This window comes from Lachnoclostridium sp. An14 (assembly GCF_002160755.1).
GTDB lineage: Bacteria > Bacillota > Clostridia > Lachnospirales > Lachnospiraceae > Lachnoclostridium_A.
The window spans coordinates 57672-115342 of sequence record NZ_NFLE01000008.1; the positions used below are offsets into that span (position 1 = coordinate 57672).

The 57671-nt window shown below is 55.6% G+C and carries 47 protein-coding genes and 2 riboswitches (2 of these 49 cut by a window edge); of the genes, 30 read left to right on the forward strand and 17 right to left on the reverse strand.

The window, feature by feature from the left end:
• The 8 genes from B5E84_RS06375 to ppdK form a co-directional block, all read left to right on the forward strand.
• Positions 1–504, forward strand: partial view of a YdcF family protein gene (locus B5E84_RS06375; RefSeq protein ID WP_087220895.1) — the 3' portion only. The gene continues 384 nt to the left of window position 1, outside the view; only the last 504 of its 888 coding nucleotides appear in the window; the start codon falls outside the window, past its left edge; its stop codon occupies positions 502–504.
• A gap of 41 nt (positions 505–545) precedes the next feature.
• Entirely contained in the window at positions 546–3476 is a 2931-nt protein-coding gene (locus tag B5E84_RS06380; RefSeq protein WP_087220898.1) for an insulinase family protein, read from the forward strand.
• Positions 3477–3494: 18 nt separating this feature from the next.
• Positions 3495–4400, forward strand: a complete 906-nt coding sequence (gene era / locus B5E84_RS06385) for a GTPase Era (protein WP_087220901.1) — start codon at positions 3495–3497, stop codon at positions 4398–4400.
• 19 nt (positions 4401–4419) lie between these two features.
• The gene (gene recO / locus B5E84_RS06390; RefSeq protein WP_087220904.1) at positions 4420–5076 is read left to right on the forward strand and encodes a DNA repair protein RecO; all 657 of its coding nucleotides are present in this window, start codon (positions 4420–4422) and stop codon (positions 5074–5076) included.
• Between the two features lie 127 nt (positions 5077–5203).
• Positions 5204–5809 (forward strand): hypothetical protein, encoded by a 606-nt coding sequence (locus tag B5E84_RS06395; protein ID WP_087220907.1) that lies wholly within the window; start codon positions 5204–5206, stop codon positions 5807–5809.
• Between the two features lie 21 nt (positions 5810–5830).
• Positions 5831–7219, forward strand: coding sequence for a glycine--tRNA ligase (locus tag B5E84_RS06400; protein ID WP_087220909.1), 1389 nt, complete (start codon positions 5831–5833; stop codon positions 7217–7219).
• Positions 7220–7377: 158 nt separating this feature from the next.
• The gene (locus B5E84_RS06405; protein ID WP_087220911.1) at positions 7378–8718 is read left to right on the forward strand and encodes an MATE family efflux transporter; all 1341 of its coding nucleotides are present in this window, start codon (positions 7378–7380) and stop codon (positions 8716–8718) included.
• A gap of 167 nt (positions 8719–8885) precedes the next feature.
• Positions 8886–11513, forward strand: coding sequence for a pyruvate, phosphate dikinase (ppdK, locus tag B5E84_RS06410; protein WP_087220914.1), 2628 nt, complete (start codon positions 8886–8888; stop codon positions 11511–11513).
• Between the two features lie 86 nt (positions 11514–11599).
• On the opposite strand, the gene B5E84_RS06415 is transcribed toward ppdK, so the two are convergent.
• From B5E84_RS06415 to B5E84_RS20585, 3 genes are read right to left on the reverse strand one after another with little or no spacing between them, the layout of a single operon-like run.
• Entirely contained in the window at positions 11600–11848 is a 249-nt protein-coding gene (locus tag B5E84_RS06415; protein ID WP_087220917.1) for a hypothetical protein, read from the reverse strand.
• Between the two features lie 56 nt (positions 11849–11904).
• A complete protein-coding gene (locus B5E84_RS06420) occupies positions 11905–12813 on the reverse strand; it encodes a sel1 repeat family protein (protein WP_087220920.1) in 909 nt (302 codons plus the stop codon).
• Positions 12767–12949: a hypothetical protein gene (locus tag B5E84_RS20585; RefSeq protein WP_162612817.1), complete on the reverse strand. Its 183-nt coding sequence runs from the start codon at positions 12947–12949 to the stop codon at positions 12767–12769. Before B5E84_RS20585 ends, B5E84_RS06420 begins: the two co-directional genes overlap by 47 nt.
• A gap of 242 nt (positions 12950–13191) precedes the next feature.
• Here B5E84_RS20585 and B5E84_RS06425 point away from each other — a divergent pair, with 242 nt between their 5' ends.
• Positions 13192–14217, forward strand: a complete 1026-nt coding sequence (locus B5E84_RS06425) for a transglutaminase domain-containing protein (RefSeq protein WP_087220923.1) — start codon at positions 13192–13194, stop codon at positions 14215–14217.
• Between the two features lie 12 nt (positions 14218–14229).
• Here the strand turns inward: B5E84_RS06425 and B5E84_RS06430 are convergent, their stop codons facing one another.
• Together B5E84_RS06430 and B5E84_RS06435 are read right to left on the reverse strand one after the other, a co-directional pair.
• Positions 14230–14472, reverse strand: coding sequence for a nucleotidyl cyclase domain-containing protein (locus B5E84_RS06430; RefSeq protein ID WP_087220927.1), 243 nt, complete (start codon positions 14470–14472; stop codon positions 14230–14232).
• Between the two features lie 158 nt (positions 14473–14630).
• On the reverse strand, positions 14631–15479 hold the full coding sequence (locus tag B5E84_RS06435) for an AfsR/SARP family transcriptional regulator (RefSeq protein ID WP_087220930.1): 849 nt from the start codon (positions 15477–15479) through the stop codon (positions 14631–14633).
• A 216-nt stretch (positions 15480–15695) separates the two neighbouring features.
• Between B5E84_RS06435 and B5E84_RS06440 the strand changes: the two genes are divergently transcribed.
• The 6 genes from B5E84_RS06440 (at position 15696) to B5E84_RS06465 (ending at position 23543) form a co-directional block, all read left to right on the forward strand.
• On the forward strand, positions 15696–19325 hold the full coding sequence (locus B5E84_RS06440) for a DUF7601 domain-containing protein (protein ID WP_143469189.1): 3630 nt from the start codon (positions 15696–15698) through the stop codon (positions 19323–19325).
• Between the two features lie 27 nt (positions 19326–19352).
• On the forward strand, positions 19353–19874 hold the full coding sequence (locus B5E84_RS06445; RefSeq protein WP_204248553.1) for a signal peptidase I: 522 nt from the start codon (positions 19353–19355) through the stop codon (positions 19872–19874).
• Positions 19867–20514, forward strand: coding sequence for a SipW-dependent-type signal peptide-containing protein (locus B5E84_RS06450; RefSeq protein ID WP_087220935.1), 648 nt, complete (start codon positions 19867–19869; stop codon positions 20512–20514). Before B5E84_RS06445 ends, B5E84_RS06450 begins: the two co-directional genes overlap by 8 nt.
• Positions 20515–20652: 138 nt before the next feature.
• Positions 20653–21351: a TasA family protein gene (locus tag B5E84_RS06455; RefSeq protein WP_162612818.1), complete on the forward strand. Its 699-nt coding sequence runs from the start codon at positions 20653–20655 to the stop codon at positions 21349–21351.
• Positions 21352–21613: 262 nt separating this feature from the next.
• The gene (locus B5E84_RS06460) at positions 21614–22516 is read left to right on the forward strand and encodes a hypothetical protein (RefSeq protein ID WP_087220940.1); all 903 of its coding nucleotides are present in this window, start codon (positions 21614–21616) and stop codon (positions 22514–22516) included.
• 280 nt (positions 22517–22796) lie between these two features.
• Positions 22797–23543, forward strand: coding sequence for a class E sortase (locus B5E84_RS06465; RefSeq protein WP_087220943.1), 747 nt, complete (start codon positions 22797–22799; stop codon positions 23541–23543).
• 60 nt (positions 23544–23603) lie between these two features.
• Here B5E84_RS06465 and B5E84_RS06470 read toward each other — a convergent pair whose 3' ends face one another.
• The 6 genes from B5E84_RS06470 to B5E84_RS06495 form a co-directional block, all read right to left on the reverse strand.
• Complete coding sequence (locus tag B5E84_RS06470) at positions 23604–24026, reverse strand: DUF2000 domain-containing protein (RefSeq protein ID WP_087220946.1); 423 nt, start codon at positions 24024–24026, stop codon at positions 23604–23606.
• The gene (locus B5E84_RS06475; protein ID WP_087220949.1) at positions 24026–24934 is read right to left on the reverse strand and encodes a helix-turn-helix domain-containing protein; all 909 of its coding nucleotides are present in this window, start codon (positions 24932–24934) and stop codon (positions 24026–24028) included. The genes B5E84_RS06470 and B5E84_RS06475 overlap by 1 nt, the downstream gene beginning before the upstream one ends.
• Positions 24935–25112: 178 nt before the next feature.
• Positions 25113–26480, reverse strand: a complete 1368-nt coding sequence (locus B5E84_RS06480; protein ID WP_087220952.1) for a homoserine dehydrogenase — start codon at positions 26478–26480, stop codon at positions 25113–25115.
• Between the two features lie 116 nt (positions 26481–26596).
• The gene (locus B5E84_RS06485; RefSeq protein WP_087220955.1) at positions 26597–27586 is read right to left on the reverse strand and encodes a zinc-dependent alcohol dehydrogenase; all 990 of its coding nucleotides are present in this window, start codon (positions 27584–27586) and stop codon (positions 26597–26599) included.
• 139 nt (positions 27587–27725) lie between these two features.
• The gene (locus tag B5E84_RS06490; protein WP_087220958.1) at positions 27726–29051 is read right to left on the reverse strand and encodes a GntP family permease; all 1326 of its coding nucleotides are present in this window, start codon (positions 29049–29051) and stop codon (positions 27726–27728) included.
• 322 nt (positions 29052–29373) lie between these two features.
• Entirely contained in the window at positions 29374–31518 is a 2145-nt protein-coding gene (locus tag B5E84_RS06495) for a sigma 54-interacting transcriptional regulator (protein ID WP_087220961.1), read from the reverse strand.
• A 236-nt stretch (positions 31519–31754) separates the two neighbouring features.
• Between B5E84_RS06495 and otnK the strand changes: the two genes are divergently transcribed.
• The 4 genes from otnK to B5E84_RS06515 all read left to right on the forward strand — a co-directional run bounded on the left by otnK (position 31755) and on the right by B5E84_RS06515 (position 36681).
• On the forward strand, positions 31755–33011 hold the full coding sequence (gene otnK, locus B5E84_RS06500; protein WP_087220964.1) for a 3-oxo-tetronate kinase: 1257 nt from the start codon (positions 31755–31757) through the stop codon (positions 33009–33011).
• 1 nt (position 33012) lies between these two features.
• A complete protein-coding gene (locus B5E84_RS06505; RefSeq protein WP_087220967.1) occupies positions 33013–33603 on the forward strand; it encodes a class II aldolase/adducin family protein in 591 nt (196 codons plus the stop codon).
• Between the two features lie 131 nt (positions 33604–33734).
• The gene (locus B5E84_RS06510) at positions 33735–34619 is read left to right on the forward strand and encodes a LysR family transcriptional regulator (RefSeq protein WP_087220970.1); all 885 of its coding nucleotides are present in this window, start codon (positions 33735–33737) and stop codon (positions 34617–34619) included.
• A 70-nt stretch (positions 34620–34689) separates the two neighbouring features.
• On the forward strand, positions 34690–36681 hold the full coding sequence (locus B5E84_RS06515) for an oxidoreductase (RefSeq protein ID WP_087220973.1): 1992 nt from the start codon (positions 34690–34692) through the stop codon (positions 36679–36681).
• A gap of 294 nt (positions 36682–36975) precedes the next feature.
• Here B5E84_RS06515 and B5E84_RS06520 read toward each other — a convergent pair whose 3' ends face one another.
• Together B5E84_RS06520 and B5E84_RS06525 are read right to left on the reverse strand one after the other, a co-directional pair.
• Complete coding sequence (locus tag B5E84_RS06520; protein WP_087220976.1) at positions 36976–37989, reverse strand: hypothetical protein; 1014 nt, start codon at positions 37987–37989, stop codon at positions 36976–36978.
• 135 nt (positions 37990–38124) lie between these two features.
• Positions 38125–39405, reverse strand: coding sequence for an amidohydrolase family protein (locus B5E84_RS06525; protein WP_087220979.1), 1281 nt, complete (start codon positions 39403–39405; stop codon positions 38125–38127).
• A gap of 266 nt (positions 39406–39671) precedes the next feature.
• Positions 39672–39768: riboswitch (purine riboswitch) on the reverse strand.
• Positions 39769–40126: 358 nt separating this feature from the next.
• Here B5E84_RS06525 and B5E84_RS06530 point away from each other — a divergent pair.
• Positions 40127–41413, forward strand: a complete 1287-nt coding sequence (locus B5E84_RS06530) for a homoserine dehydrogenase (protein WP_087220982.1) — start codon at positions 40127–40129, stop codon at positions 41411–41413.
• A 175-nt stretch (positions 41414–41588) separates the two neighbouring features.
• Entirely contained in the window at positions 41589–42965 is a 1377-nt protein-coding gene (locus tag B5E84_RS06535; RefSeq protein WP_087220985.1) for a GntP family permease, read from the forward strand.
• 195 nt (positions 42966–43160) lie between these two features.
• On the opposite strand, the gene B5E84_RS21035 is transcribed toward B5E84_RS06535, so the two are convergent.
• Entirely contained in the window at positions 43161–43577 is a 417-nt protein-coding gene (locus B5E84_RS21035; RefSeq protein WP_442911394.1) for a Na+/H+ antiporter NhaC family protein, read from the reverse strand.
• Positions 43471–44661 carry a Na+/H+ antiporter NhaC family protein gene (locus tag B5E84_RS06540; RefSeq protein ID WP_242963318.1) on the reverse strand — a complete coding sequence of 397 codons (1191 nt, stop codon included), beginning with the start codon at positions 44659–44661 and terminating at the stop codon, positions 43471–43473. Before B5E84_RS06540 ends, B5E84_RS21035 begins: the two co-directional genes overlap by 107 nt.
• Positions 44662–44966: 305 nt before the next feature.
• A riboswitch (cyclic di-AMP (ydaO/yuaA leader) is annotated at positions 44967–45128 on the reverse strand.
• Positions 45129–45267: 139 nt separating this feature from the next.
• Here B5E84_RS06540 and B5E84_RS06550 point away from each other — a divergent pair.
• The 4 genes from B5E84_RS06550 to B5E84_RS06560 all read left to right on the forward strand — a co-directional run bounded on the left by B5E84_RS06550 (position 45268) and on the right by B5E84_RS06560 (position 46861).
• On the forward strand, positions 45268–45471 hold the full coding sequence (locus B5E84_RS06550; protein WP_087220991.1) for a hypothetical protein: 204 nt from the start codon (positions 45268–45270) through the stop codon (positions 45469–45471).
• Between the two features lie 216 nt (positions 45472–45687).
• Positions 45688–45873, forward strand: coding sequence for a hypothetical protein (locus B5E84_RS20355; protein ID WP_143469190.1), 186 nt, complete (start codon positions 45688–45690; stop codon positions 45871–45873).
• 103 nt (positions 45874–45976) lie between these two features.
• On the forward strand, positions 45977–46375 hold the full coding sequence (locus B5E84_RS06555) for a hypothetical protein (RefSeq protein WP_087220994.1): 399 nt from the start codon (positions 45977–45979) through the stop codon (positions 46373–46375).
• A 195-nt stretch (positions 46376–46570) separates the two neighbouring features.
• Positions 46571–46861 (forward strand): hypothetical protein, encoded by a 291-nt coding sequence (locus B5E84_RS06560; RefSeq protein ID WP_087220997.1) that lies wholly within the window; start codon positions 46571–46573, stop codon positions 46859–46861.
• A gap of 1115 nt (positions 46862–47976) precedes the next feature.
• Here B5E84_RS06560 and B5E84_RS06575 read toward each other — a convergent pair.
• Positions 47977–48906: a LysR family transcriptional regulator gene (locus tag B5E84_RS06575; RefSeq protein ID WP_087221000.1), complete on the reverse strand. Its 930-nt coding sequence runs from the start codon at positions 48904–48906 to the stop codon at positions 47977–47979.
• A gap of 363 nt (positions 48907–49269) precedes the next feature.
• On the opposite strand from B5E84_RS06575, the gene B5E84_RS06580 reads away from it, so the two are divergent.
• Positions 49270–51450 carry a ribonucleoside-diphosphate reductase subunit alpha gene (locus tag B5E84_RS06580; RefSeq protein WP_242963319.1) on the forward strand — a complete coding sequence of 727 codons (2181 nt, stop codon included), beginning with the start codon at positions 49270–49272 and terminating at the stop codon, positions 51448–51450.
• A 10-nt stretch (positions 51451–51460) separates the two neighbouring features.
• Positions 51461–52504: a ribonucleotide-diphosphate reductase subunit beta gene (locus B5E84_RS06585; protein WP_087221003.1), complete on the forward strand. Its 1044-nt coding sequence runs from the start codon at positions 51461–51463 to the stop codon at positions 52502–52504.
• 54 nt (positions 52505–52558) lie between these two features.
• On the opposite strand, the gene B5E84_RS06590 is transcribed toward B5E84_RS06585, so the two are convergent.
• Positions 52559–53617 (reverse strand): acyltransferase family protein, encoded by a 1059-nt coding sequence (locus B5E84_RS06590; protein WP_087221006.1) that lies wholly within the window; start codon positions 53615–53617, stop codon positions 52559–52561.
• A 159-nt stretch (positions 53618–53776) separates the two neighbouring features.
• Between B5E84_RS06590 and B5E84_RS06595 the strand changes: the two genes are divergently transcribed.
• The 3 genes from B5E84_RS06595 to pdxR form a co-directional block, all read left to right on the forward strand.
• Entirely contained in the window at positions 53777–54292 is a 516-nt protein-coding gene (locus B5E84_RS06595; RefSeq protein WP_087221009.1) for a nitroreductase family protein, read from the forward strand.
• A gap of 280 nt (positions 54293–54572) precedes the next feature.
• Positions 54573–56267 (forward strand): glutamine--tRNA ligase/YqeY domain fusion protein, encoded by a 1695-nt coding sequence (locus B5E84_RS06600; RefSeq protein WP_087221012.1) that lies wholly within the window; start codon positions 54573–54575, stop codon positions 56265–56267.
• 15 nt (positions 56268–56282) lie between these two features.
• Positions 56283–57671, forward strand: the 5' portion of a protein-coding gene (gene pdxR / locus B5E84_RS06605) for a MocR-like pyridoxine biosynthesis transcription factor PdxR (RefSeq protein ID WP_087221015.1). The gene runs 87 nt beyond the window's last position; only the first 1389 of its 1476 coding nucleotides appear in the window; the start codon lies at positions 56283–56285; its stop codon lies beyond the right edge, outside the window.

The window sequence follows — 57671 nt, forward strand, 5'->3', positions numbered from 1 at the left end:
CCGGACACCGTGTTTGTCCTCTCCGGCGGAAAGGGGGCGGACGAACCGGTGGCGGAGGCTCAGGCCATGTACGAATACATGGCCTACAACGGGGTTCCGGAGGAAAACCTGCTCATGGAGCTGCAGTCCACCAGTACGGTGGAAAACATCGCCTACAGCCGTCTGGTGATTGAGCAGGACGTGGAAAAGAGACGGGAGATGGAGGCGGAAAAGCGCCGCCAGGACCGGATCCTTCGGATGATGCCTGTGGGGCCGGAGGGGACCCTTCATCCCTACCGTGGAAGCAGCCCGGAGGATTTTGCCATCGACGCCCCGGCCAAGCCGGTGCACATCGGCGTCCTCACCAGCAATTTCCACCTGTTCCGGGCCATGCAGATCGGGAAAAAATGGGGCATCCCCGACATCCAGGGAATCGCGGCTCCCAGTGAGCCGTGGATGTTGCCTCATTTCTGCGTGAGAGAGTGCGCGGCAATATTAAAAGACAAATTAATGGGCAATATGTGAGTATACCAGGTTATAGACAGAGATAGAAAGGACGAGATGCCATGAGAGATTTAGAAAATCTGAGGGGGCTGGAGGCCTATGAGGTGGAGACCCTTAAGGGAATTGAGGAGTTAAATTCCGCCGGCGCCGTGCTCCGCCACAGAAAGACGGGAGCGAAGATCTTCCTCCTCTCCAACGACGACAACAACAAGGTGTTCTGCATCGGTTTCCGCACGCCGCCGAAGGATTCCACGGGCCTGCCCCACATCCTGGAGCACAGCGTACTCTGCGGATCGGACAAATTTCCGGTGAAGGACCCCTTTGTGGAGCTGGTAAAAGGCTCCTTAAACACCTTCTTAAACGCCATGACCTACCCGGACAAAACGGTGTACCCGGTGGCCAGCTGCAATGAGAAGGATTTTCAGAACCTGATGGACGTGTACATGGACGCCGTGCTCCATCCCAATATCTATAAGGAGGAGAAGATCTTCCGCCAGGAGGGCTGGCACTACGAGCTGGAGAATGAGGATGCCCCCCTGACCATCAACGGGGTGGTCTACAATGAGATGAAGGGCGTCTATTCTTCCCCGGAGAGCGTGCTGGACCGCTACATCCAGAAACTGCTCTATCCGGACAACTGCTACACCCAGGAGTCGGGAGGCGACCCGGAGGTGATCCCGGAGCTGACCTATGAGCAGTTTTTGGACTTCCACCGCACCTACTACCATCCGTCCAACAGCTACATCTATCTGTACGGCGACATGGATATGGCGGAAAAGCTGACCTGGCTGGATGAGGCCTATCTGTGTCACTACGAGGCCCGTCCCGTGGACTCCGCCATCCCCATGCAGTCCCCCTTTGAGGAGCCGGTGGAGGAGGAGATTTTCTACTCCATCACCGAGGAGGAGCCAGAGGACCACGCCACCTACCTGTCAGTGAACACCGTGGTGGGCACAGATTTGGATCCCAGGCTGTACCTGGGCTTTCAGATCTTGGAGTACGCCCTGGTAAATGTCCCCGGAGCCCCCTTAAAGAAGGCCCTTATGGACGCCGGCATCGGAGAGGACATTCTGGGAGGCTATGAAAACAGCATCCTTCAGCCCTATTTCTCCGTGGTGGCCAAGGGAGCGGAGAAGGAGCAGAAGGGAGAATTCCTTACGGTGGTGAAGGGAACCCTGCGGAAACTGGCGGACCAGGGCTTAGACAAAAAGAGCCTGCGTTCCGGCATCAATTACTTTGAGTTCCGCAGCCGGGAGGCGGATTACGGGACGGCCCCCAAGGGCCTGATGTACGGCCTGCAGTCCTTAGACAGCTGGCTCTACGACGGGGATCCCATGATGCACTTAGCCTACGGGGAGACCTTTGAATTTTTAAAGAAAGCCGTGGACGAGGGCTATTTTGAGAGCTTGATTCGGGATTATCTCTTAGACAATCCGTCGGAGGCGGTGATCACCGTCAGCCCGAAGAAGGGCCTGACGGCGGAAAAAGAGGCGGCTCTGGCGAAAAAATTGGCGGACTACAAGGAGTCCCTCTCCGACGGGGAGATCCGCCGCCTGGTGGAGGAGACGAAGGCCTTAAAGGCCTACCAGGATGAGCCGTCCCCCAGGGAGGAGCTGGAGAAGATCCCCCTCTTAAAGCGTTCCGACATCGCGCCGGAGGCGGAAAAACTGATCTGGGAGGAGACGGAGACGGACGGGATCAAGGTGATCCGCCACGAGATGTTTACCTCCGGCATCGGCTATCTGCGGCTGCTGTTCGGCACCGACCGGATCCCCACAGAGGATCTGCCCTATGTGGGCCTGTTAAAATCGGTGTTGGGCTACGTGGATACGGAGCACTATACCTACTCTGATCTGGCCAGCGAGATCTATTTAAACAGCGGCGGCATCAACTTCTCCGTCACCTCCTACCCGAACCTGGAGCAGCCGGAGAATTTCACCGGCGTGTTCGCGGCGGACGTGAAGGTGCTTTATGAGAAATTGGACTTCGGATTCGGCATTTTAAAGGAAATCCTCACCGGATCCCTGCTGGACGATGAAAAACGGCTGGGAGAGATCCTGGGAGAGACCCGTTCCCGCGCCAGGATGAAACTGGAGAATGCGGGCCACTCGGCGGCAGTTTCCAGGGCCACCTCTTACTTCTCCCCCACAGCGGCCTTCAATGAGCTCACCGGCGGCATCGGCTACTACCATTTCTTAGAGCGGACGGCGAAGGAATTTCCGGAGAAGAAGGGGGAGATCATCGCCAAATTAAAGGAGGTCTGCGGCAAACTGTTCACCAGGGACAACCTGCTGGTGAGCTACACCGCGGGAGCCGACGGCTTTGCCGCCCTGGAAGGGGAAGTGAAGGCCCTGGCGGCCAGCCTGCCCGCGGGAGGGGACCGCTACCCCTTCACCTGGACAAAGGGCTGCCGCAACGAGGGCTTTAAGAGCGCCTCCCAGGTGAACTACGTGGCCCGCTGTGGCAATTTCCGGGATCAGGGCTATGAGTACACAGGAGCCCTGCGGATCCTGAAGGTGATGCTCAGCTACGACTACCTGTGGCTGAACATCCGGGTAAAGGGCGGCGCCTACGGCTGCATGAGCGGCTTTGGACGCTCCGGCGAGGGCTATCTGGTGTCCTACCGGGATCCCAACCTGCGGGAGACCAACCAGGTTTACGAGGGCGTGGTGGACTATCTGCGCCAGTTTGAGGCGGACGAGAGGGATATGACAAAGTTTGTGATCGGCACCATCAGCGATCTGGACACCCCCCTGACCCCGTCCATCCGGGGCAGCCGCGGCCTCTCCGCCTACCTTTCCGGCGTGACCCAGGAAATGCTCCAAAAGGAGCGTGACCAGGTGCTCTCCGCCACAGTGGAGGACATCCGGGCCTTAGCGGACATCGTGAAGGCAGTGCTTGACACCGGTGCCTTCTGCGTGGTGGGAAATGAGGACAAGATCGAGGGCGCCAAGGACCTGTTTGGAGAGACAAAGAATCTTTACCAGGCATAGAGATACGAAGGAGACGATATGGAATATACGAAAAAATCCGGCTTTGCCACGCTGATCGGCAGGCCGAACGTGGGAAAATCCACCCTGATGAACCATTTGATCGGGCAGAAGATCGCCATCACCTCCGACAAGCCCCAGACCACCAGGAACCGGATCCAGACGGTCTACACCGATGAACGCGGCCAGATCATTTTCCTGGATACCCCCGGCATCCACAAGGCGAAGAACAAGCTGGGAGAGTACATGGTGAGCGTGGCGGAGCACACCTTAAAAGAGGTGGACGTGATCCTCTGGCTGGTGGAGCCCACCACCTTTATCGGGGCGGGAGAGCGCCACATCGCGGAGCAGCTAAACCGGGTAAAAACCCCGGTGATCCTGGTGATCAATAAGATCGACACCGTAAAGACCCAGGAGGAGATCCTCACCTTCATCGCCGCCTACAAGGACATCTGTCCCTTCGCGGAGATTGTCCCGGTATCGGCTTTAAAGAAGAAAAACACGGATGTGCTTTTAGAGCAGATCTTCAAATACCTGCCCTACGGCCCTCAGTATTACGATGAGGACACGGTGACAGACCAGCCCATGCGCCAGATCGCGGCGGAGCTGATCCGGGAGAAGGCCCTGCGCCTCCTCTCCGACGAGATCCCCCACGGCATCGCGGTGACCATCGAGAAGATGACGGAGCGGCCAAACGGCATGATGGACATCGAGGCCAGCATCGTCTGCGAGCGGGATTCCCACAAGGGCATCATCATCGGCAAGGGCGGGGCCATGCTAAAGAAAATCGGCTCCGCGGCCAGACGGGAGATCGAGGATCTGGTGGATACGAAGGTCAACCTGCAGCTCTGGGTGAAGGTGCGCAAGGAGTGGCGGGACAGTGAGATTTACATGAAGAATTACGGCTACGACGTAAAAGATACGTGACGGGATCAGGTGAGAGAGATTGCGGGAAACGGTGGTTGTGACCGGGATGGTGCTGCGGGCGGCCCCTTCCGGAGAAGGAGACAGACGGCTGGTGATGCTCACCAGGGAGAGAGGGCGGATCACCGTGTTCGCCCGCGGGGCACGGCGGCCGGGAAGCCCGTTTTTGGCGGCCTGCCGCCCCTTTTTCTTCGGAAAATTTACCCTTTACGAGGGGCGGGACGCCTACAACCTCCACGGGGCGGAGATCACAGCCTACTTTGAGGAACTCTCCGCCGACATGGAGGGGGCCTGCTACGGCTCCTACTTTCTGGAGGTGGCGGAGTATTTCGCCAGGGAGAATCTGGAGGGCACGGAGCTTTTGATGCTGGTGTACCAGTCCCTGCGGGCCCTCTCCAAGGAGGCCATCCCCAACGAGCTGGTGAGGAGGGTCTTTGAGCTGAAGGCCATGGTGTTAAACGGGGAGTACACCGAGCTCCCCCCGTTTTCCGTCAGCGATTCCGCCTGCTACGCCTGGGAGTACGTGGTGGCCGCTCCGCTGCAGAAACTTTACACCTTCACCGTCACGGAGGAGGTGCTGGGGGAGTTTGGGCGCTGCGTGGACGAGGCCAAACGGCGGTTTCTGCCCCGGCCCTTCCACTCTCTGGAGATCCTAAAGACCATCGCGGGGATCGGGTGAGAGGGCCCTTGACGGGGAAAAATTTCCATCCCCTATTGAAAATCGGGGAAAAAGCCGATATAATGGGAACACTTGAAGGGGCAAAAAACCCTGGAAGGAGTCTATGTGCAGGTTTAGGAGGAGAATCATGAGGAGAGCGGCAGCGGCATTCCTGGCAGCCGCGGTCCTGGCCGGAGCCACCGGCTGTGGAACGTCTGCCGGGGAGAAGGAATTTGCGCCGTCGGAAAACAGCGTATACATTTCAAAAGAGGGGACCGTGTCCAGCGCCTTTGTGGAGTCCTATGACAAGGACTACTACACCGCGGATTCCCTGAAGGCCTATCTGGAGGAGACCATCGCGGGCCAGTATCCGGATGTGGCGGTGACGGTGAAGGAGTGCAGCGTGGAAAATGGCGTCATGAAGGCGGTGTTTGACTACGGCACGCCGGAGGATCTGATGACCTTCCTGGCGGACCAGAAAAGCGAGGGCCTGGAGCTGGAGTCGTTTCAGGTGGAGACCGTGGCCGACGGACTGGCGGCGGGAACGGTGGCGGACGGCGTGTTTGTGAACGCCTCCGACGGAAAACCGGCGGATTTTAAGGAATTGGCCAGGACGGAGGGCCAGCTGGTGGAAGTAAAGGGCCAGGCGGCCGTCCAGACAGAGGGAAAGATCTTATATGTCTCTGACGGAGTGGAGGTCACGGACAGTGGCGCCGTGGTATCCGGCGGACCGGCATATATTATTTTTAAATAAGAGGAAATGAGGTAAGGACACATGGAAAAGACGATGGAAAAGATTGTGGCTCTGGCAAAGGGCAGAGGATTTGTATATCCCGGCTCTGAGATCTACGGGGGCCTTGCCAATACATGGGATTACGGCAACCTGGGTGTGGAGCTGAAAAACAACGTCAAGAAGGCCTGGTGGCAGAAATTCGTGATGGAGAGCCCCTACAACGTAGGCGTGGACTGCGCCATCCTGATGAACTCCCAGACCTGGGTGGCATCCGGCCATCTGGGCGGTTTCTCCGATCCGCTCATGGACTGCAAGAACTGTAAGGAGCGTTTCCGCGCTGACAAGCTCATCGAGGACTACATGGAGGAGAACGGCATCACCGTGGAAGGTTCCGTGGACGGCTGGAGCCAGGAGGAGATGAAACAGTACATCGACGAGCACAACATCTGCTGCCCCAGCTGCGGCAAGCACGATTTCACCGACATCCGTCAGTTCAACCTGATGTTCAAGACCTTCCAGGGCGTGACGGAGGACGCGAAGAACACGGTGTACTTAAGACCGGAGACGGCCCAGGGCATTTTCGTAAACTTCAAGAACGTGCAGCGCACCTCCAGAAAGAAGGTTCCCTTCGGCATCGGCCAGATCGGAAAGTCCTTCCGAAACGAGATCACCCCCGGAAACTTCACCTTCCGCACGAGAGAGTTTGAGCAGATGGAGCTGGAGTTCTTCTGCAAGCCCGGCACGGACCTGGAGTGGTTCGCCTACTGGAAAGAGTTCTGTATCAACTGGTTAAAGACCCTGGGCATCAAGGACGAGGAGATGCGGGCCAGAGACCATTCTCCGGAGGAGCTTTGTTTCTACAGCAAGGCCACCACGGACATTGAGTTTAAATTCCCCTTTGGCTGGGGCGAGCTGTGGGGCATCGCGGACCGCACCGACTACGACCTGACTCAGCACCAGACCGTATCCGGCCAGGATATGACCTACTTTGACGACGAGAGCAAGGAGAAATACATCCCCTACGTGATCGAGCCGTCCTTAGGCGCTGACCGCGTGACCCTGGCGTTCCTCTGCGCCGCTTACGACGAGGAGGAGATCGGCGAGGGCGACGTGAGAACGGTGCTCCATTTCCATCCGGCCATCGCACCGGTGAAGGTGGGCATCCTTCCCCTCTCCAAAAAGCTGAACGAGGGGGCGGAGAAGATTTACGCGGAGCTCTCCAAGTACTACAACTGTGAGTTTGACGACAGAGGCAATATCGGAAAGCGGTACAGAAGACAGGATGAGATCGGAACGCCCTTCTGCATCACCTACGACTTTGACTCCGAGAACGATCAGGCTGTGACCGTCCGCGACCGCGACACCATGGAGCAGGTGCGGGTGCCGATTGCGGAGCTGAAGGCTTATTTTGAGGATAAATTCCGTTTCTAATGGCCATGCTATATGGAACCGCTGCCCGGCAGCGGTTCCTTTTTCGTTTAACAGGAAACAGCGTTTCCTGTTAAACGAAAGCCCCCGGCGGGAGGCGCACTCCGGGCAGAGGGAGATGGCTGCCCGTATTTTTTAAAATATGAAAACTAGGAGGACTTATGAAAAAGCAATATCCGGACCTGTTAAACGACAATGTGAGCAGGCTGTTTCGCAAATATCTGGTGCCGTCCATCAGCGCCACCCTGGTGACGTCCATTTACATCCTGGCGGACACTGTGATGATCGGCCGGGGCGTGGGCAGTCTGGGGATCGCGGCGCTCAACATCCTGCTGCCTTTATTCTCCCTGTTTTTTGCCACAGGGATGATGTTTGGCGTGGGAGGCAGCGTCCTCTTTTCCGTGGCCAAGGGCCGGGGAGATGAAAAGGCGGCGAAGGAGCATTTCACGGCGGCCCTGGCAGGGGCCTTTGTGATGGCGGTGTTCTATGAGGTGACCTGCAACCTGTTTTTCGATCCCATCACGGCGGTCCTGGGGCGGAACGAGGCCATGGACGCCCTGGTGAGGGAGTACGGCAGGATTCTGGTGGCCGGGGCGCCGGTCTTTATGGCCTCCTCCTTCCTCCAGGCCTTTGTCCGCAACGACAAGGCGCCAAAGAGGGCGATGGCGGCGGTGATCTCCGGCGGCGTGCTGAACGTGGTGCTGGACTACCTGTTTATCTTCCCCATGGGGATGGGAATGGCAGGCGGGGCCATCGCCACGGTGATCGGCTCCGGAGTGACGGTGGCCATCCTGCTGTCCCATTTCCTGAGCCCTCACAACACCCTGAAACTCACCAGGCAGTTTCATCCAAAGCAGGTGTTTGAGGCCCTGGGAAACGGCCTCTCCAGCTTTGTGGTGGACCTTTCCAGCGGCATTGTGATCTTCCTCTTTAACCGCCAGCTTTTGGCCTATGTGGGAGATCTGGGGGTGGTGGTCTACGGCATCATTTCCAACAGCGCCCTGATCGTAAACTCCGTCTGCAACGGCATCTGCCAGGCCTCCCAGCCCATAATGGCGGTGAATTTCGGCGCCGGGAAACGGGACCGGGTGGAGCAGACCAGGCGGCTGGCCCTGGGGACCGCCTTCGCGGCCGGCACCCTGTTTGCCGTCCTGGGGATCTTAAGCCCCGGCCTGCTGGTGGAGATCTTCGTGGAGCCCACGCCGGAGATCACGGAGATGGCGGTGCCGGCGGTGCGCATTTATTTCGTGGGATTTGCGGCCACGGGGATGAATCTGCTCTTTGCCACCTATTTCCAGTCTGTGTTAAAGCCCGGCTCCGCCCTGGCCCTTTCCCTGGCCAGGGGAATGGTGTTTAACGCCGCCCTGGTGTTCCTTCTTCCTGTATTCTTGGGTGTGACAGGGATCTGGGCCACCATGCCGGTGACGGAGGCGGCCACCCTGGCTCTGGACGTGTTTCTGCTTTTTCGGGGCAGAAAGCCGCGGCCGGCTGTTGAATATTAGAAAAAATGTAAGAAAAATACTTTACTAGAAGAAAGTTTATGCTATAATATTTCTAGACCGTCCATCCGGCCTTTCTATTGTTGTGCCATCTGCACAAAGGACGGAGGATGGAGAGTAACGGACCGGGATTCCCCCGGTCTCAAAAACCACTAGGAGGAAGAAAGCATATGGCAAAGAAATGGGTTTATTTGTTCAGCGAGGGTAACGCCACGATGAGAAACCTGTTAGGCGGCAAGGGCGCGAACCTGGCTGAGATGACCAGCCTGGGACTTCCGGTTCCGCAGGGATTCACCATCACGACGGAAGCCTGCACCCAGTATTATGAGGACGGAAAGACGATCAATGACGAGATCATGGGCCAGATCATGGAGTACATCGGCAAGATGGAAGAAATCACCGAGAAGAAGTTCGGCGATAAGGAGAACCCCCTTCTGGTTTCTGTTCGTTCCGGAGCAAGAGCTTCCATGCCTGGTATGATGGATACGATCTTAAACCTTGGTCTGAACGAGGAAGTAGTAAATGTTCTGGCTGAGAAATCCGGCAATCCCCGCTGGGCTTGGGACTGCTACAGAAGATTTATCCAGATGTATTCTGACGTAGTTATGGAGGTCGGCAAGAAGTATTTCGAAGAGCTGATCGACGAGATGAAGGAGAAGAAGGGAGTTACTCAGGACGTAGAGCTGACCGCTGACGACTTAAAGGAGCTGGCTGGACAGTTTAAGAATGAGTACAAAGAGAAGATCGGATCTGATTTCCCGTCTGATCCGAAGGAGCAGTTAATGGGCGCCATCAAGGCCGTATTCCGTTCCTGGGACAACCCCAGAGCAAACGTATACCGCCGCGACAACGATATTCCGTACTCCTGGGGTACCGCTGTAAACGTACAGATGATGGCATTCGGAAACATGGGCGATGACTGCGGCACCGGCGTTGCATTCACCCGTGATCCCGCTACCGGCGAGAACGGCCTGTTCGGTGAGTTCTTAACCAACGCACAGGGCGAGGACGTGGTAGCTGGCGTGCGTACTCCCATGCACATTTCCGAGATGGAGGAGAAGTTCCCGGAGGCATTCGCACAGTTCAAAGAGGTGTGCAAGACTCTGGAGACTCACTACAGAGATATGCAGGATATGGAGTTTACCGTTGAGCATGGCAAGCTGTATATGCTTCAGACCCGTAACGGAAAGAGAACCGCGAAGGCTGCATTAAAGATCGCCTGCGATCTGGTTGATGAGGGAATGAGAACGGAGGAAGAGGCTGTTGCCATGATCGATCCGAGAAACTTAGATTCCCTGCTTCATCCGCAGTTTGACGCAGCTGCCTTAAAGAAGGCTGTTCCCATGGCAAAGGCTCTAGGCGCATCTCCGGGAGCTGCCTGCGGTAAGATCGTATTCACCGCTGACGACGCTGTAGAGTGGGCCGCAAGAGGCGAGAAGGTAGTTCTGGTTCGTCTGGAGACCTCTCCGGAGGACATCACCGGAATGAAGTCCGCTCAGGGTATCTTAACCGTTCGCGGCGGAATGACCTCCCACGCAGCCGTTGTTGCCCGTGGTATGGGTACCTGCTGTGTATCCGGTTGCGGCGACATCGTGATGGACGAGGCAAACAAGAAATTCACCATCAACGGCAAGGAGTTCCACGAGGGAGATTACATTTCTCTGGACGGCTCCACCGGTAACATTTATGACGGCATCATCCCGACGGTAGACGCTACCATCGCAGGTGAGTTTGGCCGCATCATGGCTTGGGCTGACAAGTACAGAACCCTGAAGGTTCGCACCAACGCAGATACGCCGGCTGACGCGAAGAAGGCCCGCGAGCTGGGCGCTGAGGGTATCGGACTTTGCCGTACGGAGCATATGTTCTTCGAGGGCAACCGTATCGACGCGTTCCGTGAGATGATCTGCGCCGAGACCATCGAGGAGAGAGAGGCCGCTCTGGACAAGATCCTTCCGGAGCAGCAGGGAGACTTCGAGAAACTGTACGAGGCTCTTGAGGGCAATCCTGTAACCATTCGTTTCCTGGATCCGCCTCTCCATGAGTTCGTTCCCACCGACGAGGAGGACATCAAGAAACTGGCTGACGCTCAGGGCAAGACCGTTGAGCAGATCAAGGCCATCATTGATGGACTGCACGAGTTCAACCCGATGATGGGTCATCGTGGATGCCGTCTGGCTGTGACCTATCCGGAGATCGCGAAGATGCAGACCAAGGCTGTAATCCGTGCCGCTATCAACGTGAAGAAGGCTCATCCGGATTGGAAGGTAGAGCCGGAGATCATGATCCCGTTAGTAGGCGACGTGAAAGAGCTGAAATACGTTAAGAAATTTGTAGTTGAGACCGCTGACGCGGAGATCGCTGCTGCCGGTATGGATCTGAAGTACGAGGTTGGTACCATGATCGAGATCCCGAGAGCCTGCGTGACCGCTGATGAGATCGCAAAAGAGGCTGACTTCTTCTGCTTTGGTACCAACGATCTGACCCAGATGACCTACGGTTTCTCCCGTGACGACGCTGGTAAGTTCTTAAACGCTTACTACGATGCGAAGATCCTGGAGAACGATCCGTTCGCAAAACTGGATCAGGATGGCGTTGGCCAGCTGATGAAGATGGCAATCGAGAAGGGCAAGCCCGTGAACTCCACGCTGCACGTAGGTATCTGCGGCGAGCACGGCGGCGACCCGTCTTCCGTAGAGTTCTGCCACAAGATCGGTCTGGACTATGTGTCCTGTTCTCCGTTCCGTGTGCCGATCGCAAGACTGGCTGCGGCGCAGGCTGCTCTGGCTGAGAAATAAACATAAAGGCTGAAGGATAGAAAAATCCGACAGAATACAGAGGCCCCGGTGAAATACCGGGGCCTTTTTTGAATTTCAATTTTGAGTTACTCTATAAGCATATCTTTAAATTTTTCCTGATAAATCTCTTTATATAATTCTATATTTTTATCTATATATTCCTGTATTAAATTTTCATCATGAAAGTCCATCTGGAAACGAAAAATTAACAGTTTTGCTCCATAATGAATGTTATATAACCAAAAATCTACCTGCGTTTCATCCGTCTCTCTTTTTTGTACTTCTACAATATAATCTTCGTTTTTATATATTTTATACTCAGCTTTTTTTAACATATCAACCTCTTTAAATATGGAATGTATTGTTCCTGTATGAAACCGGACAGAGAGGTTCAATCTGTGAAATCAGCGTTTTCTTTTGCACGCTCGATCCACATTCTTCCAGTTTCTTCATTCCAATATTTCGGTTTATCAGGATACTCATATTCATAACGCTCGTCGTTGCACCAGAAAGGCCCCGTATATAATTTCCCCAGCATATACATCGCTTTCGCCGAGCCTTTTTCAACAGCTTTTTTCAGCCACCGCTCAGCCTGAAGCTTTGCCTTGTCTGTATTCCATACAAAAGGATTGGGTGCACCGCAGTCCAGATCTGTATCTTCCCAGCAGTAGCCATGATGCGTATACAGCTTTGCAAGCAGCAGCATTGCCTCCAGATGTTCCAAGTGAGCTGCTCTTTTAAAATAATATCCTGCACGCTCCAATGCGTTTTCTTTCTTCCCACAGTCAATTTTTATATATTCCTCATATTGCAGACGTCCGAGCTGATATGTAATTTCTCCCGGCTGGGGTAATTCCTCCAGCGCCAGATTTCCCACAAAATCAATAAAGAGGAAAAGCTCATCCTCATGCAGTATCTGTGGATTCTGCTTTGAAAAACCAAGAAATGGCCGGATCTCCGATGGAATATTTAAATGATACCTGTCGATAACAGCCTGATTCAGGCAGTCATAATCATGATATAGTTCATTTGAAATGCAGTGGTTATCCAGAAAGTCATTATAAAACAGCAAATCTGTTTTCAAATGAAAATAATAGCCCCTGTTAAAAGAAACAGTCAAACCAACACAATTCCGGAATTTTTCCAACCCAGGAGCACTGGATGCTTCGCCATAATGGGATTCCGGTTTTTTATACAGATCAGGTGCAATAACACCTTTAAAAAAATCCTCTCTATTTTCTTCGGCATATCGGTCAAGATAAATCTTTGCCGCCGCTAAATGAATTGCATAAGATGCCATCTGTCATCCCTCCGTTATCACTGCTTTCTGCTGCACATAATTTTAATGAGTTTTCGCTTTCTGTTTTTTCTATCAGCGATTTTTTGAAATGTCTCTGCTTTACGCATATTTTATCACGATCTTTATGGATTGTCATTTCGTTCCTGCTTTTGTAAATCTGCGGATCGGCCTATGCCTTGCAGAAAATGGGGAAGCATTGCCCGTTTTCTATGCTTTTTTATAGGAAAAAAACGGCGAACAGGTCTTTGGTGTTTTCCGAAAAAAATCAGGGAGACGTCTGAAAAAATAAATTGGAATTTTTATCTTGAGTTTCCTACTTTGCAAACATCTTTATTTTGATAGGAGGAAAAAAACAATTTTTTTGGAGGTAAACTCGAGATGAAGATGAATAGTTGCAGAGTATGTTTGAGTTGTTTGGCAGTGATGGCGGCGGCGTATTTGGGGATGAGTCCCATAGAGGTCAGAGCTTTGGAGGACGGTGTGTACAACGTGAAGGGGAGAAGTTTCGTTTCCCAGGATGACGTGCTGACAGAGGTGGCGCGTCAGGATTATTCCGGGGCGGTGATGCCGGATGGGGCTTATGAGATCGACGGGAATGATTATTACGTGGAAGGCGGGCAGTTTCTGAGCGAGCAGTTCAGGAATGGGGTGTATTACACTTCCGTGAAAATCGCGGCGTCAAACCGGTTATACGAGTTTCCCGAGGAGGCGGATCAGCGCTTTTGGGAGGCGGTGAAGGAGCTGGAAAAGGGAGGAAACGGACGGACAGCGATTCCCATTGAATATGGATTTTCAGACGAAACGGAAAGGCTGCTGTACGCCAAACGAATCAACTATGTGCTGAACCTGTCCGACATTTTCCTGAAGTTGTCCATGTCTGGAAGGGGAGCCGACGGCAGCTACCGCCTGTATCTGCAAAACAGTGAGGAGAACCGTGCGGCAGTAAAAGAAATCCGGGAGGGGAGCGAACTTCTCACCAGGATTTATGAGGAACAGATCAAAGGGATCGAAGGGGAGCGGGAGCGGCTGGAGGCGATTTACGACTGGGTTGTTTGTAACCTGGAGTATGATGACACCCTGAAAAATATAAGAGGATATAAAGGGCTGACGGAAGGGAAAACGGTGTGTGGCGGCTACGCGCAGATTTTCTACTGGCTGTGTGAAATGGCAGGGATTGATGTGGAATATGTGTATGGGGCCAGATGCAATTTGGATGGAAGTTTTGGCGACAATGATCATCATGCCTGGAATCGGGTGAGGCTGACCGGAACGGAGGAGTACGGGTATTGCGATGCCACATGGGAGCCGGGGGACCGGGCAGAAAGGGGGATGCCCCGGCAGTATTTTATGAGGAATCTGGCGGAGTTTGAACGGCAGCATTTGGCGTTTTGGACGTTTGGGTGAATATTTCCCGGTTTAACGGTTAGAGGTATTGTTTTTGGGATCTGTCAAAGGCTGGAGGGTATACTCCAGAGCCAGATCGTTTCTGGGGTACAGGGTCCGGTACTGTTTCAAAATCCGTTCTATGGCCTGCTGGGCCCGCCCTCTGGAATGGTCAGAATCTACGACCAGCAGCAGGACATATTGTCTGGCATTGTATCGGCTGAAGACATCGCCGCTGCGCAGGGAGGAGGAAATGGCCTGATGGAGGGCGTCCATAGCCTTGTGAATGGTCTGAGGCCGAATGGAGTGAGAGTCCAGTACGGCCAGGGAAAACAGGCAGAGATAGGCTGCGTTTCCGGTTCGGGACAGGCTGCGTTTTGTTACGTTGCACAGATCCCGGAATACGACGTATTCACAACAATAAGCCCCTCTCTTTATACTGGGGGGGGGGTATTTTCTGATAATTGGAACAAAATCGTGCGCAAGTCTGTCTCCTTCTCGTCCTGATCGGAGCTGATGATTTTATACAGAGCGGTAAAATGGGCAGACGGAGGGGGCAGCTCGCCGGGGGATTCATAAAAGTGGTTCAGGACCGACTGATAGTGGCTGAGGGCAGCGGGCTGATTTCCGCTCATGAACAGGGCGTACGCTAAGTTGTAGTGAGTGTCCTCATCGTAGGTTTCCAGGGAGAGCACGTGGCGGCAAAGGTGAATCACTTCTTCGTAGTCCTGGTTTTCCATTGCCAGATCCATGGCGCGGTGGGCGATCCTGATAAACAGGGAGGAATAGTAGGTGTTAATGGGAATCACCCAGGATTCACTTCCGGAATTGGGCAGAAATTCTCCCTGATAGAGGGCAAGGGCCTGCAGACAAAGCCTGCGCTGCTCCTCTGGCTGGGAGGTTTTGGAAAAAATTTTCGCGTACAGCAAATCCAGTTCCTCAGTGTCGATGGTGCAGGGAATCCCGGAGTTCCACCGGTAAAAGCCGTTTTGCTGGCTTAGGAGTTCCTCGGCGGGGATTGGAAGGGGGGAGAGCAGTTTCCTGGTGCGGAATACCAGGGATTTCAAGGAACCGCCGGGGTTGGATAACTCTGTGTCCGGCCACAGCATACTGATCAGCTCAGGAGAAGAAAGTTCCCGTTTATGGAAGGCGATCAGATATTGCAGCAGCAGCCAGGCTTTTCGGGAACGATTGTCGTTTTCTTTTACAGTCACATCTCCGGCAGTGATGGAAAATCCGCCCAGCGTCTGAATGGAAATGGTAAAGTTGGTATACGTCTCCATCTTAAAGATCCTCCCTCGATCAAATTGTGTTTATTGTAAATCTAATTTTCGCAAAAGTCTACTAAAAGTTAGTTTTTGTCTGATTTGTGACCGATTTGTAACCGGAAAATACTATAATGACTTTAAATCCTTCAAGGATGGGGTAACGGTATGTACGGAAATGAGTATTTGCGGTGTTCAGATAGAATTGGACAGAAAGCGAGCTGAGGTGGAGGAATGAAGAAAATTAGAAGAAAAATCAGACGGAGAATAGCGGCCTTTTTGGCTGTATGTATGGTTGCCACCTCTTGTACGCAGGTGGCTTTTGCCGTGGCAGACGATTCGGCGGTTTCAGAGGAAACAACGGTGTTTCAACTGGATGGAGACCATCTGAGAGCGGAGATGGAGATGGCCATCCAGAAGGGAAATCGGTTTGAGGAGGATGCCGTTTTCTATACAGATGACGCAATGCAGAAGGGACTCTATCAGTATCTGCTGGAACAGGAAAGCCTTTATGAGGTGCAGTGGGAACAGGAATGGAAGGCTACTTGCTCCAACGCGGTTCCGTCTCCCTGTGAACTGACCATTTTGGTCCGTCCGGATTTTGAGGAGCTGGCCACTGGTTCGGAACTCAGGCTTTATGAGGAAATGGAAAACGGAGCTTATCCTGGCTATCGGATGACGGGACGGGAGCAGGTGATATTTCTACTGCGAAATTTGGGGGATGAGGAAACGGTCTGCCAGATTGAGGTGGACGGAAGGAAAAGCCCTGAAATAATCGTCCCGGGAAAATCGGCTCTGTTAGGGGATTTGGCGACGCCTTCGGAATTAGAGGAGACGGAGGAAAGCAGCGCGGTGGAAATCTCTGATCCGGAAGTGCCGGGAGCAGAGAAACCGGGAGCAGAAGAAACGGCAGGAAACGCTGACAATGCAGGCGGAGAATCCGAAACACCGGAACCGGATGGGCCGGAGACCGATGAGACGGAACCGGCAGAGACACAGCCTGAGACTTCAGAGGAACCGGAAGAACCGGGGACGGACGAGACGGAATCGGGCGAAACAGAACCGGAAGGAACAGAGGAAAGCAAGCCGGAGCCGGGGGAGACCGAAGGCGCGGCACCAGAGCCTGGAGAAACGGAGTCTGGTGAGTCGGAGCCGGAGCCGGTGATTCCGGAGGAAACGGAAGGAAACGGGCCGGACACCGGAGAGAGCGAGGCTGGAAACCCTGAAACGGGAGAAACGGGGAATGACAAGCCGGACACTGAAGAAACGGACACTTCAGAGCCGGATGACACAGATTCCGGAAATTCGCAGACCGATGAGTCCGAAAAGACGGAAAACACGGAATCGGAAGGTTCGGAAACAGGAGGCGAAGTATCTGGAACTGGAGAGTCAGGAACGGAGCAGGGCGGAAGTGCGGAAACATGGGGGACCGGCGGGGAATCGGCACCGCAGCAGTCTGACACGCCGAATTTCTCTGAAAACCAGGCGCCTTTTGTAGGCAATGCCGGAAATACGGACGATGCTCATTTGGGCGATAATGGAGAAACTGAATATTCAGAGGAGATCCGGGAAACGGAGATTGGAGAAGAAACCGGCGAGGAGATCGGAGAGGAAACGGCAGGATATGAGGAGGAACTCCTGAGTTTGAGGATGGAAACATCATCTGGAATGTCCGGAGCCGTTCTGGAGCCGGTACTGGCGGCGTTTTTTGAGGAAATTCCTCAGGAGCCAGAAAAAACCATGCCGGAGGAGGAAAGGGTTTTATCTCTTGCGGCTTATGTGACAGATTTAGAGGGTCTGAATCTGGACGGCGTCTGGGAGCCGGTGGAAATTTTCTATGAGGTTACAGAAGATTCCGCTGCGGAGTTTCACAGCTGTCCGTTTGAAATCCAGATGGAGCAGGCTCCGGAAAAATGGGAGAGCATGGGGACTCCATCCATTGAGGAAGGTGGTTCCTGGGAAGGTTCTCTGCCGGAGGGATCCTACCGTGTACGGAAATTTGCGGAGGAGACCGGTGTTGAAACCGGCTGGTCAGGCGGTCAGGGCGGACATATAGTTTCGGATCCGGACGGGACGGAATGGTGGAAATTCCAGGTGGCAGAGGGCAGCGAAACGGTTCTTGTCTGCAAAGATACGTATTTTGACCCTGATGAGAGATACGTGCTTTCTGTGACAGCGCAGACAGGAGAAGGAGCCGGGACGGAGATTCAATTCCCCTTTGAGATCGAGCTGGAGGGAATTTCTGAGACGGTTCAAACGGTCAGCTATCAGGTAGGAGAGGAGATCTTCACGAAGGATACCGCGGACGGTTCTGCATTTTTGCAGGTGCAGCTAGCTGACGGGGAAACCTTAAGAATCCAGGATCTGCCGCGGAATACCAGATACTCCATCGCAGAGCCGGTACAGACAGAAACTCTCTACGCGGCAGTGGGAGTGGAAAATCAGACGGACGGAACGGATACAGGTGACGGAGATGGAGTTTTGATACAGGATGTGGATCTGATCTGGCACTATGAGCGGAAGACGGAGATCGCAGCCGCCATTCCGGTACAGCTGCAGGTGGAAACGGGCTATAAAGCCCCGGATAACCGCTCTCCGGAGACGTATCTCCTTTCTCTGGTTGCGTTAGAGGATGGCGTGGAGCGCCCTTACGATGGAGTTTACTATGTCAACGGGGTCCAGGCTGAAAAAAGAGAATTTGAGGATTTTGACGGGAAAGAGATCCCTTGTTTTGAGATGACTGCTTTTGGCGGGGCAGAAGGGGCGGATGAGGTCCTTCTGGAACTGGCCGCGGATGGAGAGAACAGGGAGGATCTGGAGCTTGCGGTCCGGGTGATGGACGGAAAGGAGGCCACCGGGATTCAATGGGCGCTTGACGGGGAAGTGCTGGAGCGTGATTCCTTTATAAGCCCGGCATTTTCCCCTGCGGAATCGGCATCCATTCTCTGCACCATGGAATATAGGGAGCCGTCTCTGGAGATTACGCAGCAGATGGAGGGAGCCGACAGTCAGGCCCCTGGCGTATTGGCCGCTTATGAGATAGAACTGAAACGAGAAGGCGAGCCTTTTGACGCAGCGGAGCTGGAATCCATCCAGGTGTACACCGGAACAGACGGAGAACCGGGAGACAGCGGTGAAAGCCAGCCTTTTGAAAATGGCAAATTTTCAGTGCCTTTAAACGGATGGCTCTATCTGACGGGGATGCCGGAAGGGACGGATTATACGGTGCGGGATGGGTCGGAAGATCCTTCCGGACGATACAGGATTTCCACGGTACGCACAGAAGTAAACGGTGTGCCGGGGGAGAACGCGGAGTCTGCAGTCAGCGGAACCATAGGGACGGCAGGACGGTCCATGAGAGCCAGAGTGGCCTTTTATCACCGGATGGAGCCGGGGCTTGGAGATATGGTGATCAAAAAAACGGTGGAACCGGACTGGGAGAGCAATACGTTCCTTTATGAAATTACAGGAACAGACGGGAGCGTGTTTTATACCAGCGTGACCGTTCCCGCGGGGGAGAGAGAGGCGGAACAGACTCTCCATGGAATCCCGGCAGGAGTGTATACGGTGACGGAAATGGAGCATATGCGCTATGAAAGCGGTCAGGCTGCGGTCAAGAAGGAGATTTTTTCGGAGGGGACGAAAGAGCAGAATACGTTCTGTTTTGACGGCTGGAAACAGTCTTCCGGATACTTTTCCGATACGGCCTCTGTGCTGATGAAGGTGGCGGAGGAAGGTCAGTATGCCCCTGAGACTTCAGAAGATGACGGGGTCCGTGTGGAGAAGACGGAAATTTTCCTGTTCCGAAGGGATGATGAGGATGGAGACGGTCCGCAGCAGACGGATCCCTCTGAGGACATTTGATGAAAGGATAAAGAGGGAGGAACGGATGTGACAGGGATCATTACAAAATTTTGCAATGCAGTTTCCATGCTGATGATCGCAGGCTGTATCGCTATCGTCGCGGCGCTGCTGGCTCCCAAGCTGGCGGGGCGGGAAGTGTTCGCGGTCATGAGCGGCAGTATGGAGCCGTATTACCACGTGGGAAGTGTGGTGTATGTGGATAAAGGAGTGGCCCCGGAGGACATTCAGGCCGGGGATGTGATTACGTTCCGGAAAACGGACGAGCTGGTGGCGACTCACCGGGTAGTGGAGGCGGACGCAGAAAACCGGCAGTTTGTGACAAAAGGAGATGCCAACGAGGACCAGGATTTGGCTCCGGTTTCTTTTGACGACATGGTGGGGAAAGCCGGCCTTTCCATCCCTTTGGTGGGGTACATCTCTCTTTATATCGGTACCCGGAAAGGAATGATTATGATTGCGGGTGTGGTGGTATGTTTTATCCTGCTGCAGCTCATACCGGAGATTTTAAAGCCGGAGGAGGAAGAAAAGGAGGACGGAGCGAATGCGTAAGATCAATCAGTGGCTGAAAAAAAGAAACGTGTTCTTTATGGCAGCTGGGTTTGCCGTCCTCTCCGCAGGAGTGTCCCTGGCGTTATTTACAGACGGGGAGACAAAGGCTAACATGATCCGTACCGGAAAGGTGGATATAACCGTGGAGGAAACGCTGTCCGGACTGGAGCAGAGAAATATTGCTGTTTCCAGCACGGGACGGTCTCCGTGTTATGTGCGGATGCGGGTGAATGTGCCGGTAGTGGCGGGGACGGACGCAGAGGGAACGGAATGGTTTACGCCTGCTGTGACCTATATGAATGGCGACGGTTCCTGTTCCGTGGACGGGAAGACCTGGAATGAGTGTTCTTCCGGGACAGTTATCCGTCCCGGTGAGAATTCTTCCCCGGATGTGCGGGAGGCACAGTGGGTGAAGATGGATGACGGCTATTGGTATCTGTCTGAACCGCTGGAAACGGGAGAACGGGCTGTTTTGTGTGACAAAGTGAACTTCCGCTCTGAGGTGCCGGCGGGAATTTCTAAAGATCAGCTTTCCGTAATCGCCTACGCGGAGGCCATTCAGCTGGATAATGTGGAAGTAGATGGAGAGTCCGGAGCTGACGCTGCCTACGCCGCGTTCAGACAGTTAAAGAGAAACTAAAAAAATTTAAGAAAATTGTATAGAATGGCTGATTTATAACCGGGAAGTAACCGGCAGCCGATATACTGAAGAAGTATTGAAACAGGACGTCAAAAAAATTTACATAAAGACGTAAATAAAAAGATGGAGGAATCTAATATGAAGAAAAGAACGAGACTTGCGGTAGCTGCGGTATCTTTAGGCGCGCTGATGACAGTGGGCGGAACTCTGGCCTGGTTCACAGACACTGAGGAAGTGACTAACGTTGTTACCATGGGAAAGGTTGACATCACTCTTTCTGAGACTGGAATGGGCAGTGGCATGACCGAGGACGGCGGATTGATCATGGAAAATATCATGCCGGGAGACAAGCGCTACAAAGAGGCGAAAGTGGACAATGTTGGAAATGATGCTTATGTGAGAGCGAAAGTGATCGTTACCAGCGGAAACGCAGGCGTTATGAATACCTTTGTAGATGGCCATGCCGACAATGATCTGCAGATGCTTGATTTCCAGAATCAGCCTTACAGCGTGGACTGGGAGCGTGTAGTTCTGGAGGATGGTACCGTTGGATTCCAGACGATTTACTACTATGAGAATGATGCGACCGGCGATGTGTTCAAGAAGGATGCTGCTACCTGGAATCCCTTCATGGGATTTGCGGTTCCCGGCAGCTGGGACAATGCTCTGGCAGAGGCTGGATTTAACGTGAAATTCGTAGCTGAGGCAGTGCAGGCAGACAATATGGGCTCCGCAGAGGAAGCATGGGCAGGATTCGAGCAGAGCGAGCATAAAGATCTGGAAGGCGCAGGCACCGCAGAGGATGCACACGGAACGAACGAGATCGTTATTGAGTAATCGAAAAGGATCCCGCCCGATTGGGCGGGATTTTTATGTAGCAGGAAACGGGATTCCCTACTACATGATACCTCCGGCGGGAGGCATACTTCACGCATAGGGAACTGGCTGCTGGAGCACTCCGCGCATAGGAAACTGGCTGCTGACACAGCTGCGTTCCGGCGTGCGAGGGACCAGCAGCGCACACTTTTTTACAGAGAGCAAATCCGGAAAAACAGGCGGGCCTTTCCGGAAAAATGGCAACGGGAGAGGAGAAAGGGCGATGAGATGGAAGTGGATGCGCCGGGCAGTGGCCGGCGTGAGTGTGGGGACGTTGCTGGCAGTAGGAAATGTCCAGGCGTTTGCCGCCGCCGTACAGCCGCAGCAAACTTCGGAAGTCCGGTTTGACGGCCGGTACGAGGGAGGTTTTACGGTGGAGGCTCAGGACAACAATCTGTTTGCTGGCATGAAGGAGCTGATGCCGGGGGCGATGGTAAAAAATACGGTAAATATCCGCAACAACAGCAGCCAGAGCCTGACCTTTTACGTAAAGGCCTATCCCGACTACACTGCCGTGGGAGATGGAGCCAGCCGGGATGGCGGTCCGGTGGTGACGGAGGCAGGCAAGACATTTATGGACGGGCTGCTGGATATGATGAAGATGAATATTACCACAGAAGGCGGGATTTACCTTTATGGGAACGCTGGATTTACCATGCCGGCGTCGGCGAAAGGAACGGAATTTGAGACCAATGATTACGGCATTACAATCGGCGCGGTACCGGCGAAGTCCAGCCGGACGCTGACCATCACCATAAAACTTCCCGGTCCTGAAATGGGAAATGAGTACGCGGACACGTTTGACGCCGTGGACTGGGTGTTCTACGTGGAAGGCACGGAGGGCGGCTCTGAACCCGGCAATGAACCGGGTGGGAGCGGCGGAACCGGAAACTCCTCTGGCGGCCCTGGGGTGATTACCATTTCCGAAGGGGAGGTGCCTCTGGCACCGGGAGGAGGCCCTGGGGATGTGAATATCGTGATTGACGAGGATGCCATCCCTCTTGACGCTCTGGCCAAAACGGGCGGTCCGGTTCTGTATCTGCGGCAGGCGGCATCGGTACTGGCTCTCCTTCTTGGCGGACTGGCGGTGACGGCTTATGCCAGAAAAAAACAGGATCAGTCATAGGACAGCCGCAGGCAAAAAACAGACGGTGCTGAAAGAGACGGGACGAAACAGCCGGAGATTAGAAAAACTCCGGGGCGTCCCGCCTTTTTACTGTGAAAGCCCCGGATGGCGGCGATATAGATGGGCGCGCTCGCGCGCACAGATATATCGGCATCAGACGGGCCAGACGGTATGAGAAAGTAGGGCGGTAGCCCGGATTTCGAATACCGCCGGCAGATGGCGGGAACGCCGTAGGTGTGGGGCCATCTGGCTTTCATGATTGAGATGACAGGAGAGAGCGATGGAAAGACAAAGGAAAGTGAGAAGGAGACGGGCGTTGGATATGCTGTTTCGGTGTCTTCTTCTGGCAGTGCTTGTGATGATTCCCGTCTGCGGGTATGAGGGATACAAGTATTACCGGGCATGGCAGGACTATGAAAATACTCCGGAGATGTCAGAGATTCCTGCCACCCAGGAGCTGGAGATTCTAGAAGGAGATCCGGAAGTCTGGCCGGACAGCAGCCTTTTTGTGGAGCGGAACCGGGCAGAATTTAAAAGCGGGGATTTGCGTTTGGTGATTCCCAGGATGGGGGTGGAGGACGAGGTGATGGACGGTACGGACCGTTCCGCCCTGAAAAAGGGGCCGGGGCTTTACACCGTAGCCCAGATGCCTTCCATTGATCCACAGGTGCGGGCCAACACCAGCATAGCCGCCCACCGGGCAGGCTACGGGCGGTACGGGAACCTCTTTCGGGAGGTAGAGACGTTAAAGGACGGGGATCTGTGTTATCTCCAAGACCGTCAATGGATCTACGTCTACCGGTACGGAAAGACCAGAATCACCGTGCCGGAGGACATCTCTGTACTCTATTTGCAGGATGTCCCCTGTCTCACCCTGACCTCCTGCCATCCTCTGGGCGAAAACAGCCAGAGAATTGTGGTGACCTGTCCCCAGATGGGGGCGTTTCCGGTGACGGAGGACTTCCCTTATCCGGTGACGGAGGAGGAATTGGAGGCATGGCTGGAGGCGGCAGAACCAGCTCCCTGAAAATCTCCCTAAAAAGTGTGGGAATCCGCGCGGAAAACGCGAAACCGCGTTTATCTCTCTCTACCGCAGCAAAGCCAAATTCCCCGTCAGCCGGTTGACCTTCTTTTTTGCCCCGCAGATGGCGATGCCTAAATAGTTCAGATCCCCGTCGCCGGCGTCCCTCATTTTTTCTGTAAATTCCCCGTAGGTTTTGCACCCCTGGGCCAGGTCGGAGAAATCTACTACGGTCAGATCGGAAAAATCCGGTTCGTAAAGCCGTTTCCGGATGGACTTTATGCGTTCTTTATCTCCCTTTAAGATGGGCACCGGGAATTCGATGATGTCCAGGTGTTCCCGCCCGGCCTGGTCTGTCACGTCCTGGCCCACCACCTGGGGCAGCTGTTTTCCCAGGGTGATGCCCAGGATGGCTGCCGCGTTGGCGATGAGGCCGGCGGGCAGGCTGGCATCCAGGATCATCACGCACTTTTCATTCTGTAAATCCATTATGATTCCCCTTCTTTCTTCTGTTTTGACAGGTTTTGAGATTCCATATCTTCCTGTGAATCCTTGTGGGATTTCTGACTTTTTGCCCTTGGCGCCCGGTCGGAAAAGATGTCCCGGTAGACGCCGGGGGCCAGGCCGATGAAACGGCTGAAATAGTTGGTAAAATGGCTCTGATCGGAAAATCCCGTCTCCATAGCGGCCTCCGCCGGCTGCATTCCCTGTCTCAAAAGGGCCTTCGCCTCGCTGACGCGCACGGTTTCCAGATAGCGGTAGGGGGTGATCCCCTTTTCCTTTGTAAATGCCCGCAGCAGGGCGGATTTGCTTAAGCCCGCGTAGCGGCAGATCTGGTCCAGGTAGATCCGTTCCCGGAAATGCTGGCGGATGAATTCGCAGGCCCGCTCGATTTCCTGGCGGCACTCCGGCACGGAGCGGTCAAATGGCTGGCCGTGGTTCTGGATCAGGGCGGAGAGGAGAAACAGCAGGTTTTCCTCCTTTGCCAGGCCGGAGGCGCCGTCCATCACCATGTGGTGAAGGGGACGCAGGAGACAGGCCAGATCCCCATCCCGGATGACGTTTGCGGAAAAGCCGGGCAGCTCCCGCTTTCCCGTTACCTCCTCCGCCAGCTCCACCATCACCGCCTTGGAAATGTTGAAACCGCGGTAGTCAAAGGCCCCGCCGCCGCTCTGGACGCAGGCGTGGCTGTCTCCGGGGTGGAACAGGAGGATGTGGCCGGGCCCGATGGCGTACTCCTTGTGTTTGCAGGAGAGCAGCCGCGTTCCCTTCTCCACGAATCCGATGACGTAGTGATCGTGGAAATGGTTGGGAAAGGGCTGCGCGATCCCTTCAAACCGGTAGGCCTCGATCCGCAGTTCCTCATCGTAGACGACCGTTCTTGTCTCTTTTTTCATGGCGGCCCTCCTTTCCTGTGGTTATTGTACCGCGGGGGAGGGGAAATGTCTTGTAAAATATCTTCGTGTTGAGCGCGGTTGGGGGGATTTGAGAGAGGAAAAAGGGGAGAGGCCATGGCTTGCAGACTGTGCCATGCCCTCTCCCAGGTATAATTTGAATATTGTTATGAAAATGAATTTACAGTTTCAGCCCCTCCAGATACAGCTCATAGGCAGGCAGGCCGGAGAGATCCACGTCGTCTAAGGTGACGGGCTGGCCCTTCTTCACGTCGTTTAACAGGACGGCCTTGTTGAGCAGGTAGAAGGGGGCGGCGGTGCCGGCGTCTTTTCTCTCTAAGAGCTGGGGCGTCAGGCCGTCAATGGAGTGGTGGTGGCCCTGGACGGAGAGCACAGTGCCTTTGGGCAGGTCCCGGTCGGCCACTCCGGCCATGATGGTCACCTGACGGCACTCCGGATGGACGCCGATTCCCATGAAATCGCCCACCAGGATGGAGGCGGGGGTTTCCAGGCCCATGTAGTGGTAGGGGTAGTAGATGCAGGCGTACTTGCCGTTGGTGCTCATCACGTGGCCTTTTCCCTTCAGGATGTCCCACATTTTCTCGTTTTCACATTTCACGATGATGAACTCACCGCCGCAGAAACTGGCTTCGTCCGTCTCCCGCAGGTTGTAGAATACGTCCACCACGCCCGTCTTTGTCAGGATGCCGCCGTCCTCCACCGGGATGAAAATGTTGGCCAGCTCGCTAGTCTTGGCGATGGGGTAGTGGAGATAGGGGCAGGCGGGGGCCAGGCCGGTGATGTTGGAGACCAGGTTCATCTCACAAAGGTCAGCGGAAATGACGCCCAGGTATTTTTCCAGCAGCTGTTTGCGGGCATCCAGGGTTTCCCGGCCCTGATACCGCCAGCAGTCCGCCATCTCCGGCAGAGACTCGCTGGGAGTCTCCCCGTCTAAGTAGGTGAAGGAGCCGGTTTCCCGGTCCCAGACAAAGTCGTATTCGCTGGATTTTCCGGCACAGACCACTTCCAGGCCCAGGAGCATGGCCCAGGAATAGAGATCTAAGAGGTTTCTGGGCTGGTCGCCGTTTACCAGGGCGTAGACGGCTCCGTGCTCCGCGGCGGCCTGATTTAAGATGGGGCCGCAGACGCTGTCCGTTTCCTTGGATACCATGTAGACGTTGATTCCCCGTTTTAAGGCGGAGAGGGCGGCGTCGGAGCTGACGGCGGTGTTGCCGGTGCACTCCACCAGGGCGGTGATGCCGCATTCCATCACCAGGCGGTAGTCGCTGACGATGAGGACGGCATCCTCCGGGGCCTGGTCAATGGATTCCCGGTCTGGGCAGACGGTGATCTGGCTCTCGCTGTAGCCGATCTCCGTGAGTACGTCCATGCACTCGTCGGTGTGGCGGGAACAGATGACCCGCAGCTCCATGTTTTTCACCTTGGGGATCTGGGCCAGCAGGGTGTAGCCGTAGCCTCTGGTGGCGCCGATGATGCCTACTTTTGATACCTTTCCTTCTTTGTTGAGCAGTAAATTTGTATAATCCATATGTCAGATCTCCTTTCAGGTCCGGCCGGGACGCCGTGTGGGAACGGCCGGTAATTCGTTAGGAAAAGGAAAATGGCGGAACAGCCCGTCATTTCCTCTGTGGAAATCGGTCCCGGCTAGGGCCGGAACACGATTTTGATGGCGGCGTCGTCTCTGTCCGCTAAGTCAAAGCCGGCTTTGATGTCTGCCAGCGGGAATTCATTGGTGATGAGGGGCTTGATCTTTACGGAACCCTGGATGATGGGGCGGAGAGTATCCGGCACCCACACGAAACGCTGCTGCCAGGTGTGGTGAACCAGGCAGGTGTTGATAAATTCCAGGCCGTCGTCGTGCCAGCGGCTGATGTTTAAGGTGATGGGTGTGGTGACCCAGCTGTAGAACACGAACTTGCCGTTGTGGCGGATCATGGCGCTGGCGGCGTTGAAGGATTCGGCGGTGCCGGCGGCCTCCACCACCACATCAGCCCCCCGGCCTCCGGTGAGAGCCTTTACCTTGGCCACCGGGTCTTCCTCCCGGGAGTTGATGACGATGTCGGCGCCCAGAGATTTCGCCAGATTCAGCTTGCCCTCCAGCACATCCACCAGGATGACCTGGTAGGCCCCTTTCAGCTTGGAACACTGGGCGATGATCTGGCCGGCGTACCCGCCTCCCATGACCACCACAGTATCTCCCAGCTGGACGCCGGTGTTTAAGCCGGAGTACATGGCGCAGCAGGTGGGTTCGCCCAGGGCCGCGATGTCCATGTCCAGTCCTTCCGGTACGGGCTGAAGCTGAAAGGCCTTGGATTTAAAATAGTCGGCAAAGTTGTTGTTCCAGCCAAAAGCCATGACCTTGTCGCCTACTTTGTAGTCGCTCACCCGGCTACCTACGGCGACTACGGTGCCGCCGCTTTCATGGCCAAGCAGAAAGGGAAACTCCGGAGGCTGGCGAAACTCCGCGGTCTGCGGGGGCATAAAGCCGCGGTAAAAGCTTTTGTCAGAGCCACAGATGCCCATCATGTGGTTTTTTACGATGATGTCGTCCTCCCCGCATTCCAGTTTCCGTTCGATGAGCTCGATGTCGTAGGCTTTATTTAAGCGGGCCGCTCTTGTGATAAATGTTTCCATGAAGTCTCTCTCCTTTCACGATCATTTCGGCGGAAACGGCGTCTGAGAAATTACCCGGCGCCGTCTCCGCTCCGGGAATGGGGAAACCCCATTCCCTATGACACACGCTGTCTTTTCATTAAAATGGTTCCGGAACCGGTCAGATCACGTGCAGGGCCACCAGCAGGCAGGTGAGGGCCGCGCCCACGGCTCCGGCGACGGTAGAGGCGCCTCCTACGGCGCGGATGCCCTGGTTTACATCCATGTTGGACATGGAAACCGTCACCCAGAAACCGGAGGAATTGGCGTGCTTGAACATCAGCGCTCCCGTGCCGCAGGCTAAGAAGGCGGCTACAGGGGAGATGCCCAGGGTGGCTAACATAGGCTCCATCAGGGCGGCAGAGGTCATAACTCCCAGGGAGTTGGAACCGGTCACCACGTGGATGATGGCTGCCATGATAATGGGGATGAGGATGGGCGGGAAGGAGGACTGAACCACCAGCTCCGCGATCTTTTCCGCCACGCCCGCGTTCTTTACAAATGTGGCCAGGGCGCCGCCCATACCGGTTACGATGATGGGCATGGCCGCTGCGGTGATGCCCTCATCCACCCAGTCGTTTAACACCTTCTTGGATTTCCACTCTTTTCCTGTGAGGAGCAAAGAGAGGATACAGCCGGTAAACAGGGCCGCCAGGGGGCTGCCGATGAAGGCGCAGAAATTGGCGATACTTGTTCCCGGAACCACCACAGAGGCTGCCGTGTTAATGAAAATCAGGATCAGCGGGAACACGATGGGAAGGAGGGATTTCGTCAGGGACGGCAGCTCCATAGTCTCATGCTCCGCAGCAGATTTTAAGAATTCTTCCTTGGGAGATACAGGGGTCTTCAGGGTCATGCAGTAAAAGGTGGCGGCAATGACGCTGGGGATGGACACGAGGGCGCCCCACAGGATTGCCTGCCCTAAGGGTACGTTTAACAGGGCCGCCGCCGATACGGGGCCGGGGGTGGGCGGAACTAAGGATGCGGTGACCAGAGCGCCCAGGTACAGAACCGTGCCGTAGCTCATCATGGATTTTTTCGTCTGCACGGCCAGCATGGATACGATGGGGATCAGCAGGATTACCACCGTGTCCGCCCAGATGGGGATGCCCAGGATGGCGGAACTTAAGGCGATGGCCCAGATGATGTGTTTTTCACCTACCAGGTTGATGGCCCATTTGGTGATGCGGATGGCGGCGCCGGTTTTCTCCAGCACGGTGCCCATGGTGCAGCCGAGGAAGATGACGATAGCTACGCTTTTAATGGTACTGGAAAAGCCGCTGTTGATGGTGGATTCGATTTCCTCCCAGGGAGTTCCCAGAGCGATTGCCAGAATAAAAGCGGCGATCAGGATGCCGAAAGCGGCGTTGACCTTACATTTGGAAATGAGCACGATCATCAGCACGATGACAATGGCAAAGACAATAAGTACATACGAAGTTGACATATAACCAACCCTCCCATTCTGTAGTAGTGCCGCCCGGAGCGAAAACCCGATGCCGGCAGTTGGGGATTCGCTGGCCGGCGGCCGTTTGATGTACTGTTATTGAGCAAAGTGTTTGCCAACTGATGGGCTGGAAGACAAAAAATGGGAAAATAAGAGAAAAATCCGGCAAATATTGTTTCTTTGGAGGCGGGAACGGGAGGCAGTCGGGGCGGGCGGGAGAGAGAAAAGAATGGTGCAGATGTTGCATTTGCGTTGAATGTGTTGAACGAATCGCAACATTTGCACCATTTTCTGAGACACAGGCGGAAACAGGGAGGAAAGGTCAGGAGAGGCCGTATTTCCGGAGCCTGCGCCATAAGGTGGAGCGGTCGATTCCCAGGAGGGCGGCGGCTCTGGTGCGGCTGCCGCCGCAGAGCTCCAGGGCCTGGAGGAGGCGCTGGGGGTCGGGAAGGGAGCGCAGGCCGGCGGCGGAGGCGGAAACGGGGGAACCGGTAAAGGCGTCCTGGCCGTTGAACCCGCTGGGAGGGGCAAAGGAGCCGGGGGCATCTGAGCCGCCGCGGGGGACAGGACAGCCGGAGCCAGCGGAGCCGGAAAAAGATCCGAGGGCGCCGGGATCCCTGGAACCGGCGAATGCTCCAAAGGGGTCAGAACCGCCGGGGATTCCGGAATCTGCGGGAGATTCCCATCTGCCGGGGATTTTCCGGCTGCCTTCCCCTCTGTCCGGCTCCATCTCCATTTCCACATCCCTGGGATAAAGGGCCTCCCGCAGCTCCTCCTTTGTGACGGGATCTCCGTGGCGCAGGGCCAGCGTCCGCTCCACAATGTTTTTCAGCTCCCGGATATTGCCCATAAACGGATATTCATGGAGCAGGGAAAGGGCGTCGGGGGAGAGGGCGGGGAGGCTGACGCCGGACTCCAGGCTCTGGGCCTTTAAAAAGTGGGAAAACAGCAGCTCCACGTCATTTTCCCGGCTCCGCAGAGGCGGCAGAAAGAGGCGGAGCACATCCAGGCGGTACATTAAGTCCCGGCGGAACCGGCCCTGGCCGGACAGCTGGGAAATGCTGCGGTTGGTGGCGGACAGGATCCGCACATTGACGTCGATGACCTTGTTGTCCCCGATGCGGCGCACCTGGCGCTCCTGGAGGACTCGGAGCAGCTTGCTCTGAATGGCGGGGGAGATCTCCCCCACCTCGTCCAGAAACAGGGTGCCGCCGTGGGCCTGCTCAAACAGCCCCATTTTCCCGCCCTTGCTGGTCCCGGTGAAGGCGCCTTCCACATAGCCGAACAGCTCGCTCTCCAGGAGGTTTTCCGGCAGGGCAGCGCAGTTGATGGCCACAAAGGGGCCGTTTTTCCGGCGGCTGGCGTTGTGGATGCTCTGGGCGAACAGCTCCTTTCCCGTGCCGGTTTCCCCCACGATGATCACGTTGGAGTCGGACTGGGCGTAGCGCCTGGCGGTTTCGATGGTCTCCCTCATGGCCCGGCTTTCGTGGATGATGTCCCGGAAGGTGTATTTTGCCTGAAGGCCCCGGGCGCTGAGCTTTCGCCGGATCTGGCCCTCCAGGTCCTGGATCATGGTGATGTCCGACAAGTTGATGACGGTGCCGGAGAGCTCCCGGTTGGCCACCACAGGGGTGCAGCTCACGGACACTGTGGTTTTTGTGCCGGGGATGGTGAGGATCCGGCCCGTTTCCTCCTTTCCCCCGGCCATCACGGAGGAGAAAATGGGAAACAGGTAAGGGAGGGCCTCCTTTAAAGGCCGGTGCATCAGGCTGATGTCCCCGTTCATCCGCCGCACCACCCGGTTTCGCACCAGGATGTTCCCGTCCCGATCCACGTAGAGCAGGCCGTCCTTGGAGGAGTAGATAATGGTTTTATACATCTGGGAAACGATGCGCTCCTGCCTCAGCCGGTCCACGGTGTGGATGGCCTCGTCCACCGCCTGGAGCACAGTGTCCTCGCCGGTGCGGATAATGACGGAGGGAAGTCCGGCCCGCTGCGCCTGGATATTGGCGGAGTAGCCTCCGATCAGGGCGTCACAGCCGGCGGCCAGGGCCTTTTCCACTGTGGCAGCCAGGTCCTCATGGCGGACGGGGGAGTAGATTTCCCCGTCCACATGGAAGAACCGGCACACCTGCATGGCCTCGTAAAGCTGGCGGCCAAAGCCGCAGATGGCGATCTTTTTCGGGTGATAGGTGTCGCGGCATTCAGAAATGGCCCGCACCAGGTCATAGCCGGAGATGGAGAGCTGGATGGTGGGGATCTGGCTGTAGCCCGCCAGGGTTTTCTGGGCGGTGTAGCCGCGGGCGATGATGGCGTCGTACTCGGCGGCCAGATGATCGGGAGTGTCCTCCACCGTCATGGTCTGGACGTCGGCGTCCAGCCGCTCCCGCTCCGGATGCTGGGAGAGGACGCAGCGAACCTTTTCCTCCAGCTCCGGGTATGGTACAATAAACAGCAAACGAACCATGAAACTTCCTCCAAACAGGGAACTCAAACACCAGGTTGTGCTGCAACAAGTGTTGCAGTCTATAGTTGCGTTGTTTCAAAATATACAACAATGCAACGGTTCAGTCAAGGGAACGAACAGGAAAATCTGGAAAAACGGGAGGAGGAGACATTCCGGAAAGCTGGCATGAAAATTGCTGTATAATTATCTGGAAGATTAGAAACATTTACGGACATAACGGACAGGAGGAATGATAGATGGCAGTGCTGGGCTGTATCGCGGATGATTTTACAGGAGCCAGCGACGCGGCGTCGTTTTTGGTAAAGGGCGGCATGAGCGTGCGGCTGTACAACGGGGTGCCGGAGACGGATGGAACAGGGGAGATGGAGGAACAGGCGGCGGTGATCGCCTTAAAATCCAGGACCCAGAGACGGGAGGAGGCGGTGGAAGACAGCCTGCGGGCCGCCCGTTTCCTGCTAAAAAAAGGGGTGAAACAGATTTATTTTAAATACTGTTCCACCTTTGACTCCACCCCTGAGGGGAATATCGGGCCGGTGGCGGATGCCCTGATGGAGCTGTTAGACGCTCCTTACACTCTCCTTTGTCCCTCCCTTCCTGTAAACGGGCGGATTGTGGAAGGCGGAAGGCTGATGGTAAACGGGGTGCCCCTGGATGAAAGCCCCATGAAGAACCATCCCCTGACCCCCATGTGGGACAGCCGGATTGAGGAGCTGATAAAGCCCCAGAGCCGGTATCCCGCCTTTGTGCTAAAGCGGGAGGAGCTGGAAGGCGGTTCTCCGAAACGGTTTGGAAACGGCCCCTTTTACCTGATTCCCGACTACCGGGATGAGGCGGACGGAGAGGCCATCGCGAAACAGTTTGGCGGCCTGCCCCTGCTGACGGGAGGCAGCGGGCTTTTGGAGCCGTTAGCCAGGCGCTGGGCCGGAGAGCTGGAGAACTCCGGGCCGGCCAGGGAGACGGGGACGGAAGGGAAGGCGCTTTTGCTGGCAGGGAGCTGTTCCAAGGCCACCCTGGAGCAGATTCGCTGTTATGAGGAGTCAGGCGGCCCCTGCATCAAGCTGGATCCGGAGGCCATGATAGAGGGCACCCAGACCCTGGACGCGGTCTGGGAGGAGGCAAAGGCGGCGGAAAACGGGAGCTGGCCCCCTCTGGTCTACAGCTCCGACACGCCGGAACGGGTAAAAGAATATCAGAAACTGGGGCAAGAGCGGGTGGCGGCCCTTCTGGAGGACGCCGCCGCCAGCCTGGCGGCAAAGGCGGTGGAGGAAGGCTATACCAGGATTATCAGTGCCGGCGGGGAGACCTCCGGCGCGGTGACCAGGCGGTTAGGCTTTTCCTCCTACTGGATCGGGGAGAGCGTGGCGCCGGGAGTGCCGGTGATGACCCCCGCCGGCCGGCCGAGGCTCCGCCTGGTGTTAAAAAGCGGCAATTTCGGCCAGAAGGATTTCTTCCGCCGGGCCGTTCAGATGACAGGAAAAGAGGAGGAAATGTGAAATGATGGAAGACAGCCTGAAACAAAAGCTGGAGGAGGCGGTGTGGGTCTGCCATAGCCTGTTTGAGAGAGGAAAGACGGCGGGATCCTCCGCCAACATGAGTTTCCGCCACGGCGACCGCGTCTATATCAGTGCCAGCGGCACCTGCTTTGGAACCATGAAACCGGAGGATTTTACCCCTGTGGCCCTGGACGGGACGCCTCTGGGGGAGAGAAAGCCCAGCAAGGAGTGGCCCCTCCACCTGGCTCTCTATGAGAAATCCCCGGAAATCGGGGCAGTGATCCACACCCACAGCGCCTACAGCGTGCTCTGGAGCTTTGTACCCGCGGAACGGGAGGAGGACTGCATTCCGGCCCACACCCCTTATTTAAAGATGAAACTGGGGGCGGTGGGGCTGGTTCCCTACGAAAAACCTGGCTCGGAGGCCCTCTTTGCCGCGTTTCGGGCGCGGGTGGAGGCCAGCGACGGCTTTCTGTTAAAGCAGCACGGGCCGGTGGTGCCGGGGAAAACGGTGATGGACGCGTTCTACTGCCTGGAGGAGCTGGAGGAAAGCGCCAGGATCGCCTGGGAGCTTTACCGGGCGGGGATGTGATCGGATTTTCTGTCTGTGAGCGAGATGGTTCCGTGAAATAGCCATGAAACGGATGAAACGGTTCCGGACGTCCCGCTTGACGCCCCTCCCCCTCCCAGGTTACAATAGACCTCAAAGAGGGGGAAACGTCCATGAACACAAAAGACCTGAAATGTTTCCAGGCGGTATTTGAGGAGCAGAGCGTGAGCCGGGCGGCCAGGCGGCTGTTTATCACGCCCCAGGGGCTGAGCAAGAACATCCGCCAGCTGGAGGAGGAGCTGCAGGCCGTCCTGTTTGAGCGCACCTCCCAGGGAATGCGGCCCACGGAGGCGGGGCGGTTTTTATACGGGAAATCGGAGGGGATTTTAAAGGAGCTGGGTGCCCTGGAAAAGGGGCTGAGACAGCTGCAGCAGCGGCGGGAACGGCTCCGCATCGGCTGTGCCAACGGGGTATTAAACCTCCTCCCCCTGTCGGTAATCCTGGAATTTGGCCAGTCCCATCCGGAGCTGCGCTTAGAGTGGCGGGAGTACCCCAACGACCAGGTGAAAGAAAAGCTCTTAGGTTCCGAGATCGAGTACGGCTTTGTGATCGGGGGCTGGGAGGAGACAGAGGTGGAGACAAAGGCGGTGGCAGGCTGCGGCATCTGCCTGTACGTCTATGAGGGCCATCCCCTCTACCGGCGGGAGCTGCTTTCCTTAAAGGAGATCGAGGGGGAGCGGCTGCTCATTATGAACGAGGCCTTCCGCCTGTACCGGGATTTCACCTCTCTCTGCGCCGTCCACGGGATCGAGCCCAATGTGGTGGCGAAGACGGCGGACGGAGCCGGCCTGTACCGGCTGTGCAGCCAGGGCGTGGGCCTGGCGGTGGCCCCGGAGTTTTTCCGGGAAGAATTTAAAATGGAGGGCGTCCGGGCCATTCCCTTCGCGGAGGGCCTGCGCTGGGAGGTCTACGGCGCCCACAAGCGGGAGACGGCGGGATACGAGAACATCCGGCTGTTTAGCCAGTACCTGCAACAAAGAATTGCCGGCTGTCAATGAATGGTTGATGGCCGGTTTTTTTGTTTTATGGTACAATATTGTTAATAAAATAACAGAGAGGGGAAATGCTATGAAGTACAAAAATCTGTTCACACCGGTGAAAATCGGCTCCGTAACCATCAAGAACCGGTTTGCTATGGCTCCCATGGGGCCGCTGGGGCTGGCGGACGCCCAGGGCGGCTTTAACCAGAGGGGAATCGACTACTACACCGAGCGGGCCAAGGGCGGCACCGGCCTGATCATCACCGGCGTCACCTTTTCCGACTGCAAGGTGGAGACCCAGAGTATGCCAAACTGCCCCAACTCCACCTACAACCCCGTCCATTTCATCCGCACCAGCAAGGAGATGACGGAGCGGGTACACGCCTACGGCAGCAAAATCTTCCTGATGATGTCCGCCGGTTTCGGACGGGTTACCATCCCCACCAACTTAGGGGAGTTCCCGCCGGTGGCTCCTTCCGCCATCCCTCATCGCTGGCTGGACAAAATCTGCCGTCCCCTGACGGTGGAGGAAATCCGCAGCATCGTGAAATCCTTCGGAGACGGCGCCTACAACGCCAAGAGAGGCGGCTTTGACGGGGTGGAGATCCACGCCGTTCACGAGGGCTACCTGCTGGATCAGTTCGCCATTTCCATGTTTAACTTAAGAAACGACGAGTACGGCGGCTCCCTGGAGAACCGGCTGCGTTTCGCGAAGGAAGTGGTGGAGGAAATCAAGTCCCGCTGCGGAGACGATTTCCCGGTGGCCCTGCGGTTCAGCGTCAAGAGCATGATCAAAGACTGGAGAGAGGGCGCCCTTCCCGGCGAGGAGTTTGAGGAGAAAGGCCGTGACATTGAGGAAGGCCTGGAGGCCGCAAAACTCCTGGTGGAGTACGGCTACGATGCCCTGGATACGGACGTGGGCACCTACGACGCCTGGTGGTGGAACCATCCGCCGATGTACCAGGAAAAGGGCCTGTTCCGTCCCTACTGCAAGATGGTGAAGGACGTGGTGGACGTGCCGGTGCTCTGCGCCGGACGGATGGACAACCCGGATATGGCCTCCGCCGCTGTGGAAAACGGAGAGTGCGACATCGTCAGCCTGGGACGTCCGCTGTTGGCGGATCCCGATTACGTCAACAAGCTCCGCTGCGGCCGCTATGACGAGGTGCGCCCCTGCATTTCCTGCCAGGAGGGCTGCATGGGCCGGATCCAGGAGTATTCCATGATCAACTGCGCCGTAAATCCCCAGGCGGCCAGAGAGCGGGCCATGGCCTACGAGCCCGTTTTAAAGAGCAAGAAGGTGATGGTGGTGGGCGGCGGCGTGGCCGGCTGCGAGGCCGCCAGAGTGCTGGCGATCCGCGGCCACCGGCCGGAGCTCTTTGAAAAGGGAACCCGCCTGGGCGGAAACTTAATCCCCGGCGGCGCCCCGGAGTTTAAAGAGGACGACATCGCCCTGGCAGACTGGTACGCCACCATGTTAAACCGGCTGGAAGTGCCGGTGCATCTGAATCACGAGGTGACAAAGGAGGAAGTGCTGGCAGGCGGCTACGACGCCGTCATCATCGCCACCGGCTCTAAGCCCAAGACCTTCTCCCTGGGAGATGACAGCCGGGTGTACACCGCGGCCCAGGTGCTCTTAAAGGAAAAGGACTGCGGAGATGCCACGGTGGTGGTAGGCGGCGGCCTGGTGGGCTGTGAGACTGCCCTCTGGCTGGCTCAGCACGGCCGCAAAGTGACCATCGTGGAGGCCCTGGACAAGCTGCTGGCAGTCAACGGCCCGCTCTGTCACGCCAACAAGGATATGCTGGAGCGCCTGGTGCCCTACCACGGCGTGGACGTGATCACCGGCGCCAGAGTGAAGGGCTATGAAAACGGAGTCCTGACCGCCGAGACGGCGGAAGGGGAGAAGAAGATCCCCTGCGACAGCGTGATCCTGGCGGTGGGCTACCAGGAGGAGAACTCCCTGTACCATCAGCTGGAGTTCGACGTGCCGGAGCTTTACCTGTTAGGAGACGCCAAGAAGGTGTCCAATATTATGTATGGAATCTGGGATGCTTTTGAGGTGGCAAACCATATCTAAGGACTTATGTAAAATGGAAACCAGGGCGTTCCCCGGAGCCGGAAAGGCGGGCGGGGGACGCCCTGGTTTTGTTGAGGGAGAGCGGGGGGCAGGCTGAGAAAACGGTTTGCAGGCTGGCGTGAGAGAGGAGAGCCCTCTTTTCCGGTACCACATTCTGCCCGAAACCGCAAAAAGGTGAAACATCCAAATAAAAATAGCCAAAGGCAAAACCCCCGGAGCGCAGTCCGTCCGCGCTCCGGGGGTTCTCTCCTCTTTTTTTCCTATGTTTCTGTTATCCCTTGTCAGGGAAAGCTTTTACTGCTGCAGCAGCGTGGAAAAATCCTGATACCCATCTGTGGACGGAATCGCGAAGTCTACAGGCTGTCCCGGATTCTTCACGTCGCATTCGATGTACATATGGAAGGTCATGGCAGTTCCCTCATAATCCATGGTCATGTCCATGAGGGCCTTTTCCTGGATCGCGTTGCCGTTGGCATCCATGGTCATCTCTCCCTTGCAGGTGTCAAAACGGATCTGACTGCCCAGTGAGGCGTAGTCTGTGCCCATGCTGCCCAGTACGGAATCCAGCATCTTGTTTAACTCCGCGCCGTTCGCGGTGTAGTAGATGGTGGTGGTGCCGTCGGCGTTTGCGACCACGGACGCGTCCTGGATGTAAGCCAGGGTATCGTTGTCCACGATGCCGGCCATGTCAGCGTTCTGCATGGCGGTGGCCATATCCATGGGGATCTTGTACTTCTCGCCGTCCATGTCGTAGTAGCAGTAGCCGTCGGTGTAGAAGTAGCTGGTCTGCATACTTTCTCCCAGGAGGGATAAGTTCATGGTCATGATAAACTGCATATCATCGCTGGTGGCATTTTTTATCTTCATGTTGCCGTCCATGTTCATATCCATGGAGAATCCTTCCATGGCCATCTGCATATTCATGAAGTAGTCTGTGTCCATGGAGGTGAGGCCCTGATTCTTTTCCATAGCGGCCCGCAGGGTCTTCATGGCGTCGCTCTCCTCCTGGGGAGCTGCCTGGGCGTACTGTACCTGGCCGTCCTGGATCCAGCGGCCGTTCTCGTCTACCTGGTAGCCGTCAACGACGGTGCTGTGGGCCATGTAGCCATTGGCATCAAAATAATAGCACTCGGACAGGCCGTCCCCGTTTCCATCCAGCCACCTCCAGGTGTTCTGGGCGTAGGAGCCGTCGTCCTCCTGCCACCACCAGCCGGTGGTATCCTGCTGCCACTGTCCGGCAAAGGCCGTAGCCGGTACGGAAAGGGCAAAGGCCGCAGCGAGAATTGCTATCTTAGAAAATCGTTTCATATTCCTTCCTCCTTCTTCTTATTTTAAGAAAATATTCTGGATACATTGATTATAGCTCCATAATAGTTCAAAAACAAGGGAATTTTTTCTTACAATTTTCCGGCAAAATCACGGAAAATCGGGAGGAAAAGGGGGTTAAAACAGTTTCCGCCCCTGCACGTATTTGTGAAGGATCCAGTCGTCTCCGGAGAGGTAGATATACCGCTCCAGCCGCTCCGCCAGGGTGAGTTTCTGGGGATGGGGGATCCGGCTTTCATCCAGCACCAGGGCATCGCACTGGTATCCCGCCTCAAAGCTGCCCGCGTTTCCGAAGAAACTGCCACCGCCCTTTGTGCCTAAGAAGAAGGCCTCCTGCATGGAGAGGGGCTTTAGGCCGTCCCCGGTCAGGCGGGCCCGCAGCTTGGAGACCTGGATGCTCTCCGCCATAGCCCGGAAAATGGAGAGAACGGTGCCGCCGGCGATGTCGGAGCCGAGTCCCACCTTCATGTTCCGGTCCAGGAAGGCCCGCACGGGGGCGGCGCCGGAGGTTAGGTTGGCGTTGGACTGAGGGCAGTGAGCGATATAGACGCCCCGCTGTTCCATCAGATCCATCTCCTCCGGCAGGCAGTGGACGCAGTGGGCCATGATGGTGGGAACGTCCCCGCCAAATAAGCCAAAAAGGTCATAGGCGTCCCCGTAGAACCGGGACTGGGGCACCAGCTCCTGCACCCAGGCGATTTCCCCCGGATTTTCCGACAGATGGGACTGGACGGGAAGGCCGTAGGATTTCTGGATGTCCGCCAGCCGTCTCATCAGCTCGTCGGAACAGGCGGGGATGAAGCGGGGAGTGAGGATAGGCTTTGTGTGCTGGAATTTCCCGGCGGTGCGCTCCAGCCAGGAAAGGGTGAGGGCCGCGGAGGTTTCTGCGTCCTTTTCCCTAAGGTAGTCCGGGCAGTTGCGGTCCATATTCACCTTTCCCACCATGGTTTCAAGGCCGCTCTCCTCCAAAAGCTCCATGAGGATCTCCGTGGCCGGCAGGTGGAGGGTGGCAAAGAAACAGCCTCTGGTGGTGCCGCTTTTTCTCAGGTCGTTTACAAAGATGGAGTAGGCCGCCCTGGCGTACTCCTCGTCCTCATAGCGGGCCTCCTCCGGAAAGGCGCTGGAGTTTAACCAGTCCAAAAGCTCCAGATCCATTTTAAAGCCGCGGAAGGCGTACTGGGGAGCGTGCATATGGAGGTCAGTGAGCCCGGGGATGATCAGGTGCCCGGTAAAATCCTCCACGAAAAGGCCCATATAAGCCTCCGGCAGTTTCTGGAACACGCCGGCGGAAATGCCGTTTTCACACACCAGATACCCGTTTTCCACGGTGATCAGGGTGTCCTTGTCCGTGCTGTAGCAGATGTCTCCTTTCAGAATTCTTGTGTTTTCTGTGTTCATATCTGTCATCTCCTTTATAAATGTGATACTCGGGTCAAACTGTCATTTGCCCCTTTCCTTTGCCTTGGCGCAAAAGCCTCCGGCGGGAGGCGTACTCCCCACAGAGGGAAATGGCTGCTGGCGCAGCTGCGCTCCGGCGCAAGTGTGCGCAGCCGCGTACACTTTTTAAATACAACATACAGCGGGGGAATGGGAGACGGAGGGATTTTCGCACAAAAAAAGACCGCCGTCCCGCTTTCTCTCCATTCTCCCTTTGGGGTGCAAAACACCTCTCTGGGAAAATACATAGTCAGCTCGTATGGCAGCCGGTAGAAACATTCACCCGTTCTGTGAATTTATACATATTCTCACATCATAAATGTAGCATACCGGCTGGAGCGTGTCAAGGCCGCGTCCTTTATTTTCAGCATTTTCAGACCAGCATTTTCAAAAACATTCAGAAACCGTTCCGCCATCCCATTCATCATTTGACGGATTTTATAAAACCGGCTGACGAGAAATGGCATTGGCTGTCCAGGGATTCATGCCGGGTGTCCGCCCTATAAAGACATACCGCGAAAGACTGCTTAAGGAGCAGGCTCCCGCGTGGCGTTTAGCAGTGTGTTTCTGTATAGCGGAACGGTTGCTGATTACGCATTTTCTCCCATTTCCCCGTTGTCTTTCTACTATATTAATGATAAGATAGGAGGAAAAATGAACCATAGGAAAGGAACGGCAAGTTATGGACAAGCGGAAAGTCATCAAGGCGGCACTGCTCGGCCTGGGGACTGTGGGCGGCGGCGTTTATAAGCTGGCGGCCAGGTTAAAGGACGAGATGGTATATAAGACGGGAGCGGAGCTGGAGATTTCAAAGATTCTGGTGCGCAGCCTGGGAAAGAAACGGGAGGGCGTGGACCCGGCCCTTCTCACTGACAGCTGGAGGGAGATTCTGGAGGATCCGGAGATTTCCCTGGTCATTGAGCTGATGGGCGGCATTGAGCCGGCGAGAACCTACGTGACGGAGGCCTTAAAGGCAGGCAAAAATGTGGTGACGGCCAACAAAGACCTGCTGGCAGAGCACGGCGGGGAGCTGTTAAACCTGGCCCAGGAGCACGGCTGCGATCTGATGTTTGAGGCGGCGGTGGCGGGGGCCATTCCCATCATCCGCGCCTTAAAGCAGGGGCTGTCCGGCGGGCTGATCACCGAGGTGGCCGGCATTGTAAACGGCACGACCAACTACATTCTCACGAAAATGTCAGAGATCGGCATGGACTATGAGGATGCCCTGGCCATCGCCATGGAAAAGGGCTACGCCGAGGCAGATCCCACCGCGGACGTGGAGGGCCACGACGCCGGGAGAAAGATCGCCATTATGGCCTCCATCGCCTTCAATTCCCGGGTGACCTTCTCCCAGGTGTATACCGAGGGCATTACAAAGATCACTGCCAAGGACATCCGCTACGCCAAGGATTTCGGCTACGTGATCAAGCTGCTGGGAATCGCCAAGAAGGACGAGGACGGAATCGTGGTGAAGGTCCATCCCATGCTGCTGCCGGAGGATCATCCCCTGGCGTCGGTGCGCAATTCCTTCAACGCCGTGTTCCTCCACGGGGAGGCCTGTGACGACGCCATGTTCATGGGGCGGGGAGCGGGAGAAATGCCCACAGCCAGCGCCGTCATGGGGGATGTGATCGACGTCATGGGAAATGTGGTCCACGGCTGCTGCGGCAGAATGGGCTGCACCTGCTATAAAAACCTGCCGGTGAAGGGGGAGGAGAGCACTTACAGCAAATTCTTCCTCCGCATCCAGGTAAAAGACCGCCCCGGTGCCCTGGCCAACATTTCCGGCGTCCTGGGCAACAACAACGTGAGCATCGCCCAGGTCTACCAGAAAAAAAGCGAGAACGGCATCGCCGAGCTGATGATCATCACCGACCGGGTATTGGAGCGGAATTTTAACGATTCCCTGGCCATTATTTCAGGAATGTCCGCCATGAAGGAGATCTCCAGCGTCATCCGGGTGTATTGATGGGAATAGCCACTCTAAGATTTTCTTAGAGAGATGACAACTATTATTAATTTTACGAATGTGTCATTTTCTGTTATCATAAACGTAACAAAAGCCAATGACAAAATGTCCTGCGACCCGGGCTTCGGGGCATGGTCAGGCGGAGTTATTAAATGGGAAAGGGAGTAACTAAGAAATGACACATGAAGCACAAATGCTGCTGGGCCTGTTTTTAGGCATCGGCCTCATGATCGTTCTGGTCATGAAAACGAAGACGCATACCTTCATCGCCCTTCTTCTGGCAGCCTTGATCGCAGGAATGATCGGGGGAATGACCCCGGGAGACGTGATTACCGCCATCCAGGGAGGTTTCGGCAATACCCTTCAGAGCACCGGCATCATCATCGGTCTCGGCGTAATGATGGGCGGCATCCTGGAGAAGACGGGAGCTGCGGAGAGACTGGCGTTTACCTTTATCAAGGCCATTGGAAAGGGCAAGGAGGAATGGGCCCTGGGCGTAACCGGATGGCTGGTTTCCATCCCTGTATTTGCCGATTCCGCCATCGTGATTTTCGCGCCTTTATGTAAGGCGATGTCCCGTATGACCGGAAAGTCCGTGATCGCGCTGGCTCTGGCCTTAGCCTGCGGACTTCAGTGCACCCACGTGATGGTGCCGCCGACCCCCGGTCCTCTGACCGCGGCGGGAATGCTGGGCGTGGATGTGGGCCAGATGATCATTGCCGGCGCCCTGATGTCCATTCCGATCTTTATCGTGGCCATCTGCTACGCCAAGTGGATCGGCAAAAAGATCTATCAGATCCCCAATGAGGACGGAACCTTTGACCGCAAGGAGTTTAAGAAAGAATACCTTAAGAGCATGGACCAGTTAGAGGAGATCATGAATGCCAAGGAACTGCCGGGACTGGGCGTTTCCTTATCCCCCATTCTGATTCCGCTGGTGCTGATCCTCTGCAAGACTGTGGCTGACTTTGCCGGCATGAGCGACGGCGTGGTGTATCAGATCATCACCCTGGTGGGTTCTCCCATCGTGGCTCTGGGCATCGGTACCACCCTGGCGGTGTACGGCCTCGGCATGAAGGTGGAGAAGAAGAAACTGATGGCCATGATGGACGAGGCCATCAAGGATACGGGTATGATCATGCTGATCACCGGAGCCGGCGGTTCCCTGGGAAATGTGATCAAGGTGAGCGGCATCGGCGATGTGCTGGGAGCCACCGTTCTGGCATGGCCCATCCCGGCTATCCTGATCCCCCTGATCATCGGCGCCCTCATGAGACTGGCCCTCGGCTCCGCTACGGTAGCCATCACCACGGCAGCCTCTCTGACGGCTCCCCTGGTATCTCAGCTGGGCATCAACCCCATTCTTCTGGCACAGTCCTGCTGTATCGGCGCCATCGCCTGCAGCTACTTCAACGACAGCGGATTCTGGGTGTTCAATGGTATGTTCGGCCTCGGCGAGCTGCGTGACCAGGTGAAATGTAAGACGGCCGTGTCCTTCATTATGACGGGCGTGGGCATTGTGGAGCTTTTGATTCTGGGAGCAGTGCTTTAAAAAGAAAACAGCGTATACATAAAATGATCAGGGCGGCAGCCCCGGCGCGAGACGGCGCGGGGCTGCCGCCCTGATTTCATATTTATGGAAAAAGAATGTTGTTTTCTCATTGAAACTGCCGCATTCTGAGGGGATCGTGCGTCCTGGCGCGACTTTTTCGCCAGTGTTTACCAGGCAGTCAGGCCGCCGTCCAAGCTAAAACATCTCCGCCGCCACATCTCCGGCTGCCGCCGTTTCCTCCGCCGCGAACACTGCCGCCGGTTCCGGCTGGGGTTCTGGAACGGTTCTTCGGCTGCGGATTTTCCAGTCTGTACGCTGGGGGTCCGCCGGATCTGCCTTAAAGATAAACAGGCCAAAGAGGGCAAAGAGGACGCTGAAGGCGATGTTCGCGTAGGCGAATATTACGTAGGGGGCAAAGGCTGGAGCGGCAAACCCGAAGATGCCCATATAGTAAATGGAGCTGGTATTCCAGGGAATCAGAGGCAGGATGATGGTGTTTGCCTCCTCAATGGTCCTGGAGAGGACGCTGCGGTGGATGCCGCGGCGGTCGTAGACCTCCCGGAACATGGTGCCCATGAGCACTGCCGATACGTAGAAATTGGTGACCAGCATGACGGTGCAGATCCCGCAGGCCAGGGTGGCCAGCACGGTGGACGTATCGGAGTTTACGCGGGAGGTGAGCCGCCTCCACCACGGCGTGGAGGTAGCCAGCCTCGCTTAAGATGCCGCCAAGTCCCAGGGCCAGCACGGCGGTGCAGATGGTGGCCATCATGGAGGTAATTCCTCCCTTGCTCAGCATTTCATTGACGATGGATACCCCGGTTTCCACCTTTACTCCGTCGTAAATGATGGAGATTACCTGAGGGATGGGAGTTCCCTGGACGAACACCGACAGGGCCAGGCCGGAAAAGCCGGAGATCAGGATGGCCAGGATGGCCGGCACCTTTTTCAGGCACAATACCACGATCAGCACCACAGGAAGGAGCAGAACCAGGCGGAAATCGTAAAGCTCCGCTAAAGTGGCCCGCACCGCATCCAGAGTGGATTTGTCCAGAGCTGCTTCCGCGTAACGGGCGCCCAGGAGATAAAAGGCTCCCAGGCTCACGAGAAAGGCGGGAAGGGTGGCGTAGATCATGGAGCGCACATGGTGGTAGATGTTGATGTCGCTGGCGCTGGAGGCCAGGATGGTGGAGTCGGAGAGGGGAGAGAGCTTATCTCCCAGGATAGAGCCGGAGATGGCAGCTCCCGCCAAAAGCTCTATGGGAATCCCCATGCTGACACCGATGCTGACACAGGCCACTCCGGCAGTGCCCGCCGTTCCCAGGGAGGTGCCGATGCAGGTGGATAACAGGGCGCAGATGAGAAAGGTAAAGGGCAGCACCAGCCGCGGCGTGATCACGCCCAGACCGTAGTAGATGATCATGGGCACGGTGCCGCAGGAGATCCAAGCGGCGATGAGCACTCCCACAAATACCAGGATCAGTACGCAGTCAATGGCACGCTTGACACCGTCCATCATTCCCGCCTCCAGCTGCCGGTAGGAATATCCGGCGATTATGGAGACGATCAGCACCAGAAAGAGGTTGACGACCAAAAGCGGGATGGTGGCGATGCCGGCCACAATGCCGCAGGTGAGGACAGCGGCGATCATCAAAAGCACAAAGACAGACAGGGAGAGACTTGGTTTTTTCTTCATAATGATTCTCCTTTCCGGTTGGAGGAGCAGAAAACGGAACAGAAGTGAAAAAGTATGGGCCGTTTTGCCTTTTCCCGCTCTTGTTTTACGGGAAACGACGCATTTTAAGGAAACGGGCAGGACAGTGAATAAAACTGCCGGTTACGGAAACCGCGGTTGGGCGCGGACGGCCATCCTTTCCCGCGCCAGGGCGCAGGCTCCGGTGGGGAAGTTCCGGGAAATAGGATTCTCCTGGAAATGAAAACCGCCCGGATCTACCGGACGGCGAAGGATGTGATACCTCAAACAGAGCGCGTAACGTCACGCGCTTTTTCCTTCTCCGCCTACGAGATTAGCTGACGGGTTCGGGAAAGAAGGTTCCCTATCACAGGGGCGGCCGTGTCATGTGAGCCGTCTCCGTGAATTCACCCCAAAAGTGGGTCTCCCGCTGCCGCAGGTTTGCCCGCGGCACTCGGCGTTATCTGTTTTCTACTGAGACAAATAAGATTCTGTCTTAATTTTAACAAAAATGGGAGGAAAATGCAAGAAAATTTTGGCTTGGTTGGAACTCTGGTTTCATCCTAGGTTAAGCCAGAGAGCGGATTTTGAACATAGGACGAAAGGAATTTGAGGATCGAAAAACGCTGTCTTTTCGCAAGTAGCGTAAAAAGCAGGGGCTTTTTCTTAGTTGAAAACGAAAACCATGGTGGCTGGGAGAGTGGAAACGGTTACGGCAGTGGTGACGGACGAGGACGGCAGCTGATCGGACGTGTCAAGACGGAGGAACATCAGAAAAATTATGAGATCATCGAGCGCGTAGATTATACGTAAATGATGGGAACTGGGAAAATGGAGAAACCTTGATGGAGTGAAATATCAATGGTAAAATGGAGCTACCGACGCAAGATTTTTTACCTCGGAAAAGGAATCCGTAATATATTATAAACAGCTTATGTGGTAAGTCAAATTCCTAAAATAATTGGCAAAATCGAACCGGCCGTATCGGGGTTAAGCGCTGCGTTTAGCAGCGGAAGTTCTGTGCAGATTATGGGTGGAGTGTTGGCTTTGGTTTGCAATACAGGAAACAGTGCAGAGAAAACGCAAATCCTTGTAAATAAAACAGGAAGGGCAGCATCAGGCGTTGTAATTGCTATGGAGTTGCTGATGATAAAAATGCTAAATCAGGTTCAAAAGTACAACTCTATTTTAATAAATAATCAATCACTCAAATAGCGTAGAACCAGCGAATTACTACAGTGATATGTTCAAAAATGTGAGTATTACAACTTTTGAGTTTGTGATACCCCTGATGATAAAAAATAATGGAGGTTGGACGGTGTCAAAAAATAAAATGGAAGAATTATTGGGGCTCGGACCAATTGAGAATCATCGAATAGTGCCCGGAATACAGCCAATTGAAGGGAGGGAGTTTTGCTATATTGCTGATGAAGGTCAGGAAGACTTCGTAAAAATTTTTAGAAAAATAGTTCGCTATATTTCTCCTCCTATTCCTCAAAATGGAGGGGCAATGATTGAAGGCTGCAAGATTACTTTGCCGAATGGGAAAATATTTCAAGCAATTTCTTACAAAGGTGACATTGAGGGCTGGAGAATGCAAATTGAAAAAGGAGCCCGAGCTTTAAATGTAAATCTTGCTAAGATTGATGGTGAGTCCATTGTGTTAGATAACATTCACTCATTTTTGTTAATGGACTGTAGAATTGATTTTAACTGACCACAGTGCTGGAAAAGAAGGGACGCTTTCAGGGAAATGAAAATTTCAGCAGGTCCAACAGTGTACTCTGAGCCGGTGAATTATCAGGGAGAATTTATTTAGGAGAACAATATTATGCAAACATTTATACCGTAGCCATGGTCAATGAATGGTGTGGAAGTAGCGCTTCCTTACATTAAACGGAGAAATTGAGGAATGGACGAATTAAAACAACTGTTTAAAGAATTGTTTATTTTATTAGAACAAAATGGGGATAGTTCTTATAGTTCACAAATGAAGATTTTAGAGAGAGTATTAAAAATTATTGATGGAGATGGGGATGATTTAGAAAAGTTCTCTCAAGTCGCTTGCGAATATAAAAAACTTTTTCTCCCCAAAAGCGGGTTATCGGAATTTTATGTTTGGAAGGATGAGCTTGCTGAAAGAAAGAAGATAAATGATACTTTAGAAACGATTAAGAAACGATTGTGGGAAATTTTTGGGTGATGGTTTCATCGCCCGGCTATGCTGCATGATGTCTGTTAACTGGAGGACTACAAGCCACCCGTCCTTTAACCTGTGCATAGTTCGACCCTATTAAATTTGATGTTTTGTCTGAAAACTCTCTTTTTCGAATTAGGCAAACAAGCGAATACTTTGGCAGATGGTACATCTGCCCGAGTAGTGCGTAAATTTTGAACGTGCGATGAATATATATAGGGGAGAGCTCCCAGGCACTGTTGATATTTGGACAATTGGAGGAAGGTGATACATTAATATGGCTAAAATGAATTGTAAATGTGGTTACGTTTTAACTACTACACAGGCTCCAAATGATATTCAGCCGACGTTTATACTGATAAGGAATGGGATGCGCTAATGGACTGTGAAAGTATAATTCCGTGGGAAATTCCATTACCCAAGTACGATGTTTGGAAATGTCCGAAGTGTAGTAGAATATATGTCTTCGAAAATAAATGAAATTATGAATGGTGGAGCTGGAGAGTTACTAGGCGGTGAAAATCGAGGATATATTTCGGAGGTGGATGTTTCATGGTTTGGTCATTAAAGTGTGACTGTAATGAGAGGATGGAAATAGAAATTAATTCCTTCAAGGAATTTGAAGAAGTAAAGCTTTTTTCAATCAACAAGTAGAACAAGGAAACTTTGCAGAAGAAATACCTCAAAAGCCTTTTTATGTTTGGAAGGGGAACAATAGAACGAAAAAGTGGTTTGCTACTAAATGGTATCGGTGCTTGAAAAGTGGTTGCCTTTGGAGATTAATTATCCAGATTTTCCGGTAAAAGGATTTGTAAGAAATTTTTCAAATGGCATTTATAAGGAACAAGGACATTAAGTTCATTTTGCCCGGCTTTCCCGGGCAAAATCCCAAATTCAGGTGTCGAAAAGCCGCCCACCCTTTCACTTCCCCACATTTCACCCCGAAGAAATCTCCCCTTAATCTAAAACCCCCACATCCTCAACCACCCCAAAACCCAAAATCTCCATCAGCTCCCCCAAATCCTATCTGAACCCGCCACTCAAAACAGCACACAGCCCGCCACGATGCGCCACAAGGTGGCCAGAAAATATTTTGGCATAATTCCCATTCTCATTTACAGTTAAACGTCTCCCCCGATCTCCTCCTGTCCCAGCCAGTAATCCGCAGCCAGCTGAATAAAATCCCTGGCGGCACCGCTTAAATAGCCGCCCCGCTTGTAGCTGACGGCGATGTCCCAGGAGGGATGTCCCGGCAGGGAGAAGGCGGCGATGCCTTCCGGGTTTTTCGTCACATAATAGGAAGGAATGAGGCCGCAGCAGATGCGGGAGCGGACCAGGGTGGCGATGGTGGCGGTGCTGGAGGTCTCAAAAAGCACTGTGGGAGAAAAGCCGTTCTCCCGGAAAATGGCGTCTGTCAGGCGGCGGCTGGTGGACTCCTTGTACATGATCACGAAGGGCTCATACCGCAGCAGGGACAGATCCATGACAGCCAGCGGCTCGCCGGGCGGGGCTGCCATTTCGCTCAAAGGATGGCCCGCCGGGATGGCCAGCACGAATTCCTCCCGGCAGATGGTCTGGTACACGTCCCCGCTGCGGTCCGACTCCCGCAGGGTCATAAAGCCGATGTCCAGATCGCCCCGGGCGATCTGCTGCTGCTGTTTGTGGACGCTCAGCTCATTTGGCTCCACGATGATGTCCGGGTAGCGGCGGTGGAAATCCGGGTAGACGGAGGTGAACATATCCACGCCCCGGCCAGGGGTAAATCCCACAGAGAGATTTCCCTTTTTGGTGGCGGCGATGTCGCTGATCATGCTGTAGGTGCGGTGCTTGATCTGCAGGATCTCCCGGGCGTTCGCCAGGTATACCTCCCCGGCCTCCGTGGGCCTCCAGTTGGTGCGGGAGCGGTAAAACAGCGGCGTTCCCAGCTCCTTTTCCAGGCGGAGCAGCTGCTGGTTCAAGGCTGATTGGGTGATGAACAGCTTTTCCGCAGCCCTGGTAATGTTGTTCTCCTCTGCGATTTTGATGATGTATTCCAGCTGTTTTAAGTCCACGGCGGTTTCCTCCCTTGTCATATGGAAATGTTGCAACCGTTCAGCCAAGCCATTCATCATTTGACAGATTTTACAAAATTGGCTGACGTAAACCGTTAGCAGCCGTCCAATGCGTCATGGCGGGCGTTCGCCCTACAGAGCCATATGGCAAAACACTGCTTAGTAAGCAAGCCCTCCGCAGCATTTTGCCCTATGGTTCTGCATGATGGGACGGCTACGAAATATTATACCCATCCGGGAAAAATTGCGCAAGCCCCCTATCTTTTCCCGGGGAAATGTAGTATAATGGGTAAATGCCTATTATTCATATGGAAATAGTATAAATTAAAAGCAAGAGACAGCGAGGAAGGGAGAGGCGAAGGATTGAGCGGCAGATGGAAGGAATGGATCGACGGAATTTACCGGGAGTTTCCGGAAAGAAGGGAGGGGGTGGAGCGGCTGCTGGCCATGGGGACGGACAGGCGGCGTCTGGCCAGGCTGGCGGCGGAACAGACCTCTGTGGAGGAACCGGAGTGGGAGCGGATCGCCGCCAGGTTCCTGTACGGAGCCTTTGAGGAGGAGCTTTCCGCCCGGCTTGAGGAGAAGAAGATCAGAAATTTTCCGGAGAAACTGGAGTGGCTTTGCAGGGAAGGACTGTACGGGGACTACATTTTAGAAGGATATGAGAGAGAGGAGCTTTCTAAGGCGGCGGAGTGGATCCGGGAGGAGAGAAACGGGCTGTTTACCTACGCCGGACTGGAGCTTTTGCTGAACCGGTACGTGATCCGCAGCCGGGCGGGGGAGATTCTGGAGACGCCTCAGGAAATGTATCTGGGGATCGCCCTCCACCTGGCCCTGCGGGAAAAGAAAGAGGAGAGGATGGGCTGGGTCAGGCGGTTTTACGACGTGCTGAGCCTTCAGCAGGCCACCATGGCCACTCCCACCCTGTCCAACGCCAGAAAGCCCTTTCACCAGCTTTCCAGCTGCTTTATCGACGTGGTGCCGGACAGTCTGGACGGGATTTACCGCAGCGTGGACAACTTTGCCAAGGTGAGCAAGTTCGGCGGCGGCATGGGCCTCTATTTCGGTAAGGTGCGGGCGGCGGGCAGCGCCATCCGCGGCTTTGACGGGGCGGCCGGCGGCGTGATCCGCTGGGTGCGCCTGGTAAACGATACGGCGGTGGCGGTGGATCAGCTGGGAATGCGCCAGGGGGCCGCGGCGGTGTATCTGGACGCCTGGCACAAGGATCTGCCGGAGTTTCTCCAGCTTCGCACCAACAACGGGGATGACCGGATGAAGGCTCACGACCTGTTTCCGGCGGTGTGCTATCCCGACCGGTTCTGGCGGATGGCGGAGGAAAATCTGGATCAGGAGTGGCATTTGTTCTGCCCCCACGAGATTCTCACGGTGAAGGGCTACGCCCTGGAGGACTTTTACGGGGAGGAGTGGGAGAAACGGTATCTGGACTGTGTAGCTGACAGGCGGCTCTCCCGGCGGACGGTGGTGCTCAAAGATCTGGTCCGCATGATCTTAAAATCCATGGCGGAGACGGGAACGCCCTTCGTCTTCAACCGGGACGCCGTAAACCGCGCCAACCCCAACGGCCATCAGGGGATGATCTACTGCTCCAACCTGTGCACGGAGATCGCCCAGAATATGTCCCCCATGGAGCTTTTGGAGGTGCGGGTGGAGGAGGGAGAGTCCCCCGCTGTGGTTACCTCCGTCCGCCCCGGGGACTTCGTGGTGTGCAACCTGGCAAGCCTCTGCCTGGGAAACCTTCCCGTGGAAGACGAGGCCGCCATGGAGCAGGTGGTCACCACCGTGGTGCGGGCGTTAGATAACGTGATCGACTTGAATTTCTATCCTCTCCCCTACGCCAAGCTCACCGCGAAACGGTACCGCGGCATCGGCCTGGGAGTGAGCGGCTACCACCATATGCTGGCAAAGCGGGGCATCCGCTGGGAGTCGGAGGAGCATTTAACCTTTGCCGGCCAGGTGTTTGAGACGATCAATTACCTGGCGGTGAAGGCCAGCAGCCGCTTGGCGGAGGAGCGGGGCAGCTACCCCTGTTTTCCAGGGAGCGACTGGGCCACAGGGGAGTATTTCCGGAAACGGGGCTATGAAAGCGAGCGCTGGCAGAGCCTGGCGGCGAAAGTGGCGGAAACGGGCATGAGAAACGGCTATCTCATGGCGGTGGCCCCCACCAGCAGCACCAGCATTTTAGCCGGCACCACCGCCGGTTTGGACCCGGTGATGAAAAAATTCTTCCTGGAGGAGAAAAAGCATTCCATTCTCCCCCGGGTGGCCCCGGAGTTAAGCCCGTCCACCTTCTGGTACTACAAAGAGGCCCACCACGTGGACCAGTCCTGGAGCCTGCGGGCGGCGGCGGTGCGCCAGCGGCACATTGACCAGGCCCAGAGCGTAAATTTATACATCACCAACGATTACACCATGCGGCAGATCTTAAATCTCCTCCTCCTGGCGTGGCGGGAGGGCGTAAAGACCCTCTATTACGTCCGCAGCCGCGCCCTGGAGGTGGAGGAGTGCGAGAGCTGTTCATCATAAGGAGGATATTATGGAGCGACTGACCAGAAAACGGCTGTTCAACCCGGACGGGGACACCGCCCCGGGCGCCCGCCGGATCATCGGCGGAAACACCACGAATTTAAACGATTTCAACAACATGAAGTACCAATGGGCCTCCGACTGGTACCGCCAGGCCATGAACAATTTCTGGATTCCGGAGGAGATCAGCATGGCGGCGGACGTGCTGGACTATCCGCGGCTGACGGAGGCGGAGCGGACGGCCTACGATAAGATTTTAAGCTTTCTCATTTTCCTGGACTCGGTGCAGACGGCAAACCTGCCGAACATCAGCCAGTACGTCACCGCCAACGAGATCAACCTCTGCCTGACCATCCAGGCCTTCCAGGAGGCGGTTCACAGCCAGAGCTACAGCTATATGCTGGACACCATCTGCACGCCCACGGAGCGGGACCGGATCCTCTACCAGTGGAAGGACGACGCCCACCTGCTGGCGAGAAACACCTTTATCGGGGATCTGTACAACGAGTTTCAGGAGAAACAGGACCGGCTCACCTTCTTAAAGGTCCTTACTGCCAACTACATTCTGGAGGGCATTTATTTCTACAGCGGCTTTATGTTCTTCTACAACCTGGCCAGAGGCGGGAAGATGCCCGGCAGCGTCCAGGAAATCCGCTATATCAACCGGGATGAGAACACCCATCTGTGGCTGTTTCGCAGTATCATAAAGGAGCTGCGGGGAGAGGAGCCGGAGCTGTTTACCGGGAAAAATGTGGCGGTGATGGAAGAAATGATGCGGGAAGGCGTCCGCCAGGAGATCGCCTGGGGACGCTATGTGATCGGAGAACAGATTCCGGGACTGACGGAGGAGATGGTGGAGGACTACATCCTCTACCTGGGAAATCTGCGGTGGAGCTCTTTGGGCTTTGGCACCCTCTATGAGGGCCGCGAGGCGGAGCCCGCCTCCATGAAATGGGTGGGCCTTTACTCCAACGCCAACATGGTGAAAACGGACTTTTTCGAGGCCAAAAGTACCGCCTACGCTAAGAGCGCTGCCCTGGTGGACGATCTGTGACGGTTTGCAGGCGGAACGGTCAGGCCCAGGCAGGCCGGTTCAGAACCTAGGAAACTAGGAAATCCGGCGCCGGAGGCGTTTTTTCAGGACTTCATACACCCACAGCACCCCCACCATAATCCCGAAGGAGACGCAGGCAAAGCCCAGGGCCCTCCACTCGCTGTCCACGGAGAGCATGGGCTCGAGCCACTCCCCGGTGAGGAGCTGATACCCCTCCGCCACCAGGTAGTTGACAAAGGTTTGGGCGGCGAAAATGGCCATGGAGTGGCGGCCGCAGAACTGCCAGAACCGCCACCGTTTCCACTTCACGGCGGTGAGGCTTAAGGCCAGGATCCCGGTGAAGGCCGCCGTCAGGTAGAGGGGGGCCGGCGGGTAGACGCCGTCGCACATATTGGAGTAGCCGCCCGCCTGGGGGCCGAACAGGTAGTTGGACCACACCAGCAGAGGGAAAAGGAGCCAGTAAAGAGGCTGGAGCCTGTTTAACAGGTCCGCCCGCCCGGCGTAGTAGCCCGCCGCCAGAAACACGAAGGCCACGCAGGCCGTGTCCAGTTTCCAGGGGACGGAAGACAGGCCCAGGGGGCGGTACTTCCACATCAGCCAGTTGACCCAGGGCAGGAATTCAATCCCCGCCAGGGCCGCCGCCGTGAGGGTGGAGAGCCGTACAAGCAGGCTGCTGTTCCGGAACCGGCGGTGCCAGAGGTAAAAGCCGGTTTCCGCGAAGAACAGGACGGCCAGAAACCATACCTGCCCCACGTAGAGCCCTGCCGGCTGGGCGTAATAAAAAATGGACAGCAGTTCATTCTTCACCCCCGTCATCACCATGTAAATGCGGTAGGACGGCCGGATGAGGCAGATGACAAAGCCGGCAAAGGTGATGGCAAAATAGGGAAAAAGCCTGGTGCGCAGCTTGTTTTTCACAGCCTGGCCCAGGCTTTTATATTTCTCCGGACGGAAGGTCATCCCCGTGAGAAAGAAAAAGAGAGGCATATGAAAGCTGAAAATCCAGTTAAAGACCGGACTTTTGAATTTCAGAATGTGGCCGAAGACGACGAGAAACATGGCCAGCCCCTTGGCCACGTCCAGCTCCGGCAGGCGTCTGGAACGACGGTTCATAGTTACTCCCCCATAAAACAAAGTTCTGCCCAATATTATAAGAAGGGATGGGAGGAAAAGCAATGGTTTTTCCCGAAAAAAGGAGTATAATGGGGAAAGAAGGGGCCGCCGGGAGCCAAATGTCCCGCCGCGGCCGCGAAAAAAGAGGAGGTAACCCTTATGAATGAGACCATGAAAACCATTTTAACCAGAAGAAGCATCCGCAGCTTTCAGGAAAAACCCATCCCGGAGGAGGATGTAAAACAGCTGGTGGACGCCGCCCTCCACGCTCCCAGCGGCATGGGAAAGCAGACCTGGAAATTTACGGTGGTGATGAACCGGGAGAAGATCCAGAAACTGGCAAAGGCCATCGGCGCGGCCCTGGGACGGGACGGATACGATATGTACCAGCCGGAGGTCCTGATCATTCCTTCTAATTTAAAAGAGAGCCCCTTCGGCCGGGAGGACAACGCCTGCGCCCTGGAGAACATTTTCCTGGCGGCCCACTCCCTGGGGATCGGCTCCGTCTGGATCAACCAGCTTCAGGGCATCTGCGACCAGCCGGAGATCCGGGCCATTTTAAAGGAGTTTGAGATCCCCGACGACCATGTGGTATACGGCATGGCGGCTCTGGGATACGGGGACGGGGAGCCGGCGCCGAAGGAGCGCATCGGCCAGACCGCCTATATCCGCTGACGGCCTGGGATTGCTGCCGGAGATTGTTTTTCCCGGCTGGAGGACATTTCCGCGGGAATTTCCGACGGCGCCCGGCAGGAATCATCTGGCAGCTAATAATGTTTTACGTTGGCCAATTTTGAAAAATCCGTCAAATTGTGAATGGCATGGCTGAACGGTTATGAGAATTTGTACGGCCGGCCTGGAAAACCTTGCCGAAGCCTTATTTTTCTGCTATAATGGTTCAACATGAAAACAGGCAGGCATTGCCTGCAAGGATAGAAATACGTGGAGGGACGATATGGAAGAAAAGATGCCGGCAGTGGAAACCGCGGAAAAAGAGGTGGTTTCCAAAAACTTTATTGAGCAGGAGATCGACAAAGACCTGGCGGAGGGCGTGTACGACCACGTGCAGACCCGTTTCCCGCCGGAGCCCAACGGCTACCTGCACATCGGCCATGCCAAGTCCATTCTGTTAAACTCTGGCCTGGCAAAAAAATACAACGGAAAGTTCAATCTCCGCTTTGACGACACCAACCCGACGAAGGAAAAGGTGGAGTTTGTGGAGTCCATCAAGGCGGACGTACAGTGGCTGGGAGCCGACTACGAGGACCGGCTGTTTTTCGCCTCCGACTACTTTGAGCAGATGTATGAGTGCGCCGTTTTCCTGATCAAGAAGGGAAAGGCCTTCGTCTGCGACCTGACCGCCGACGAGATCAGAGAGTACCGGGGAGATTTTAAGACCCCCGGCAAGGAGAGCCCCTACCGGAACCGTTCCGTGGAGGAGAACTTAAAGCTCTTTGAGGAGATGAAGGAGGGAAAATACCGGGACGGAGAAAAAGTGCTCCGGGCCAAGATCGACATGGCCTCCCCCAACATCAATATGAGGGATCCGGTGATCTACCGGGTGGCCCACATGAGCCACCACAACACCGGGGACAAGTGGTGCATCTATCCCATGTACGACTTCGCCCACCCCATTGAGGATGCCATCGAGCACATCACCCACTCCATCTGCACCCTGGAGTTTGAGGATCACAGACCTCTCTACGACTGGGTGGTGCGGGAGTGCGAGTTTGAGAATCCGCCCCGCCAGATCGAGTTTGCCAAGCTCTACCTCACCAACGTGGTCACCGGTAAGCGCTACATCAAAAAGCTGGTGGAGGACGGCATTGTGGACGGCTGGGACGATCCCCGTCTGGTGTCCATCGCTGCCTTGAGAAGAAGGGGTTACACGCCGGAGTCCATCCGGATGTTTGTGGACCTGGTGGGCGTGGCAAAGGCTAACAGCTCCGTGGACTACGCCCTCTTAGAGTACTGCATCCGCGAGGATCTGAAACTGAAAAAGTCCAGAATGATGGCGATCTTAGACCCGGTCAAGCTGGTGATTGACAACTATCCGGAGGATCAGATGGAGGAGGTAGAGGTGCCCAACAATCTGGAGAACCCGGAATTAGGTTCCCGCATGGTGCCCTTTGGAAGGGAGCTTTACATTGAGCGGGAGGACTTTATGGAGACGCCGCCCCGGAAGTATTTCCGGATGTTCCCCGGCAATGAGGTCCGCCTTATGGGCGCGTACTTTGCCACCTGCACCAGCTGTGAGAAGGACGCCGACGGAAACGTGACGGTGGTACACTGCACCTACGATCCGGAGACGAGAGGCGGCTCCAGCGCCGACGGCCGCAAGGTGAAGGGAACCATCCACTGGGTGGCCGCCAAGACGGCGGTGAAGGCGGAGTGCCGCCTGTACGAGAACATCGTGGACGAGGAAAAAGGCAAGTTAAACGAGGACGGCAGCCTGAACTTAAATCCCAATTCCCTCACTGTGCTCACGGAGTGCTACATGGAGCCGGAGCTGGGAAAGGCCCAGGCCTACGACAGTTTCCAGTTTGTGCGCAATGGCTATTTCTGCGCCGACTGCAAGGACAGCCGTCCCGATCACCTGGTGTTTAACCGGATCGTGTCCTTAAAGAGCTCCTTTAAGATTCAGAAGTAAGACGGAGGCGGGAACATGGATCTGATGGTACCGCTGAAACCGGGAGGGGAGACGCCCCTCTACGAGCAGATTTATGAATATATCAAAAAAGAGATCCGAACGGGCGGACTGCGGGCAGCGGTCCGCCTTCCGTCTACCAGGAGGCTGGCGGAGCATTTAAAGGTGAGCCGCAGCACCACCCAGATGGCCTACGACCAGCTGCTGGCGGAGGGCTATATCGAGGCAGTGCCCTACCGGGGCTACTTTGTGTGTGAGACGGACGGACTGCTGGAGATCGGAAGGGCCTGGGGAGACGGATCTGGGGCAGGAAAGGAAAGACTTAAGCCTGTGCGGCCCTCCGGGATCACCCAGCCCCAGGTTTCCGCGGCCCCCCGGCCGGGATCCCGCCGGTTCCAGGTGGATTTTTCCCCCAGGGGCATTGACCTGGAGAGCTTTCCCTATGGGGTCTGGCGGAAGATTTCCAAAGACACCCTGGTGGACGACAACCGGGAAATGTTCCTGGCGGGGGACCGGCAGGGGGAGCCGGCTCTGCGGGAGGCCATCCGGGACTATCTCCACGCCGCCAGGGGCGTGGTCTGTGAGACGGAGCAGATCGTCATCGGCGCCGGGAGCGAGTATCTGCTGATGCTGCTCATGGGAATGCTGGGCCGTTCCCACACCGTGGCCATGGAAAGCCCCACCTACAAGCAAGCTTACCGGGTGCTGGCGGGCCAGGGGGTGAAGGTTTGCCCCGTAGGTATGGACAGCCGCGGGATGCGGGTGGATGCCCTGGAGGCCAGCGGGGCGGACATCGCCTACGTGATGCCCTCCCACCAGTTTCCCACAGGGATCGTGATGCCGGTGAGGCGGCGGCAGGAGCTGCTGCAGTGGGCCTGCCGCCGGGAGGGCCGGTTTCTCATCGAGGACGACTACGACAGCGAATTCCGCTACAAGGGAAAGCCGGTGCCGGCCCTTCAGGGGATGGGGCGGGAGGACAAGGTGATCTACCTTGGCACCTTCTCCCAGTCCATCGCGGCGGCCATCCGCATCAGCTATATGGTGCTGCCCCCGGCCCTTCTGGAACTGTACCGGGAACGGGCCGGGTTTTACGCCTCCACCGTGTCCCGGATCGACCAGAACATCCTCTATCAGTTCCTGGTAAGGGGCCATTTTGAGCGCCATTTGAACCGGATGCGTTCTGTGTACCGGGAAAAGCACGATAGCCTGCTGGCGGCCCTGTCTCCTCTGGGAGACGGGTTCCAGGTGTCCGGGGAGTATGCCGGCCTCCACCTTCTTCTCACTCACCGGGAGATGCCGGAGCGGGAGCTGGTGCGTCTGGCGGAGGAGGCGGGCGTAGGAGTTTACGGCCTTTCTTCCTACTTTATCGGCGAGCCGGAGAAGGGAGAGGGGAGCCGCACCGTCATT

Bases quoted from the DNA above. Each gene is read 5' to 3' on its own strand.
- B5E84_RS06380 (WP_087220898.1), top strand. From the start codon at position 546: ATGAGAGATTTAGAAAATCTGAGGGGGCTGGAGGCCTATGAGGTGGAG.
- era (WP_087220901.1), top strand. From the start codon at position 3,495: ATGGAATATACGAAAAAATCCGGCTTTGCCACGCTGATCGGCAGGCCG.
- B5E84_RS06395 (WP_087220907.1), top strand. From the start codon at position 5,204: ATGAGGAGAGCGGCAGCGGCATTCCTGGCAGCCGCGGTCCTGGCCGGA.
- B5E84_RS06400 (WP_087220909.1), top strand. From the start codon at position 5,831: ATGGAAAAGACGATGGAAAAGATTGTGGCTCTGGCAAAGGGCAGAGGA.
- B5E84_RS06405 (WP_087220911.1), top strand. From the start codon at position 7,378: ATGAAAAAGCAATATCCGGACCTGTTAAACGACAATGTGAGCAGGCTG.
- ppdK (WP_087220914.1), top strand. From the start codon at position 8,886: ATGGCAAAGAAATGGGTTTATTTGTTCAGCGAGGGTAACGCCACGATG.
- B5E84_RS06415 (WP_087220917.1), bottom strand. From the start codon at position 11,848: ATGTTAAAAAAAGCTGAGTATAAAATATATAAAAACGAAGATTATATT.
- B5E84_RS06420 (WP_087220920.1), bottom strand. From the start codon at position 12,813: ATGGCATCTTATGCAATTCATTTAGCGGCGGCAAAGATTTATCTTGAC.
- B5E84_RS20585 (WP_162612817.1), bottom strand. From the start codon at position 12,949: ATGACAATCCATAAAGATCGTGATAAAATATGCGTAAAGCAGAGACAT.
- B5E84_RS06425 (WP_087220923.1), top strand. From the start codon at position 13,192: ATGAAGATGAATAGTTGCAGAGTATGTTTGAGTTGTTTGGCAGTGATG.
- B5E84_RS06430 (WP_087220927.1), bottom strand. From the start codon at position 14,472: ATGGACGCCCTCCATCAGGCCATTTCCTCCTCCCTGCGCAGCGGCGAT.
- B5E84_RS06435 (WP_087220930.1), bottom strand. From the start codon at position 15,479: ATGGAGACGTATACCAACTTTACCATTTCCATTCAGACGCTGGGCGGA.
- B5E84_RS06440 (WP_143469189.1), top strand. From the start codon at position 15,696: ATGAAGAAAATTAGAAGAAAAATCAGACGGAGAATAGCGGCCTTTTTG.
- B5E84_RS06450 (WP_087220935.1), top strand. From the start codon at position 19,867: ATGCGTAAGATCAATCAGTGGCTGAAAAAAAGAAACGTGTTCTTTATG.
- B5E84_RS06455 (WP_162612818.1), top strand. From the start codon at position 20,653: ATGAAGAAAAGAACGAGACTTGCGGTAGCTGCGGTATCTTTAGGCGCG.
- B5E84_RS06460 (WP_087220940.1), top strand. From the start codon at position 21,614: ATGAGATGGAAGTGGATGCGCCGGGCAGTGGCCGGCGTGAGTGTGGGG.
- B5E84_RS06465 (WP_087220943.1), top strand. From the start codon at position 22,797: ATGGAAAGACAAAGGAAAGTGAGAAGGAGACGGGCGTTGGATATGCTG.
- B5E84_RS06470 (WP_087220946.1), bottom strand. From the start codon at position 24,026: ATGGATTTACAGAATGAAAAGTGCGTGATGATCCTGGATGCCAGCCTG.
- B5E84_RS06475 (WP_087220949.1), bottom strand. From the start codon at position 24,934: ATGAAAAAAGAGACAAGAACGGTCGTCTACGATGAGGAACTGCGGATC.
- B5E84_RS06480 (WP_087220952.1), bottom strand. From the start codon at position 26,480: ATGGATTATACAAATTTACTGCTCAACAAAGAAGGAAAGGTATCAAAA.
- B5E84_RS06485 (WP_087220955.1), bottom strand. From the start codon at position 27,586: ATGGAAACATTTATCACAAGAGCGGCCCGCTTAAATAAAGCCTACGAC.
- B5E84_RS06490 (WP_087220958.1), bottom strand. From the start codon at position 29,051: ATGTCAACTTCGTATGTACTTATTGTCTTTGCCATTGTCATCGTGCTG.
- B5E84_RS06495 (WP_087220961.1), bottom strand. From the start codon at position 31,518: ATGGTTCGTTTGCTGTTTATTGTACCATACCCGGAGCTGGAGGAAAAG.
- otnK (WP_087220964.1), top strand. From the start codon at position 31,755: ATGGCAGTGCTGGGCTGTATCGCGGATGATTTTACAGGAGCCAGCGAC.
- B5E84_RS06505 (WP_087220967.1), top strand. From the start codon at position 33,013: ATGATGGAAGACAGCCTGAAACAAAAGCTGGAGGAGGCGGTGTGGGTC.
- B5E84_RS06510 (WP_087220970.1), top strand. From the start codon at position 33,735: ATGAACACAAAAGACCTGAAATGTTTCCAGGCGGTATTTGAGGAGCAG.
- B5E84_RS06515 (WP_087220973.1), top strand. From the start codon at position 34,690: ATGAAGTACAAAAATCTGTTCACACCGGTGAAAATCGGCTCCGTAACC.
- B5E84_RS06520 (WP_087220976.1), bottom strand. From the start codon at position 37,989: ATGAAACGATTTTCTAAGATAGCAATTCTCGCTGCGGCCTTTGCCCTT.
- B5E84_RS06525 (WP_087220979.1), bottom strand. From the start codon at position 39,405: ATGAACACAGAAAACACAAGAATTCTGAAAGGAGACATCTGCTACAGC.
- B5E84_RS06530 (WP_087220982.1), top strand. From the start codon at position 40,127: ATGGACAAGCGGAAAGTCATCAAGGCGGCACTGCTCGGCCTGGGGACT.
- B5E84_RS06535 (WP_087220985.1), top strand. From the start codon at position 41,589: ATGACACATGAAGCACAAATGCTGCTGGGCCTGTTTTTAGGCATCGGC.
- B5E84_RS21035 (WP_442911394.1), bottom strand. From the start codon at position 43,577: ATGCTGGTCACCAATTTCTACGTATCGGCAGTGCTCATGGGCACCATG.
- B5E84_RS06540 (WP_242963318.1), bottom strand. From the start codon at position 44,661: ATGAAGAAAAAACCAAGTCTCTCCCTGTCTGTCTTTGTGCTTTTGATG.
- B5E84_RS20355 (WP_143469190.1), top strand. From the start codon at position 45,688: ATGGGTGGAGTGTTGGCTTTGGTTTGCAATACAGGAAACAGTGCAGAG.
- B5E84_RS06560 (WP_087220997.1), top strand. From the start codon at position 46,571: ATGGACGAATTAAAACAACTGTTTAAAGAATTGTTTATTTTATTAGAA.
- B5E84_RS06585 (WP_087221003.1), top strand. From the start codon at position 51,461: ATGGAGCGACTGACCAGAAAACGGCTGTTCAACCCGGACGGGGACACC.
- B5E84_RS06590 (WP_087221006.1), bottom strand. From the start codon at position 53,617: ATGAACCGTCGTTCCAGACGCCTGCCGGAGCTGGACGTGGCCAAGGGG.
- B5E84_RS06595 (WP_087221009.1), top strand. From the start codon at position 53,777: ATGAATGAGACCATGAAAACCATTTTAACCAGAAGAAGCATCCGCAGC.
- B5E84_RS06600 (WP_087221012.1), top strand. From the start codon at position 54,573: ATGGAAGAAAAGATGCCGGCAGTGGAAACCGCGGAAAAAGAGGTGGTT.